52 protein-coding genes, 6 tRNA genes, 1 pseudogene and 1 riboswitch (1 of these 60 running past the window's edge) are annotated in these 57,671 nt (G+C 44.4%); of the genes and pseudogenes, 42 read left to right on the plus strand and 17 right to left on the minus strand.

The window, feature by feature from the left end; translation table 11 throughout:
- The coding region (locus tag ACFODW_RS03410) for an IS3 family transposase (RefSeq protein WP_390303016.1) at positions 1 to 712 on the plus strand (712 nt) is incomplete at its 5' end.
- A gap of 205 nt (positions 713 to 917) precedes the next feature.
- A complete protein-coding gene (locus ACFODW_RS03415; protein ID WP_390303019.1) occupies positions 918 to 1,124 on the plus strand; it encodes a hypothetical protein in 207 nt (68 codons plus the stop codon).
- Positions 1,125 to 1,187: 63 nt separating this feature from the next.
- Here the strand turns inward: ACFODW_RS03415 and fabI are convergent, their stop codons facing one another.
- Positions 1,188 to 1,964 (minus strand): enoyl-ACP reductase FabI, encoded by a 777-nt coding sequence (gene fabI, locus ACFODW_RS03420; protein ID WP_390303022.1) that lies wholly within the window; start codon positions 1,962 to 1,964, stop codon positions 1,188 to 1,190.
- A gap of 410 nt (positions 1,965 to 2,374) precedes the next feature.
- On the opposite strand from fabI, the gene ACFODW_RS03425 reads away from it, so the two are divergent.
- The 11 genes from ACFODW_RS03425 to rocF all read left to right on the plus strand — a co-directional run bounded on the left by ACFODW_RS03425 (position 2,375) and on the right by rocF (position 8,661).
- Positions 2,375 to 2,449, plus strand: a tRNA-Glu gene (locus ACFODW_RS03425).
- 4 nt (positions 2,450 to 2,453) lie between these two features.
- A tRNA-Val gene (locus tag ACFODW_RS03430) sits at positions 2,454 to 2,529 on the plus strand.
- Between the two features lie 2 nt (positions 2,530 to 2,531).
- A tRNA-Thr gene (locus ACFODW_RS03435) sits at positions 2,532 to 2,607 on the plus strand.
- 42 nt (positions 2,608 to 2,649) lie between these two features.
- Positions 2,650 to 2,734: transfer RNA gene (locus tag ACFODW_RS03440), tRNA-Tyr, on the plus strand.
- An 11-nt stretch (positions 2,735 to 2,745) separates the two neighbouring features.
- Positions 2,746 to 2,820, plus strand: a tRNA-Gln gene (locus ACFODW_RS03445).
- A gap of 42 nt (positions 2,821 to 2,862) precedes the next feature.
- A tRNA-Lys gene (locus ACFODW_RS03450) sits at positions 2,863 to 2,935 on the plus strand.
- Positions 2,936 to 3,222: 287 nt separating this feature from the next.
- Positions 3,223 to 4,512 (plus strand): hydroxymethylglutaryl-CoA reductase, degradative, encoded by a 1,290-nt coding sequence (locus ACFODW_RS03455; protein ID WP_390303025.1) that lies wholly within the window; start codon positions 3,223 to 3,225, stop codon positions 4,510 to 4,512.
- Positions 4,509 to 5,468, plus strand: a complete 960-nt coding sequence (gene mvk / locus ACFODW_RS03460; protein WP_390303028.1) for a mevalonate kinase — start codon at positions 4,509 to 4,511, stop codon at positions 5,466 to 5,468. Before ACFODW_RS03455 ends, mvk begins: the two co-directional genes overlap by 4 nt.
- Positions 5,469 to 5,499: 31 nt before the next feature.
- A complete protein-coding gene (mvaD, locus tag ACFODW_RS03465; RefSeq protein WP_390303031.1) occupies positions 5,500 to 6,477 on the plus strand; it encodes a diphosphomevalonate decarboxylase in 978 nt (325 codons plus the stop codon).
- 3 nt (positions 6,478 to 6,480) lie between these two features.
- Positions 6,481 to 7,593, plus strand: coding sequence for a phosphomevalonate kinase (locus tag ACFODW_RS03470; RefSeq protein ID WP_390303034.1), 1,113 nt, complete (start codon positions 6,481 to 6,483; stop codon positions 7,591 to 7,593).
- 165 nt (positions 7,594 to 7,758) lie between these two features.
- On the plus strand, positions 7,759 to 8,661 hold the full coding sequence (gene rocF, locus ACFODW_RS03475; RefSeq protein WP_390303037.1) for an arginase: 903 nt from the start codon (positions 7,759 to 7,761) through the stop codon (positions 8,659 to 8,661).
- Between the two features lie 107 nt (positions 8,662 to 8,768).
- Here the strand turns inward: rocF and ACFODW_RS03480 are convergent, their stop codons facing one another.
- Positions 8,769 to 8,918, minus strand: coding sequence for a Spo0E family sporulation regulatory protein-aspartic acid phosphatase (locus ACFODW_RS03480; RefSeq protein WP_390303040.1), 150 nt, complete (start codon positions 8,916 to 8,918; stop codon positions 8,769 to 8,771).
- A gap of 143 nt (positions 8,919 to 9,061) precedes the next feature.
- Between ACFODW_RS03480 and sigW the strand changes: the two genes are divergently transcribed.
- The 8 genes and pseudogenes from sigW to ACFODW_RS03520 all read left to right on the plus strand — a co-directional run bounded on the left by sigW (position 9,062) and on the right by ACFODW_RS03520 (position 17,829).
- Positions 9,062 to 9,625, plus strand: a complete 564-nt coding sequence (gene sigW, locus ACFODW_RS03485; RefSeq protein ID WP_390303043.1) for an RNA polymerase sigma factor SigW — start codon at positions 9,062 to 9,064, stop codon at positions 9,623 to 9,625.
- A gap of 12 nt (positions 9,626 to 9,637) precedes the next feature.
- On the plus strand, positions 9,638 to 10,273 hold the full coding sequence (locus tag ACFODW_RS03490; protein WP_390303046.1) for a zf-HC2 domain-containing protein: 636 nt from the start codon (positions 9,638 to 9,640) through the stop codon (positions 10,271 to 10,273).
- A 328-nt stretch (positions 10,274 to 10,601) separates the two neighbouring features.
- Positions 10,602 to 11,420, plus strand: coding sequence for a diadenylate cyclase CdaA (cdaA, locus tag ACFODW_RS03495; RefSeq protein ID WP_390303049.1), 819 nt, complete (start codon positions 10,602 to 10,604; stop codon positions 11,418 to 11,420).
- The gene (locus ACFODW_RS03500) at positions 11,413 to 12,642 is read left to right on the plus strand and encodes a CdaR family protein (protein ID WP_390303052.1); all 1,230 of its coding nucleotides are present in this window, start codon (positions 11,413 to 11,415) and stop codon (positions 12,640 to 12,642) included. Before cdaA ends, ACFODW_RS03500 begins: the two co-directional genes overlap by 8 nt.
- 71 nt (positions 12,643 to 12,713) lie before the next feature.
- On the plus strand, positions 12,714 to 14,060 hold the full coding sequence (glmM, locus tag ACFODW_RS03505; RefSeq protein ID WP_390303055.1) for a phosphoglucosamine mutase: 1,347 nt from the start codon (positions 12,714 to 12,716) through the stop codon (positions 14,058 to 14,060).
- A 590-nt stretch (positions 14,061 to 14,650) separates the two neighbouring features.
- The gene (gene glmS, locus ACFODW_RS03510; protein WP_390303058.1) at positions 14,651 to 16,453 is read left to right on the plus strand and encodes a glutamine--fructose-6-phosphate transaminase (isomerizing); all 1,803 of its coding nucleotides are present in this window, start codon (positions 14,651 to 14,653) and stop codon (positions 16,451 to 16,453) included.
- A 509-nt stretch (positions 16,454 to 16,962) separates the two neighbouring features.
- Positions 16,963 to 17,451 (plus strand): annotated as a pseudogene (locus tag ACFODW_RS03515) (glycine betaine ABC transporter substrate-binding protein); the annotation flags it as partial.
- Positions 17,452 to 17,475: 24 nt separating this feature from the next.
- Positions 17,476 to 17,829: a glycine betaine ABC transporter substrate-binding protein gene (locus tag ACFODW_RS03520; protein ID WP_390303321.1), complete on the plus strand. Its 354-nt coding sequence runs from the start codon at positions 17,476 to 17,478 to the stop codon at positions 17,827 to 17,829.
- Positions 17,830 to 17,916: 87 nt separating this feature from the next.
- On the opposite strand, the gene ACFODW_RS03525 is transcribed toward ACFODW_RS03520, so the two are convergent.
- The gene (locus ACFODW_RS03525) at positions 17,917 to 18,270 is read right to left on the minus strand and encodes a DnaJ family domain-containing protein (RefSeq protein ID WP_390303061.1); all 354 of its coding nucleotides are present in this window, start codon (positions 18,268 to 18,270) and stop codon (positions 17,917 to 17,919) included.
- An 85-nt stretch (positions 18,271 to 18,355) separates the two neighbouring features.
- A complete protein-coding gene (locus ACFODW_RS03530; RefSeq protein WP_390303064.1) occupies positions 18,356 to 18,766 on the minus strand; it encodes a YugN family protein in 411 nt (136 codons plus the stop codon).
- Positions 18,767 to 18,902: 136 nt separating this feature from the next.
- Between ACFODW_RS03530 and ACFODW_RS03535 the strand changes: the two genes are divergently transcribed.
- Both ACFODW_RS03535 and ACFODW_RS03540 read left to right on the plus strand, forming a co-directional pair.
- The gene (locus ACFODW_RS03535; protein WP_390303067.1) at positions 18,903 to 19,520 is read left to right on the plus strand and encodes a class I SAM-dependent methyltransferase; all 618 of its coding nucleotides are present in this window, start codon (positions 18,903 to 18,905) and stop codon (positions 19,518 to 19,520) included.
- A gap of 20 nt (positions 19,521 to 19,540) precedes the next feature.
- Entirely contained in the window at positions 19,541 to 20,146 is a 606-nt protein-coding gene (locus tag ACFODW_RS03540) for a methyltransferase domain-containing protein (protein ID WP_390303070.1), read from the plus strand.
- A 117-nt stretch (positions 20,147 to 20,263) separates the two neighbouring features.
- On the opposite strand, the gene ACFODW_RS03545 is transcribed toward ACFODW_RS03540, so the two are convergent.
- Genes ACFODW_RS03545 through ACFODW_RS03555 form a run of 3 tightly spaced genes read right to left on the minus strand, consistent with a single transcriptional unit; the run spans position 20,264 to position 22,727 of the window.
- Entirely contained in the window at positions 20,264 to 20,839 is a 576-nt protein-coding gene (locus ACFODW_RS03545; RefSeq protein ID WP_390303073.1) for a 5' nucleotidase, NT5C type, read from the minus strand.
- A gap of 42 nt (positions 20,840 to 20,881) precedes the next feature.
- On the minus strand, positions 20,882 to 21,982 hold the full coding sequence (ribD, locus tag ACFODW_RS03550) for a bifunctional diaminohydroxyphosphoribosylaminopyrimidine deaminase/5-amino-6-(5-phosphoribosylamino)uracil reductase RibD (protein ID WP_390303076.1): 1,101 nt from the start codon (positions 21,980 to 21,982) through the stop codon (positions 20,882 to 20,884).
- Positions 21,975 to 22,727 carry a GTP cyclohydrolase II gene (locus ACFODW_RS03555; RefSeq protein WP_390303079.1) on the minus strand — a complete coding sequence of 251 codons (753 nt, stop codon included), beginning with the start codon at positions 22,725 to 22,727 and terminating at the stop codon, positions 21,975 to 21,977. Before ACFODW_RS03555 ends, ribD begins: the two co-directional genes overlap by 8 nt.
- A gap of 380 nt (positions 22,728 to 23,107) precedes the next feature.
- On the opposite strand from ACFODW_RS03555, the gene ACFODW_RS03560 reads away from it, so the two are divergent.
- From ACFODW_RS03560 to cydC, 4 genes are all read left to right on the plus strand, one after another.
- Positions 23,108 to 24,451, plus strand: coding sequence for a cytochrome ubiquinol oxidase subunit I (locus ACFODW_RS03560; RefSeq protein ID WP_390303082.1), 1,344 nt, complete (start codon positions 23,108 to 23,110; stop codon positions 24,449 to 24,451).
- Positions 24,451 to 25,464 (plus strand): cytochrome d ubiquinol oxidase subunit II, encoded by a 1,014-nt coding sequence (locus ACFODW_RS03565; protein WP_390303085.1) that lies wholly within the window; start codon positions 24,451 to 24,453, stop codon positions 25,462 to 25,464. Before ACFODW_RS03560 ends, ACFODW_RS03565 begins: the two co-directional genes overlap by 1 nt.
- 123 nt (positions 25,465 to 25,587) lie before the next feature.
- The gene (cydD, locus tag ACFODW_RS03570; RefSeq protein ID WP_390303087.1) at positions 25,588 to 27,318 is read left to right on the plus strand and encodes a thiol reductant ABC exporter subunit CydD; all 1,731 of its coding nucleotides are present in this window, start codon (positions 25,588 to 25,590) and stop codon (positions 27,316 to 27,318) included.
- A complete protein-coding gene (cydC, locus tag ACFODW_RS03575; protein WP_390303090.1) occupies positions 27,315 to 29,027 on the plus strand; it encodes a thiol reductant ABC exporter subunit CydC in 1,713 nt (570 codons plus the stop codon). Before cydD ends, cydC begins: the two co-directional genes overlap by 4 nt.
- A 64-nt stretch (positions 29,028 to 29,091) precedes the next feature.
- Here cydC and pulA read toward each other — a convergent pair whose 3' ends face one another.
- The gene (pulA, locus tag ACFODW_RS03580) at positions 29,092 to 31,206 is read right to left on the minus strand and encodes a type I pullulanase (protein ID WP_390303093.1); all 2,115 of its coding nucleotides are present in this window, start codon (positions 31,204 to 31,206) and stop codon (positions 29,092 to 29,094) included.
- Positions 31,207 to 31,507: 301 nt separating this feature from the next.
- Here pulA and glgB point away from each other — a divergent pair, with 301 nt between their 5' ends.
- From glgB to brnQ, 6 genes are all read left to right on the plus strand, one after another.
- Positions 31,508 to 33,454 (plus strand): 1,4-alpha-glucan branching protein GlgB, encoded by a 1,947-nt coding sequence (gene glgB / locus ACFODW_RS03585; RefSeq protein WP_390303096.1) that lies wholly within the window; start codon positions 31,508 to 31,510, stop codon positions 33,452 to 33,454.
- The gene (locus ACFODW_RS03590) at positions 33,451 to 34,602 is read left to right on the plus strand and encodes a glucose-1-phosphate adenylyltransferase (protein WP_390303099.1); all 1,152 of its coding nucleotides are present in this window, start codon (positions 33,451 to 33,453) and stop codon (positions 34,600 to 34,602) included. Before glgB ends, ACFODW_RS03590 begins: the two co-directional genes overlap by 4 nt.
- Complete coding sequence (glgD, locus tag ACFODW_RS03595) at positions 34,602 to 35,708, plus strand: glucose-1-phosphate adenylyltransferase subunit GlgD (RefSeq protein ID WP_390303101.1); 1,107 nt, start codon at positions 34,602 to 34,604, stop codon at positions 35,706 to 35,708. The genes ACFODW_RS03590 and glgD overlap by 1 nt, the downstream gene beginning before the upstream one ends.
- 25 nt (positions 35,709 to 35,733) lie before the next feature.
- Entirely contained in the window at positions 35,734 to 37,158 is a 1,425-nt protein-coding gene (gene glgA / locus ACFODW_RS03600; RefSeq protein ID WP_390303104.1) for a glycogen synthase GlgA, read from the plus strand.
- An 11-nt stretch (positions 37,159 to 37,169) separates the two neighbouring features.
- On the plus strand, positions 37,170 to 39,602 hold the full coding sequence (locus ACFODW_RS03605) for a glycogen/starch/alpha-glucan phosphorylase (RefSeq protein ID WP_390303107.1): 2,433 nt from the start codon (positions 37,170 to 37,172) through the stop codon (positions 39,600 to 39,602).
- 277 nt (positions 39,603 to 39,879) lie between these two features.
- Entirely contained in the window at positions 39,880 to 41,244 is a 1,365-nt protein-coding gene (gene brnQ, locus ACFODW_RS03610) for a branched-chain amino acid transport system II carrier protein (RefSeq protein WP_390303110.1), read from the plus strand.
- Positions 41,245 to 41,459: 215 nt separating this feature from the next.
- Here brnQ and ACFODW_RS03615 read toward each other — a convergent pair whose 3' ends face one another.
- Positions 41,460 to 42,122, minus strand: a complete 663-nt coding sequence (locus tag ACFODW_RS03615) for a GntR family transcriptional regulator (protein WP_390303113.1) — start codon at positions 42,120 to 42,122, stop codon at positions 41,460 to 41,462.
- 225 nt (positions 42,123 to 42,347) lie between these two features.
- Between ACFODW_RS03615 and ACFODW_RS03620 the strand changes: the two genes are divergently transcribed.
- From ACFODW_RS03620 to ACFODW_RS03630, 3 genes are all read left to right on the plus strand, one after another.
- Positions 42,348 to 42,914, plus strand: a complete 567-nt coding sequence (locus ACFODW_RS03620; protein WP_390303116.1) for a TetR/AcrR family transcriptional regulator — start codon at positions 42,348 to 42,350, stop codon at positions 42,912 to 42,914.
- A gap of 70 nt (positions 42,915 to 42,984) precedes the next feature.
- The gene (locus ACFODW_RS03625) at positions 42,985 to 43,893 is read left to right on the plus strand and encodes an ABC transporter ATP-binding protein (protein ID WP_390303119.1); all 909 of its coding nucleotides are present in this window, start codon (positions 42,985 to 42,987) and stop codon (positions 43,891 to 43,893) included.
- Positions 43,893 to 45,497 carry an ABC transporter permease gene (locus tag ACFODW_RS03630; protein WP_390303122.1) on the plus strand — a complete coding sequence of 535 codons (1,605 nt, stop codon included), beginning with the start codon at positions 43,893 to 43,895 and terminating at the stop codon, positions 45,495 to 45,497. Before ACFODW_RS03625 ends, ACFODW_RS03630 begins: the two co-directional genes overlap by 1 nt.
- Positions 45,498 to 45,556: 59 nt before the next feature.
- Here the strand turns inward: ACFODW_RS03630 and ACFODW_RS03635 are convergent, their stop codons facing one another.
- Positions 45,557 to 46,543, minus strand: a complete 987-nt coding sequence (locus tag ACFODW_RS03635) for an acrylyl-CoA reductase family protein (RefSeq protein ID WP_390303125.1) — start codon at positions 46,541 to 46,543, stop codon at positions 45,557 to 45,559.
- A gap of 241 nt (positions 46,544 to 46,784) precedes the next feature.
- On the opposite strand from ACFODW_RS03635, the gene ACFODW_RS03640 reads away from it, so the two are divergent.
- Positions 46,785 to 47,219 (plus strand): SRPBCC family protein, encoded by a 435-nt coding sequence (locus tag ACFODW_RS03640; RefSeq protein WP_390303128.1) that lies wholly within the window; start codon positions 46,785 to 46,787, stop codon positions 47,217 to 47,219.
- 143 nt (positions 47,220 to 47,362) lie between these two features.
- Here ACFODW_RS03640 and ACFODW_RS03645 read toward each other — a convergent pair whose 3' ends face one another.
- From ACFODW_RS03645 to ACFODW_RS03655, 3 genes are all read right to left on the minus strand, one after another.
- The gene (locus tag ACFODW_RS03645; protein ID WP_390303131.1) at positions 47,363 to 48,976 is read right to left on the minus strand and encodes a catalase; all 1,614 of its coding nucleotides are present in this window, start codon (positions 48,974 to 48,976) and stop codon (positions 47,363 to 47,365) included.
- 241 nt (positions 48,977 to 49,217) lie between these two features.
- Positions 49,218 to 49,982, minus strand: a complete 765-nt coding sequence (locus tag ACFODW_RS03650) for a DUF3891 family protein (protein ID WP_390303134.1) — start codon at positions 49,980 to 49,982, stop codon at positions 49,218 to 49,220.
- A gap of 117 nt (positions 49,983 to 50,099) precedes the next feature.
- Positions 50,100 to 50,585, minus strand: coding sequence for a QueT transporter family protein (locus ACFODW_RS03655; RefSeq protein WP_390303137.1), 486 nt, complete (start codon positions 50,583 to 50,585; stop codon positions 50,100 to 50,102).
- 7 nt (positions 50,586 to 50,592) lie between these two features.
- A riboswitch (PreQ1 riboswitch) is annotated at positions 50,593 to 50,637 on the minus strand.
- Between the two features lie 156 nt (positions 50,638 to 50,793).
- Here ACFODW_RS03655 and ACFODW_RS03660 point away from each other — a divergent pair.
- Complete coding sequence (locus ACFODW_RS03660) at positions 50,794 to 51,660, plus strand: VOC family protein (RefSeq protein WP_390303140.1); 867 nt, start codon at positions 50,794 to 50,796, stop codon at positions 51,658 to 51,660.
- A gap of 73 nt (positions 51,661 to 51,733) precedes the next feature.
- On the opposite strand, the gene ACFODW_RS03665 is transcribed toward ACFODW_RS03660, so the two are convergent.
- Positions 51,734 to 52,336: an alpha/beta hydrolase gene (locus ACFODW_RS03665; protein WP_390303143.1), complete on the minus strand. Its 603-nt coding sequence runs from the start codon at positions 52,334 to 52,336 to the stop codon at positions 51,734 to 51,736.
- A 49-nt stretch (positions 52,337 to 52,385) separates the two neighbouring features.
- Positions 52,386 to 52,814, minus strand: coding sequence for a MarR family winged helix-turn-helix transcriptional regulator (locus ACFODW_RS03670; RefSeq protein ID WP_390303146.1), 429 nt, complete (start codon positions 52,812 to 52,814; stop codon positions 52,386 to 52,388).
- A 178-nt stretch (positions 52,815 to 52,992) separates the two neighbouring features.
- Here ACFODW_RS03670 and ACFODW_RS03675 point away from each other — a divergent pair, with 178 nt between their 5' ends.
- On the plus strand, positions 52,993 to 53,907 hold the full coding sequence (locus ACFODW_RS03675; protein ID WP_390303149.1) for a macrolide 2'-phosphotransferase: 915 nt from the start codon (positions 52,993 to 52,995) through the stop codon (positions 53,905 to 53,907).
- Positions 53,908 to 54,021: 114 nt separating this feature from the next.
- Here the strand turns inward: ACFODW_RS03675 and ACFODW_RS03680 are convergent, their stop codons facing one another.
- Both ACFODW_RS03680 and ACFODW_RS03685 read right to left on the minus strand, forming a co-directional pair.
- Positions 54,022 to 55,146, minus strand: a complete 1,125-nt coding sequence (locus tag ACFODW_RS03680) for a conserved virulence factor C family protein (RefSeq protein ID WP_390303152.1) — start codon at positions 55,144 to 55,146, stop codon at positions 54,022 to 54,024.
- Positions 55,143 to 55,601: a YaiI/YqxD family protein gene (locus ACFODW_RS03685; protein ID WP_390303155.1), complete on the minus strand. Its 459-nt coding sequence runs from the start codon at positions 55,599 to 55,601 to the stop codon at positions 55,143 to 55,145. The genes ACFODW_RS03680 and ACFODW_RS03685 overlap by 4 nt, the downstream gene beginning before the upstream one ends.
- A gap of 225 nt (positions 55,602 to 55,826) precedes the next feature.
- Here ACFODW_RS03685 and ACFODW_RS03690 point away from each other — a divergent pair, with 225 nt between their 5' ends.
- The 3 genes from ACFODW_RS03690 to hisC form a co-directional block, all read left to right on the plus strand.
- Entirely contained in the window at positions 55,827 to 56,330 is a 504-nt protein-coding gene (locus tag ACFODW_RS03690) for a GNAT family N-acetyltransferase (protein ID WP_390303158.1), read from the plus strand.
- Positions 56,331 to 56,435: 105 nt separating this feature from the next.
- A complete protein-coding gene (locus ACFODW_RS03695; protein ID WP_390303161.1) occupies positions 56,436 to 56,732 on the plus strand; it encodes a DUF3219 family protein in 297 nt (98 codons plus the stop codon).
- A 73-nt stretch (positions 56,733 to 56,805) separates the two neighbouring features.
- Positions 56,806 to 57,671, plus strand: partial view of a histidinol-phosphate transaminase gene (gene hisC, locus ACFODW_RS03700; RefSeq protein WP_390303163.1) — the 5' portion only. The gene runs 241 nt beyond the window's last position; only the first 866 of its 1,107 coding nucleotides appear in the window; its start codon is at positions 56,806 to 56,808; its stop codon lies beyond the right edge, outside the window.

Here is a 57,671-nt window from a genome sequence, read left to right on the forward strand (position 1 = left end):
AGAACACGATGGTAACTATGGTTACCGCCGTATCGGCTTGGAGTTCAGGAATAGAGGTATACAAGTAAATCATAAGAAGATACAGCGCATCATGAGGAAATTGGGACTGAAGGGAAACAAGTTTATGCGGAAATCACGCCGTTATAGTTCCTATAAAGGGACTGTCGGTACCCTGGCCAAGAATCGAATTCGCCGCCGTTTCCATACGAATGTGTGTCATCAGAAGCTGACAACAGACATTACTGAATTCAAGTGTACAAATGGTTTTAAACTCTTCCTCAATCCCATCATGGATATGTATAACGGAGAGATCCTTTCATACGGAATCAGTATGCGCCCGACACTGGAACTAGTGATGAAGCCACTGGAAGACGCCCTCCAGGTGGTTAAAAAATCAAGATACCGGACAACTATACACTCTGATCAAGGATGGCATTATCAGCATAGGAAATGGGTCAGCACTCTCAAGGAACACAACGTGTTCCAGAGTATGTCTCGCAAAGGAAACTGTATCGATAATTCACCGATGGAGAATTTCTTTGGACTCATGAAACAGGAAATGTACTATGGAGAGTCTCTTCGTACTTACGAAGATTTAAAAAGGGATATCGAATCTTACATCAATTATTACAATAACAATCGTATTAAACAGAAATTGGCCGGTATGAGTCCGGTTCAGTACCGTCTTCATAACAGCCAATTAACTGCTTGATATAAAACTCTAACTTTTAGGGGTCACATCAATATCCTCCCGGGTATAGACGCTTTTTTAGCTATCTCCAGTATACCTGCCCTGCTTGTTGCTCTCTCGGCCCTGGGGTACAGTAGAGAACTTTAAGATATAAGGACAAGCCGATGTGCATATATCGTCTATAGGGCGGTTATGTAGCTCAATCACTGTAGAGTGGAGGTGGGGAATGGCTGGTTGGAGGAAAGGCCACAGAAAGGCAAATGCCGATCAAGGAAAAAAGCGTGAGGTAGCGGGACTTATTATACTAGTGTTTCTTTTGCTGCTCGCGGGTTTGATTATTGGCAGGTTAGCATTCCTAGAAGATGAGGAGGAAAATATAGAGGGATGGAAAGTTCTACAAATGGAAGAGGCCGGAAGAACCGGCCTTTTTTAACTGAATAGGAAACTATAAATTTTTTCCAGGATGAAAGGTTCCTAATAAACAGGTGTAGCAATCTTAGCCGCCAATAATATGGAAGCCGGAATCTACATGCAACACTTCTCCAGTAACTCCTCTTGAAAGGTCGCTTATAAAGAATAAGGTGGCATCTCCGACTTGATCTTGGTCTACATTGCGCCGGAGCGGAGCAACCTCTTCAATTTTGCCTGCCTTCTCATTAAAACCAGAGACTCCTTTTGCGGACAGAGTGCGGATAGGACCGGCTGAGACCGCATTGACCCTGATTCCGTATTTTCCTACATCTTCAGCCAAGTACCTTACGCTGGCCTCTAACGAAGCTTTAGCTACTCCCATGACATTATAATCTTTAATTACACGTTCCGCTCCAAGGTAAGTCTGTGTTACAATACTGCCGCCTTCAGTCATTATTTCCTTTGCGGCCCTTGTTACTGCTACGAGGGAATATGCACTTATTTCTTGAGCCGTCAGGAAACCATCCCGAGAAGTGTTCGCATACTCTCCTTGCAGTTCCTCTCTGTTGGCAAATGCAACTGAATGGATAACACCATGGATAACACCGACCTTGTTTTTGATCTCTGTAAAGGCTTCCTGAATACTTTCATCACTCGAGACATCGCATGAGACGATCAATTCTGCTTCTATGTCATTTTTATCCAGTAGTTTGACCAGTTTGTTATAGGAACGTTCCTGTCTATTTGTAAAGATAAGTTTTGCTCCTGCATTATGTAGAGACTTAGTAATACCCCAAGCTATACTGCGTTCATTTGCTACTCCCATAATTACAACATTCTTTCCTTCTAATAAACCTGACATGCTTGCACCTCCAAATTATTCTTCTGTACATTATACCTAAATATTAAAGGTAAAGAAATATATAGTATCCCAAATTCCTTTTGTTAACATACCAGAACTAAAAAACCTGGAAATATTATAAATGTACCGGAAAGGTTCTTTTGCGCTGCAGAGACTTGTGATCAAACGGACAGCAGACAGGCAGGGTTGCCCCCCTTTCCTAGCAAGGAACATGCGATCCCATAAGCAGAGGCAAAGAGTCTTGTTATTCGCTGGTATTGTACATATCCATTCCTGCTTTGAAAGGCAAATTACTTAAAGTTTTATACTTTTTCTATAAAAATAAAAAAAGTTTCATTTACCCCTTTACAAATGTTCCATATCGGGTTATACTAAATTTCGTCAGTTTGCGACAGAGATTATTAAAAACTGGCCCGTTGGTCAAGTGGTTAAGACACCGCCCTTTCACGGCGGTAACACGGGTTCGAATCCCGTACGGGTCACCAATATGGAGGATTAGCTCAGCTGGGAGAGCACCTGCCTTACAAGCAGGGGGTCGCAGGTTCGAGCCCTGCATCCTCCACCATTGCCGGCCTAGCTCAATTGGTAGAGCAACTGACTTGTAATCAGTAGGTTGGGGGTTCAAGTCCTCTGGCCGGCACCATTTTTTATGTTTAAAATCAACTGAATTGGTCACAATACTTACGGAGGGGTAGCGAAGTGGCTAAACGCGGCGGACTGTAAATCCGCTCCCTCAGGGTTCGGGAGTTCGAATCTCTCCCCCTCCACCATTTCATAGTGTTGGGCTATAGCCAAGCGGTAAGGCATCGGGTTTTGATCCCGTGTACCCCAGGTTCGAATCCTGGTAGCCCAGCCACTTTTTTTTATTTTCAGGGATCTTTTTATTAATTTATTTTAGGAGCCATTAGCTCAGCCGGCAGAGCATCTGACTTTTAATCAGAGGGTCGGAGGTTCGAATCCTCCATGGCTCATTACTTCTTAGACATCCAATATATAAGATTTTAGAATAAACAAGGCTTGTGTCATAACAGCCTTGTTTATTTGCATTTCAAGCTGTTTTTAAACATAATAGATAAAGTATTGCTGACTGGGATAGACAGTCTACTCGCAATTTTCCATATGCTGTCTCGCTGCTCTGTATATTTCATTGAAACAGATGGATGAATACGTGTTATAATATGCTTATATGAGCACTTCTGAGCAAATGAATGTTGATTTGTATATAGAATTATCTACATGATAAAAAGGATGGTCGAGGATGGAAACTTCTAGGATTCCCGGTTTTTATAACAAGCCAATAGAGGAGCGCAGAGAGCTATTGGCAGAATTGGCTGCATTAGATGAAGCTGAAGCAGCCGTCTTATCATCCGGTGAACCATTACCGGCAGCAACTGCCGATAAGATGATTGAGAATGTCATTGGAACTTTTCCCCTGCCGCTTGGTTTAGGATTGAATTTCCTTATAAACGGGAAAGAATATGTAGTACCGATGGCGGTTGAGGAACCATCTGTTGTTGCTTCAGCCAGCCATATTGCGAAAATTGTGCGGAGTGCCGGAGGATTTACTACAAAAACGACTGATAGGGTAATGATAGGACAGATTCAAGTAGTAGGCGCCCCGGACATTCAGGCAGCAAAAAAGGAATTGCTTTCCCAAAAGGCCGTTTTGCTTCAAGGTGCCAATGATGCCTATCCAAGTATCGTCGCCAGAGGGGGCGGAGCAGAGGACCTCGAAGTAAGAATTCTCAATGAACATTCCGATTCAAGGTACGGGCAAATGCTCGTGCTCCACATATATATAAATACATGTGATGCCATGGGAGCAAACATCATCAATACTATGGTCGAATCCCTGGCCCCGGTTGTGGAGGATATGACGAAGGGAAAGGTATATCTGCGCATTCTGTCCAATTATGCAGATAAATGCCTTGCGAAAGCACAGTGTGTAATTCCTCCGGATTTATTGTCCACAGGAGAATACTCTGGAGAAGAAGTGCGGGACGGTGTAGTGAGCGCCTTTGAATTCGCTGATTCTGATCCCTATCGGGCAGTTACACACAATAAAGGAATCATGAATGGAATCGATCCGGTTGTAATAGCCACTGGAAACGATTGGCGCGCTGTGGAAGCTGGTGCACATGCTTATGCTGCCCGGAATGGCTATTATGGTTCGATGACAAAATGGTCGGCGGATAAGAATGGAAACCTTGTGGGTGAACTTGAATTGCCGATGGCTGTAGGCTCTGTTGGAGGATCGATTGGTGTCCACCCAGTTTCTAAAACAGCTCTTAAGATTCTTGATATCGAATCTGCCAGCGAATTGGCTGAAGTGATCGTTGCTGTAGGGCTGGCGCAAAACCTTGGGGCATTGAAAGCACTAGTTACAGAAGGAATCCAAAAAGGCCATATGGCTTTACATTCTCGCTCTGTTGCGATAGCAGCAGGGGCTTCTGGGGAGATGATAGATATGATTGCAGAACAGTTGATCCAAGCAAAAGATATCCGTGTCGGAAAAGCTAAAGAATTGGTGGAAAAGAATAAAAAATGAACATACAAAATGTAGCTTCAGAACAAACAGCAATAGGTATAGCTCACAGCAAATTGATCTTGATTGGCGAGCATGCGGTTGTACACGGACAACCAGCCATCGCCATTCCATTTCCACTCGTTGGTGTGGAATCGGTTGTCGAATACGTACCTGGTTCTGTCAAACTGGACAGTTCTTTTTACCATGGCCCAATCGATTCTGTACCCGAGAATTTGAATGGAATAGCCAATTGTATCAAAGAGACACTTGATTATCTGGGACTTCCTTCCCGTGATCTATTGATCCGGATCAATTCTTCCATTCCTCACGGGAAAGGGCTTGGCTCCAGTGCGTCTGTCGCCGTCTCCATAGTACGCTCCCTTTTCTCTTATGCTGAAGAGGAATATACAAACGATACGCTTCTAAAATTGGCGGATGTTGCGGAGACATATGCCCATGGCTCGCCAAGCGGGATTGATACCCTTACCATAACGTCTGAAACACCCGTATGGTATGAGAAGGAAAAACCAATTGATTTCATTGAGCTGAGTGAGGACTTTCACTTTGTGGTAGCTGATTCGGGAAGAATCGGGGATACCCGTTTAGCTGTAGAGTCTGTAGCCAATCTGTTGAGAACCGCACCAAGGCGTTTTCAGCGAAAATTGGATCGGATTGGAGAACTGACTCATCAGGCAAAGCATGCACTTGAGAAGGCCGGCAAGCATTTCCTCGGTCAAATGCTTAATGAAGCGCAAAAAGAGTTGGAAGCGTTAGGTGTCAGTGATGCAGGCCTTAACAAACTCATTTATTTTGCAAGGCAGGAGGGTGCTTTGGGTGCCAAGCTTACTGGCGGTGGCAATGGAGGATGCATTATCGCTCTTGCGCGAAATGAAGTTCATTCCAGGCAACTCGCTGAAAAGTTAAGGAAAGTCGGTGCCCATGCCGTCTGGCCGTTTGTATTGAAGAAAGATCATTAGGATCAGTGACAGAAAGGTGCAGAGAATTAATATGAAGGCTACCGCAAGAGCACATACAAATATTGCTTTAATTAAATACTGGGGGAAGCGCAATGAGCAGATTATACTGCCCACCAACAGCAGCCTTTCCCTTACGTTAGATGGCTTTTATACGACCACTACGGTTGAATTTAAGGAGGAATTGGCAAAGGATACCTTCTACCTAAATGATGAACCGGTCAAAGGGGAGCAGTATTCGCGAGTTGCCAAATTTCTCAACCTGATACGTCGTACAGCCGGAAATGAGCAATTGTATGCGGAAGTACGGTCAATTAATGAAGTGCCTACTGCAGCAGGGTTTGCATCTTCCGCATCGGGTTTTGCTGCCCTTGCTGCAGCCGGGACCAAAGCTGCTGGAGTGGACATGAGCAACCAGGAGCTTTCCAAACTTACCCGCCAAGGATCCGGTTCAGCCTGCCGGTCCATTTTTGGAGGCTTTGCCGAATGGCGGATGGGAAATAGAGCAGACGGCTCGGATTCTCATGCCGTTCAAGTAGCCCCCCAAGATCACTGGGATATCCGTGTAGCAGCTGTAGTGTTAAATGAAACAATGAAAGAGGTCTCGAGCCGAGAGGGGATGAAACGTACTGTTGATACTTCCCCTTTTTATTCCGGTTGGATAGACAGCATCCCAAATGATCTCAAGGAAATAAAAGCAGGCATTTCTGTAAGAGACTTTGAGAAGGTAGGTCAGATTGCCGAAGCGAACTGTCTCAAAATGCATGCTACGACATTAGGAGCGAATCCTCCTTTTACCTATTGGCTTGATACAACAATGACAGTAATGCAGACAGTCCGGGAAATGAGGAAATCAGGTATACCAGCTTATTTCACCATAGATGCCGGTCCTAATGTCAAAGTGCTGTATCTTCCTCAATATGAAGAAAAAATTCAACAAATATTAAGTGATATTGAAGGGGTAACGGATGTGCGATTAAGCAAAGTCGGGCAGGGTATTACCTATTTATAGGAGATGAATGTTTTGTCCCATACATCAATGACTTTAAAAGTCCCCGGCAAACTGATGGTTGCCGGAGAGTTCGCGGTATTGGAGCCGCATCACCATCTCGTAGTTATGGCGGTAGACCGATTTGTATACGCCAATATCGAATCAACTGACATGAACCTTCTTTCGTTACAGGACTATCAATTGCATGATCTCTTTTGGAAGGTGGAAAAGGGTCGGGTATCTATTGACTCGACTGATCCCCGCACTAAGTTTGTCGAAGATGCAATGAGCATGGCCCTGACTTACTTGAGGGAGAATTCCTTTGTTCCAGCCCCCTTTAAATTATCAATAAAAAGCGAGCTGGATGATGAATCCGGAGTAAAATACGGTCTTGGTTCCAGTGCTGCGGTCGTCACTGCGGTCATCTCTTCGGTATTGAATCATGTGATGGCAGAGGCTCCATCCAAGGAGCTTGTCTTTAAACTGGCCGCTATGTCTCATGTCAAAACCCAGGGAAATGGGTCTGGAGCAGATGTTGCCGCTTCAGCCTATGGGGGATTCCTCCAATATACATCGTTTCAAGCAGAATGGCTGAATGAGCAGCTTGAGAAGGCCGAAACTGTTTCCGGGTTATTGGAGGACGAGTGGATTTATTTTTCCTCGAAGGCCATTACTATGCCTGAGGAGATATATGTATGCATTGGCTGGACAGGAAAACCGGCTTCTACAAAAAAGCTGGTAGATGAAATAGTGAAATTAAAATCTGACGCACCTGAGGTGTATGGGAAGTTCCTGAGCGATAGTGAGACAGCTGTCGATGAATTCTTGACGGGTATGAATCAAAGGGATATCCCTAAGCTTTTAAAAGGGGTAAAGATGAACAGAACGGCGCTGGCACAGATTGGTGGTTATGCGGGGGTTGAAATTGAGACCCGGCTGCTGGGCAAGCTCTGTGATCTCGCCGAGGAGCATGGAGGAGCCGGAAAGCCATCAGGCGCAGGTGGAGGAGATTGCGGAATAGCATTCATGCCTTCAAAAGGCCAGGCGGAAAGGCTAATAGAGGCCTGGACAGCTGCAGGAATAAAACCATTGTCTATCCACCCTTACGATTGTGGTGCTGAAATAATAGGAAATTAGCAGGCGTATGCCTGCTTTTTTTCATTAATTAAGAAATTAAAAACAATGTTAATGTGCTTCTATTCCCCATTTCCTGACTACTGTAATGCATAGTTATGCAAAAAAATGTTCAGTTGAGTCATGGAATAGTTTTTGTCTACAATAAGTGAATAAGGAGGGATGGTCATGAATAATAAAATGTCCGTGATTGGTGTGCCAATGGATCTGGGCCAAAGTCGACGTGGAGTGGATATGGGACCTAGTGCTATGAGGTATGCTGGAGCCATAGAGAAGCTTCAAAGTTTAAAAGAGGATATCCATGATTTAGGAGATATAGCGATAGAGCGACCGGATTCACAGCAGGAACAAGATGATACCAATTTGAAAAACCTACCCCAGGTAATTAAAGCAAATGAGGAACTTGCCAGCCTTGTTGATGGAGTAATCGAAAAGGGGCGTTTCCCTGTTATATTGGGGGGAGACCACAGTATCGCTATTGGAAGCTTGGCAGGTATTTCCCGGCATTATAATGATCTTGGTGTCATTTGGTATGATGCCCATGGGGACTTGAATTCGGGTGAAACCTCTCCTTCCGGTAACATCCATGGTATGCCACTCGCTGTCAGTCTAGGTATCGGGCATGATAAGTTAATCAATCTGCATGGCGATGGTCCGAAGATAAAGGCCGAGAATATTGTCATTGTCGGCGCACGCTCTCTCGACCCTGGAGAAAGAGAGCTGATACGTGAACGTGGGATAAAGGTATTTACCATGCATGAAATTGACCGCATGGGAATGCCGAAAGTCATGGAAGAAACCATAAACTATTTAAAAGAACGGACGGACGGGATCCATCTAAGTTTAGATTTGGATGGGCTGGACCCTTCTGAGGCACCTGGAGTCGGAACGCCGGTAATTGGAGGAATGACTTACAGGGAGAGCCATCTGGCTATGGAGATGCTTGCTGAATCAGGAGTAATTACATCAGCAGAATTTGTGGAAGTAAATCCAATTCTGGATGAGAAAAATAAGACAGGAGAAATGGCAGTTGGATTGATGGGTTCGCTGTTCGGTGAAAAATTGAAGTAAAATCCAGAGGCAGGCTTAAATTAGAAAAGACATTAACATTTCCTTTGGAAATTTAATGTCTTTTTTATGGTTGATTATGTAGAATCTTGGAGGCTATTTTTGATTCATTATGCATAATTTTGATATTCGTTGATTAATTTGTCCAACTTCGTACTGGACGCTACAACTACTTCTGAAGTAAGGTCATGAGTATCACTTAAAGAAATCATCTCTTTACGGCATTCTTCAATCTTCTCCAGCAACACAGATTTACTCACAAAACTTTCCTCCTATCTAGTATACTATAGTATGGCATTACCCGGACGTTTGCAATCTTAAACATAAAAATCGTCTTGATTATGAAACTTTTTCTTTATCTCGTCCGTTAAATATAATGACCGCATACAGCGGAGGTTCGTATATGGAACATTTTATTATACAACAAATAAAACAAGCGAAAAAAGGCGACCAATCGGCCTTTGAAGACGTTATTTCCTTTTATCAGGGGAAGATCTTCCAGCATTGTTACCGGATGCTCGGGAATAGACACGAGGCAGAAGACCTGGCACAGGAAACGTTTATCCGGGCATACGTCAATATAGAATCCTTTGATACCAGCCGGAAATTTTCCACCTGGCTATATCGTATTGCCACAAATTTATCCATTGATAGAATTCGCAAGAAAAAACCGGATTATTACTTGGATGCGGAAATAAAGGGGACGGAAGGGCTTGATATGTATTCCCAGCTTGCTGCCAATGGCCGCTCCCTAGTGGAGGAAGTGGAGAGCTTGGAGTTGAACGACCATATTCAAAGGGAGATATCAGGACTTCCACCAAAATACCGGGGGATCATCATTCTGAGATACCTGGAGGAATTTTCGCTTCAGGAGATCAGTGATATTCTGAATATCCCCCTTGGGACGGTAAAAACACGTCTCCATCGAGGCCGAGAGGCATTGCGGAAAAGACTGCGCCATGTGTAAAGGAGTGTGATTATGGTGAAATGTAAAGGTGAGGCTGTAAAGCTGATGCATATATATTTAGATGGTGATATCACCAAAGAAGAAGAGACAGCATTACGTTCCCATTTAGAAGAATGTAAGGCATGCCAAGAACATTTCCACGAGCTTAAGAGGACAGTCACACTGCTTAGCAGTACAGAGAGCATTCAAGTACCGGAGGGATTTTCACGAAAGGTGATGGATCGACTTCCTGAAGAAAAGAGGGGGGTCAGATACAGCCGCTGGTTTAAGGGCCATCCTTTCGTAACAGCTGCTGCCATCTTCTTCTTGTTCATGGCGGCAAGCCTCTTTTCTTCTTGGAACCAGGATACCGAATTGGTGGTTTCAAAAGAGGAGGACTTAGCCATTCAAGGAAGTACGGTGATTGTTCCTGAAGGGGTAACCGTACAGGGAGACCTGCTTGTTAAAAATGGCAACCTGATTATCGAAGGGACAGTTGATGGAGATGTCACGCTAATTAATGGAAAGGTCATTAATGAACCGATTGAAGGAGAGGGCTTGATGGCTTCTGCGGGAGAAGTGAATGGTGAGCTGGAAACGATTGACCAGACATTCGAGTGGCTGTGGTACAGAGTAAAGGCATTTTTAGCAGGTTTGTTTACCTTTTAAGTAATAGTGGAAGAAGGATAAAGTGAATGCTTTGTCCTTTTTCTTTTTATATGGGTGGATGTATCTAGCTTTTATTCCATCCTGCAAATTAAATTCAACCTGAAGATTGATTGAAAACAGGCTATGTGCGTAGGAAAATACTCAGCTGCGAGCCAAGCGCTTTAAGCACCATGCAGATTTAAAAAGGATGTTCGGGACATGTTTGATTTGGAAGGTGTTTAAATAAAAATTATGTTATAATGAGCACGTTACATATAATAGTAAATGAGGGATAAACAGCCTCCCGTAACAGGCTGGGATTAGTATTAAAAGTAGAGGGTGTGTAATCATGCTTGATGGGGGATTCAGTTTTATAGAACTGCTAAGAATAGGCGTAGATATTGCTCTCGTCTGGTATGTATTATATAAATTGATTATGCTGATACGCGGCACCAAAGCTATTCAGCTGTTGAAAGGGATAGCGGTTGTACTGGCTGTTTGGCTGATTAGTATATTATTTGACTTGCAGACAGTCCAGTGGATTACAAATCAGGCTATCTTATGGGGTTTTCTTTCCATAATTATCCTGTTTCAGCCTGAATTGCGAAGGGCACTGGAGCAGATTGGCAGAGGAAATCTCTTTTCCCGAAATGCCAGATCGGAAGAAGAAGTAATTGAAAATAATATAGAAGCAATTATCCAATCAGCTAAGTATATGGCGAAAAGGAGAATAGGAGCCCTAATCTCCATCGAGCGTGAAACAGGGGTAGGTGAATATGCGGAGACAGGTATTCCGATTAATGGAAAACTCTCCCACCAGCTGCTCACAAATATCTTCACCCCTAATACCCCCCTCCACGATGGAGCAGTGATCATTAAAAAGAATGAAATAGCCGCCGCCGCATGCTATCTGCCTCTGTCGGAAAGCCCCTTCATTTCCAAAGAATTAGGGACCAGACACCGAGCAGCTATGGGAATCAGTGAAGTGACTGATGCACTGACTATTGTAGTATCAGAGGAAACGGGAGATATTTCGTGTACGAAAAACGGAGAATTATTCAGAGACTTAAATGAGGACAGACTCCGTGAGATACTTTTCAATAATCTGTCCCTGCAGCATGCCCCTGAAAGGAAGCCAAAGAAGCGTAGGGGGGATTCGAATGGATAGCTGGTTCAAAAGCAAGTGGTTTATAAGAGTATTATCATTGGCATTCGCGGTACTTCTTTACGTGTTCGTCAATGTGGAAGTGAATACTACTTCTTCAGATTCAACGATCCCAGGAAGGGCAACAGAGGTAGAGACATTGGAGGAAGTGCCGTTGGAAGTTCGCATAGACCAGGAACAATATGTGGTCAGCGGGGTTCCGGAACATGTGACAGTGTCTTTGGAGGGTACTTCCGCCATACTGGCGCCTACTTTAATTCAGCAGAATTTTGATGTGTTTGTCGACCTGCACGGGCTGGAGGAAGGTAAGCATACAGTAGAAGTGCAACATGAAAACTTATCCAACCAGCTTACCGCTTACATCGAGCCGAAGACAATTGAAGTAACCATAGAGAAAAGGGCAACCGAGGAATTTGAAGTGGGAGCGGAATTCCTGAATACGGATGAACTGCCTGATGGTCATGAACTTGGTGAATACAGTATAGAACCAGAAACAGTGACGATTACAAGTTCCCAAAGTATAATAGATGAAATAGCGATTGTGAACGTGTATGTTAATCTGTCGGGAGTGGAAGAATCCATTAATAGCAGGGAACTCCCGGTGAATGTCTACGATACTCAAGGCAATGAATTGAATGTGCGTGTTGAACCGGAGAATGTAGAATTTTCCGCGGAACTCGATAATCCCAGTAAGACAGTCCCCCTCACGGTAGCCACTACTGGCGAGGTGCCGGAGGGCTATGAAATAACAGACATATCTGCTAATGTGGAGGAAATAGAAGTCTTTGCAACTTCTGAGGTACTCGAAGATATTGAAGAAATTTCTACGGAAGAGATAGATCTTACAGGTATTACGGAATCGACAACAACAGAGGCCTCCCTTAAACTGCCGGATGGAGCTACTGCCCCGGAAATGGAGACCGTCGAGGTGGATATAGAAGTGGAACAGACTGAAACCATTGAAGATGTATCCTTTGAAACCCAAGGATTGGAGGATGGGCGGGACTTTCAATTTATAGAACCCGACACCGGCCGAATGGATTTAATGGTCACTGGCAGCCAGCCGGGGATTGGGGAGCTGAGTGTAGAGGACTTCCTTCTGACAATTGATCTAAGCGGAATGTCCACTGGTGAACATATAGTCCCTGTTACGATCCAAGGTCCGGAAGCGGATGATGTTAAGGTTACTGGTGAATATGAGGAAATCACCGTCGCAATAAATTAAACTTGATGGAACTAACACTTAATCATTTCAATTGAAAAGCCAGGTTGATTCGCAAGTAAAGGAGAGGTAGCATGGGAAAATATTTTGGAACGGATGGCGTAAGAGGGATAGCGAATAAGGAGCTCACCCCCGAAATGGCGTTCAAGTTGGGACGCTTCGGCGGCTATATACTGACAAAGGAAACAAAAAAGCCGCGGATTCTTATTGGAAGAGATACCAGGGTCTCCGGCCCGATGTTGGAGAGTGCACTGGTCGCAGGGCTTCTCTCCATCGGAGCGGAAGTAATGCGCCTTGGCGTCATCTCTACTCCTGGTGTTGCTTATCTGACGAAAGTGACAAGCTCACAGGCTGGGGTAATGATTTCCGCATCCCATAACCCTGTAGAGGATAATGGGATTAAATTTTTTGGCCCGGACGGTTTTAAACTATCAGATGCGCAGGAAAATGAAATAGAAAGCTTGTTAGACGGGGAGGATGATCTGCCTCGGCCGGCAGGAGAAGATATAGGAGTCATCAATGATTACTTTGAGGGCGGCCAGAAGTATCTCTCTTTTCTTAAAGATACTATTGATAATGATTTCGAAGGCATGCAGATTGCCCTCGACTGTGCCCATGGCGCCACTTCAGGCTTGGCCACCCATTTGTTTGCCGACTTGGAAGCAGATGTCTTTACAGTCGGCTCTTCCCCAGATGGCTTGAATATCAATGATGGGGTCGGTTCTACTCATCCAGAGACATTACAGGCCTTTGTAAAAGAAAAAGGAGCGGATGTGGGCCTTGCCTTTGATGGGGATGGGGACCGCCTGATTGCTATCGATGAAAAAGGTAATATTGTTGATGGGGACCAAATCATGTTCATATGTGCCAAACATATGAATTCCAAGGGAATGCTTAAGGATCATACGGTTGTGTCGACAGTAATGAGTAATATTGGTTTTTATAAGGCATTAGAGGAGCATGGCATGCGGAGCGATAAAACAGCGGTTGGTGACCGCTATGTCATGGAGGAAATGCGTAAGGGCGGCTATAACCTAGGTGGAGAGCAGTCCGGGCATATTATCTTCCTGGATTGTATTACCACTGGTGATGGTATGTTGTCTGCACTCCAGCTGGTGAATGTCATGAAAGAAACTGGTAAGCCGTTGTCGGAGCTTGCAGGTGAAATGAGCATCTATCCACAAGTCCTGAAGAATGTTAAAGTGATTGATAAGCAAGAAGCACTTTCAAATACCCAGATTCAAGAGGAGATTGAAGCTGTTGAGAATGAACTCGGCGACCAAGGCAGGGTGCTTGTCCGCCCTTCTGGCACGGAGCCGCTCGTTAGGGTAATGGTGGAAGCACCTACAAAAGAAGAATGTGAGAAGTATGCTGAGCAGGTAGCTGAAGTTATTGACCGCCTCCTGGGTGTAAAGGAATAATTTTCCATCATACCGTTTTCCTTTAGGGAAAACGGTATTTCTCTGTTATGAAATTGCAAAATAGGGCATTGTTAAGACCTTGCTTCGTTAGCTCGGCTATGTCTCAGGGGCCTAAGCCAGCGAAGAAATTCTTGTCAGGGGAACGGCTTTTTTCGTTTCTGCATAGGTTATGTATACCAGCCCTGTGAAAAAGTATTGACCAACTTGAACACTATCAAGTAAAATGAAGTGAGCTCTTGACCCAAGTTTAATCTATTGTAATTTGAGGTAAACTTAGAGGGCTGGCATTTTTATTTAAAGGCAGAAAGGAGCATTGTGTCTTATCGGTTTTAAAAAGCGCCAGGACTATTTCCTGATCGGTAAAAGGAAATAGTTGACGAGGTGGAGGCTAATCGAGTTTTCGGCGGATTCCTCCCGGTTGGGCATCTCAACCGATATGCTTTTTCCTTAAAACAATAAGGTGACTTATTGGCCAAGAGGGAAAGCAAGGTGCTAACTAATTAAACAATTTTTTAATACGGGAAAGGGGCAATAGAACGCCCCTGGTAATATTGCGTTTGTTGCCCCTTGTGCGAAGGAGGAACAACAATATGTGCGGAATTGTAGGATATATTGGAATAAATGATACAACAGAGGTTTTATTGAATGGGCTTGAAAAGCTGGAGTACCGCGGGTATGACTCTGCCGGGATTGCTGTATTAAATGATGAAGGTCTTAATTTGACCAAAGTAAAGGGAAGGATTGCCGCATTACGTGAAAGTGTGGATGCGTCTAATCACGCGACAATGGGAATAGGTCACACACGCTGGGCTACACATGGAGTGCCGAGTGAAGAAAACGCTCATCCTCATCAAAGTTCATCAGGCAGGTTTACCTTGGTTCATAATGGTGTTATTGAAAATTATCAGGACATAAAGAAGGAATTCCTTGCAGAGACAGATTTTGTGAGTGAGACAGATACAGAAATCATTGTCCAGTTGGTAGAGAAGCTTTATGAGAAATATGAAAACACCGCGGAAGCTTTCCGCCAGACGATGAAACTTTTAAAAGGTTCATATGCCATTGCCATGATTGACGCAGAAGATCCTGAAACGTTCTATGTATCTAAGAATAAGAGTCCGTTGCTTGTAGGAATAGGCGATGGTTTCAACGTGGTAGCAAGTGATTCCATGGCCACTCTGAAACTGACAAACCAGTATCTCGAGATTGAAGACAAAGAAATTGTACTTGTCAGCAGAAGTCAAGTTGAGATTCAAAAGCTTGACGGCCAAGTGGTGGAACGGACACCATTCACCGCTGAAATAGATGCCAGTGACACGGAAAAAGGAACCTATCCGCATTTCATGCTAAAGGAAATTGATGAGCAGCCGATCGTTATGCGTAAAATCATTCGTGAATATCAGAATGGTGACAATCAAATAAAGCTTGATAAGGATATCCGTAAAGCTATGCAGGATACAGACCGTGTATATATTATTGCAGCAGGAACCAGTTATCATGCAGGACTCGTAGGTAAGGAATTCATGGAAAAGCTGGCGAATATCCCGGTCGAAGTGCATGTAGCTAGTGAATTCTCTTATAATATGCCACTACTTTCTGAAAAGCCGCTGTTTGTATTTATTTCTCAAAGTGGGGAAACAGCGGACAGCCGCAGCGTGCTTGTGAAGATCAAAGAACTAGGCCATCCGGCACTGACGATTACCAATGTGCCTGGATCCACCCTTTCCCGTGAAGCCGATTATACGCTTCATTTGCATGCAGGTCCGGAAATCGCTGTAGCTTCCACGAAGGCTTACACGGCTCAGATAGCAGTGCTTGCCATTTTGGCTGTTGATACGGCACAGGCCAAAGATCTTACACTCGATTTCGATCCGCTTCAAGAACTTGCATTGGTTGCTAATGCCATGGAGGTATTGACCGATCAGAAAGAAGAAGTGGAACAGCTTACAAGAGATTACCTGGCAACTACACGTAATGCCTTCTTTATCGGCCGGAGTGCTGATTACCATGTTTCCTTGGAGGGAGCATTAAAACTGAAAGAGATCTCCTATATTCAGGCGGAAGGATTTGCCGGTGGTGAATTGAAGCATGGCACCATTGCCTTGATTGAAGAGGGGACACCAGTGGTTGCTTTGGCGACACAGAAGAATGTAAATTATTCGATACGGGGAAATGTACAGGAAGTAGTAGCGCGTGGAGCAAATGCACTTGTCATTAGCATGAAAGGTTTGGAACAGGATGGTGATGCTTTCGTGCTGCCAAAGGTCCATGAACTGCTGACACCGCTTGTCAGTGTAGTACCTCTGCAGCTGCTTGCCTATTATGCTGCATTGCATCGTGACTGTGATGTTGATAAACCGAGAAACCTCGCCAAAAGTGTGACAGTCGAGTAAAGGAAAACCAATATAAAGTAAATGGTGGCTTTGAACTAAGGTCATGCCACCTTTTTGCCCCCTTGGATATTGATTATCTAAAGGGGGTTTTTTGTGTCGAAAAAGATATCCACATTGATAAGTGGATGAGCGAAGGAAATGCCCCATTTCCATATTAAAATTGAATATATGGAAGGTGAACGATACGGTGGAACCAAGCACGAAACTTTTATTATTAAGTTGCAATTTATTCAGATGGTTGAAATTAACTGTCAATTACGATAAGGTAATCATTATGAGTTTCCTCTGCTGATGCTTGTATTGCCAATGCTTCAAACGGTACTGTGCCGTCCTTCCTACGACGGTTTATTATGGAGAATTTTTATGTACATACATGAATGCTTGTTTAATTGGATCCTTTGATTTCCGTGTATCATAAGTAAGGAATCTTGTACAAAAAAATATAAAGGAGTTTTTAAACAATGAAAAGTATGATGAAAAAATTTTTACTATTCGCCGCAATTAGCAGTATGCTTGTATTGGCAGCATGTGCGGGAAATGAAACAGAGGATACAGAAGAAAATACCTCTGAGAATTATAGCGAAGCGGTAGACCATACGATTACAGGCATTGAGCCTGGAGCGGGAATTTCTGTGACAACGGAAAAAGCCATCGAGAAATATGAAGAATTGTCAGGATGGTCTGTAGAATTGTCTTCCACGGCGGCAATGATGTCAGAATTGGAAAAAGCAATTGATGATGAAAGCCCAATTATTATAACGGGATAAAATCCGCACTGGATGTTCGCCAAGTATCCCGATATGAAATATCTAGACGATCCAAAAAATATCTATGGCGATGCAGAAGGCATTCATACGCTAGCAAGGCTGGGCTTGGAAGAAGATAAGCCTGAAGCATACAAACTCATTGATCAGTTTGAGTGGGATGTTGAGGATATGGAAAGCATCATGTTTGAAGCCAATGATACTGGCGAGGATATTGAAGCAATAGCAAAGCGATGGGTGGAAGAAAATGAGGATAAAGTGGCTGAATGGACAGAAGGCGTTGCTGATGTAGAAGGTGTCGAGTTTGAACTTGTTTCCACTCCTTGGGATTCAGAGCGAGCTTCTTCTAGTGTGTTGAAAGAAGTGATGGAACAAAAAGGATTCGATGTTTCGGTGACACCTGTCGATGTGGCAATTATTTTTGAATCGGTTGCAAACGGAGATGCTGATGCGACTTTGGCTGCGTGGCTACCATACACACATAAAGATTTCTATGAACAGCACGAAGGCAACTTTACTGATCTCGGAGCAAATCTGGAAGGTGCCAAAATAGGTCTTGTTGTTCCAGAGTACATGGACATTGATTCGATCGAAGACTTAGAAGCAAAATAGAAAATTCTCTTTTCACTATTGGTAATAGCTATAATTTGGATAAGAGAGGGGGCATTCTAATATGGATGCCCCCCACTTGCTTTATATTTATGGAAACAGTTTCCGGTATATTTTTCTCGCATAATCCCGGAATCGTCTATTTTGATGCAGTTCCCTGTCTTGGACGAATTCCTCGAACTCCAGCTTATTCTGCAGCACATCTTTTTGAGGGGAGCCAGTTGCGGACACAAGAAGATCATTCATGGTAATATCCTTTTTCTTCTGATCTGTTTCCTCATCTATATAGCCGGCATTTTTTAAAATCTTGTAGCCCATTCTCAATTCTGGAGAGAGCCCTTGAAGGTCTTCTTTCAGATCCAAAGGCTTTCCTTTCCCTGGAAGGTCATCGAATTCTCCCTCGTCCATGGCCTTCTTAATTCTCTCCTCCACAAACATGTACATCCTGCTCCCTCCTTTCCTGTCCATATACCCTAGTATAACATGCCGGAAGGGCAGAGAAGGAAGCTCTCTAAAGGTTGAGGGAGGGTCAGCTTATGTATTCTAAAATAGCGCCAATAGCCTGTTCCCCTTCCATTTCCCACCTGCTTTTATTTCTTATCTGTCCATCTTTATCCAGAGGTTCTTGGAATTGATTCAGTCCTGTCGCAGCCAATAGTGATTGTTCATCTTTGTCAAGACCAAGATGTACTACGTGTTTGATGACAAATGGTGTTCCAAATTCAATATAGGCGTCATCCCGGTCCAATTCCCCCGACAATACATGAAAAGGTAAGCGGATGTATATGGTCTCTCCACCTTCTCTTGATAAAACGCCATCAAAAAACCCTTTATCATATTCCCAGCTTCCGCAAAGGGTATAGCCATTTTGCCCGAGTACCCGGCGTACATCACCAAAATAGGCCTTTTTCCCATCCATTTCTGTTTCCAATTTCAACATGTCCATCCACTCCTTCTTTAGACTTTACTATAGTATGGCCTGAAGCAATGGAGTGCATACTTTGACAAAGCTTCATCGGCAAGATGTTATACTGGTATAGAAGGAATTTTATCTAACGAATAAAGTGGTGAAGTAGATGTTAAAAGATACAGGAGAAAGAGTTATCCCCGAGAATATGAAGATTACCAATGGACTTCTGATGGAACACGTAGCCAGGTACCATTTTGCTGCAGAATATGTTTCCGGCAGGGTTTTAGACTTTGCCAGCGGCAGCGGCTATGGGGCCCATATTATCGCAAAATCCTGTAAACATAAAGTGAGTGAAGTTGTTGGGGTGGATCGAGATAAGGATGCAGTTACATACGCGAGAGGGACTTATTACCATCCTCTTACCACCTTTCTGGAAGGGGATGTGACCGATCCGGCGCTGCCCGGAGAATTAGGGAAGTTTGATTTTATCCTCAGTTTCGAGACGATAGAACATATAGCTGAAGAGGAAATGTTCCTCTCCAATATTTATCAGATGCTTAAGCCTGGAGGCACTCTGATTCTCTCCACGCCGTTTGGAGAGGGGAGAGGCAAACCGTGTGGGCAGACTTTTCATGTACATCAGTTGAAAGTAGAAGAATTCCATGAGCTATTTGATTCGTATAAGGAAACGGAGTTTTTTGTACAAAAGGGAGTGCTGATTCAACCGGCCAGCGTGACAGAAGAAAGGGATTACCCGCTTGGAATAGCCGTTTGTAGAAAATAATGAAAACAGGAGAATGATTTATGAAGGAGTATCAGTATGAGGAGATGCTTAACATCAACACTGCCGGAGAGCAACAGGGATATCCCCGTTCCCTGCATTACCATCCGTATGAGCCCACCCCCTACAGCGCTCTGGAGGCATTGTTCAGCCGCTATGAGGTTAAACGTACGGATCGCGTGGTAGACTTTGGCTGTGGGAAGGGGAGATTAAGCTTTTTCATTCACTATTATTGCCAAGCCAACGTTGTTGGGGTGGAAATGAATGAGACTTTCTACCAGGACGCCCTTAAAAATAGAAGCTGCTATAAGAAAAGGAATCAGGCTGGAACTATTGAATTCTATCAGGGTCTTGCCCAGGAATATCCGATTAACCCACATGATAACCGTTTCTACTTTTTCAATCCTTTTTCACTTAAAATCTTTATCCAGACTGTCCAAAATATCTTGGTTTCTTTGGAGAGGTATTTCCGGAAGGTGGAATTGATTCTATATTATAGTACGGAGGAGTATATGTTTTACCTGGATAACAATACCCCTTTTGAATTGAAAAAGGAAATTCCCCTCCCTGGACTCAATAGTAAGGACCCATATGAAAGGTTCTTGATCTACAGCCTGCCTTATCTGTAATTGCACTCGGACGCCTCCCGTTCAGGCTTATTGTTGTTTTAAAGAGGCTGGGACAAACGGCGTCGAGGCTGCCTGAATCTCTTTTGAGTTAAACCGTTTAATGGTGTCCCAGCCCCTTTATAATGAATGGTGTTCAATTATTTCCTTGAATTCGGACCAATCGGTAATTCTGGGGATATGCGTAATATGCCGATTATAGGTTTGGTCTTTCAGGAATAGCTTGATAGGAATCTCGGAAAGTGTTTCTATCACTTCTGGCTTATCATCTATATAGTAATCCAATTCCAGCTCTTTAATGGTATGAATCTTTTGCTCATCCTTCATTCCGTAAAAGAAGCGGCTGTCCTCGACAGGGAATCCCCTTTCCTTCATCCACTCCTTGGTTCTTTCCCCGTGGTCTTTGGGGCGGGCAGTAATATAATAGACTTCATGCCCAGCTTCGGCAAGCTCCTGCAGAAGTTCTAAAGCTCCCGGAAAAGGGGGGCAGTCCGTATAATAGATTTCGTCTCGTGTATCCATCCACATTTGCTTTCCCTCTTCATCGTCCATTCCAAAGGGTTCATGTATTTCCAGCCTGTCCAGCTCCAAGAACTTCTCCCTTGGTATCTCTTTCTTAAGTTTCCGATTATATAAATGGAAGGCATGTTCCCGCAAGTTGATCAGCGTATCATCAATATCAAACCCAATTCTCATCCTTTCACCCTCCTGCTCTTTTATGTTGGCGATCCTATTACTTTAGCTATCTTTCTTGTATACGGGATACCCGGAGAAACGAAAATCCTTGCCTACTTTTTGTATTTCCGTACCGGTCAGTTCAATGGCGTCTTCCATCTTTTCGACACCATTGCCCTCCAAGAAGGTTGGAGCATCCTTGCCGCCGACAAGTTTGGGAGCGAAATAGAGGATGACTTTGTCAATCAGCCGGTTCTGGAGGAAAGAAGCATTGATATTTCCTCCGCCTTCAATGAATAAGGAGGATATCCCTTTTTCTCCAAGGATAGATACTGTCTCTTCAATATCTACTTTTTTGCGCCCGCTGGTTTCTATAACGGTGATCCCCCGCTTTTCTAGTTGTTCCCGTTTTGCTTTGTCGTAACTTTGGCTAGTGAAAATCCAAGTTTCTGCCTTTTTATCGGCGACCACTTGGTAATTTAAAGGTACTTTCAAGGATGAGTCTATCACGACCCGGAGCGGGTTACGGCCATTGGGTATTCTTGCAGTCAAGGCTGGATCGTCTTTTAATACGGTGTTGATCCCGACAAGTATGGCCATGTTTTCACTGCGAAGACGATGGACATCAGCTCTTGCATCTTCCGAGGTAATCCATTTACTGCTGAGTGAATGAGTAGCTACTTTTCCATCCAGTGAAATTCCGGATTTCATCGTAATGAACGGCTTTTTCTCCAGAATGAACTTGTTAAAAACCTCATTCATTTCCCGTGCCTGCTGTTCGTGAACCCCAATGACCACTTCAATGCCGGCATCCTTCAATATTTTAACTCCATTACCGGCCACAAGGGGATTGGGATCCAATGTAGCTATTACAGCCCTTTTGATCCCCGCCTCAACCAAAGCTTCGGCACATGGGCCTGTCCTGCCATGGTGCGAGCAGGGTTCGAGTGTGACATAAATGGTGCCTCCATATGCATGTTCCCCTGCCATACGGAGCGCATGGATTTCTGCGTGGGGTTCTCCTGCTTTCAAGTGTGTGCCCACTCCGACTATCTGATTATGGTTCACGATGACAGAACCCACCAGCGGGTTGGGATCGGTCTGTCCTTTCATTGCCTTGGCATTATTCAATGCAAGGTTCATATAGAATTCATGTTCAGTCATTGGGACAAGTCCTTTCTTCTTCTATATGGCCGGATTTACTCACCTTGGTTTGTAGATACTTTCTATTATACTCGGAGATATCTCCCCAAAGAGGGGTGCGCCCGGATACAGCTAAGCCGGCATCTTCCATAGCTTCCAATTTCAGCGGGTTGTTGGTAATTAACGTTACCGGCTTGGTGCGCAGCCTCTTCAAGACTTGGATGGCATCCTCATAGTTGCGGGCATCGTTAACAAACCCAAGGCTCTCATTAGCCTCCACCGTATCGTAGCCATTTTCCTGAAGCACATAAGCCATTGCCTTGCTGAATAGGCCTATTCCCCGTCCTTCATGATTGGCAAGGTAGAATAGTGCTCCTGCTCCGTGTTCCTTAATTTTCAACATGGATTCCTTCAATTGGAAGCCGCAGTCACATCGCTTACTGCCGAATATGTCTCCGGTATGGCAGATCGAGTGCATACGAATAAGCGCCTCGTCTGCTTCACTGAAATCTCCATAAACCAGTACACTTGATTGTTGATATTCCGCAAGGTTCGCGGAAGCCAGCCGGTCAATGATTTTCTCATAATCCTCTGTCACTTCTTCATAGTTCAACCAGCAATACCATTGAAAAACGGTGGTCTCTCCATAAAGATTGACCGGAAGCTGAATAGGCCCGACCAGATAAATAGCCGCATCTTTATGCTTAATCAGCTGTATTTTATCTTTTAACACAGAAAATGCTTCTGAAGCCATTTTAAGTTCCATGGTTATTTCCCCCTTCATTTATCTCTTAGTATAGTTAATTCCTCGGATATCATCAATTTTTCATTCTTAAAAGATATGTTTTAAGGGTGTAAGCCACAGTCATTCGTGGTATAGATAGGAGGATGGGTCCGTCGGCAGCCGGAAGTACATTTGCAGGTTGAACGTGTATGTGGACGGTTGGGGTTTTTTTGATAAAGTTTCACTTGATTGTCAAAGTCTCATTGGCAATCTGTGATAAAATAGGCATACAGTAAGGAGCAGATATATAAGAGATGCATTGTTGATAAAGGATACCTTAGATTAGATTTGACGGTAAAACTTAACATATTCACTTGCTCAGTACTGAATTTGTTGACTTATAAATAGGGAGGTCTATTATTGTGGAATTCGATACAGTCATGATGAGCCGTCTTCTAACCGGAATGACGCTAGCCTTTCATATTATTTTTGCCACTATCGGGGTGGGTGTTCCACTGATGATTGCCATCGCCGAATTTATCGGCATACGGAGGAAAGACCCCCATTATCTAATGATGGCCCGGAGATGGGCACGTGGTTTTATTATAACTGTTGCTATTGGTGTAGTAACAGGAACGGCGATTGGTCTGCAATTGTCGCTTGTATGGCCTAATTTCATGCAGCTGGCAGGTAATGTAATAGCATTGCCTCTATTTATGGAAGTATTCGCCTTTTTCTTCGAGGCAATTTTCCTGGGAATTTATTTGTATACTTGGGATAGGTTTAAGAACCCTTATACACATTGGGCATTGAATATACCGGTTGTGCTGGGGGCGGGAATGTCCGCAGTATTTATCACAACGGTGAACGGGTTTATGAACCAGCCTGAGGGTTTTGCCATAGAAAACGGCCAATTTGCAGCGGTAAATCCGATTGCGGCAATGTTGAACACCGCAACACCAACGAAGGTATTCCATGTCCTAAGCTCTGCTTATTTGACTGCTGCTGCATTGCTGGCTGCAATTACTGCCTTTTTTATTTTAAAGAAGAAGGCTACTGATTATCATAAGAAAGCATTGAAAATGACCGTAACGCTTGTTTTTATATTTGGTGTTCTAACTGCCTTGGCGGGAGACTTATCAGCGAAGTTCCTTGCAGAGCATCAGCCGGAGAAGCTGGCGGCAGGTGAATGGCATTTTGAAACTGAGGAGAATGCTGACCTGGTCCTGTTCGGCTGGCTGGATGGGGAGGAACCTCAGGGGGCGATCCGGATACCGGGGGCATTAAGTTTTCTGGCGTTTGGAGACTTTAATGCAGAAGTAATCGGGCTTGAAGAATTTCCGGAAGAAGAGATACCGCCTCTCTGGATCCACTATATGTTTGATCTGATGGTTACCATAGGCGGCGCTCTAGTTATCATTCCTTTGCTTTATTTGATTGTTAGCAGGGTTAAGAAGTGGAACGAGTATAATAAAGGGCTCCTTTGGATGATTGTAGCCACTGGCCCGCTTGCATTTCTTGCTATTGAATTCGGCTGGTTCTATGCAGAGGTAGGCCGTCAGCCGTGGATTCTGAGGGGGTACATGACAGTGGAGGAAGCAGCAACTACATCTCCGTATATTGGACTGATGTTCTTCCTGTTTATGGCTCTGTATATCGTGCTTGGTACATTATGTGTCGTGACGCTAAGAAAACTGTTCCGGGATAATCCTGCTGAATTAGAATTGGAGAAACATTATCCCAACCTCGAAAAGGGGGATGACTAATGAGCTATGAAATTATTGGAATATCCGTTTTATGGATATTCTTATACGGTTACCTGATTGTTGCCTCTGTGGACTTCGGCGCCGGCTTTTATGCTTGGTATGCCAAGGCAACCAAGAAAGACCATATAATTAATCAGCTGATCTCCAGATATCTTTCTCCTGTATGGGAAATTACGAACGTATTTTTTGTCTTTTTCTTTGTCGGCATTGTCGGGTTCTTTCCCGACACCGCCTATTATTATGGTACAGCCCTTTTGGTTCCGGGCAGTATCGCACTTGTTCTGCTGGCAATTAGGGGGTCTTTTTACGCCTTTGAAAATTACGGATCGAAGCAGAGTAATGTCTACATGTTCCTATACGGGGCAACCGGACTGTTGATTCCTGCGTCACTTGCAGTGGCTCTAACTCTTTCGGAGGGCGGATTTATTGTCGAAGAAGGAAATTCCGTTTCCTTGAGATATTTGGAATTGTTCTCCAGCCCACTGTCTTGGAGTATCGTCGGCCTCGCCCTCGTCTCTGTGCTGTTTATCAGCGCGGCATTCTTGACATTCTATGCCGACAGGGCAAATGACCAACCAGCATTGAAGCTGGTCCGGGGCTACGCCTTGTTCTGGAGCACTCCGACCATTATTGCGGCATTGACGGCATTCATCTTCTTGAGTCAGCATAATGAGAGGCATTTCGACAACATGATGGATCTATGGTGGATGCTTGGACTGTCGGTGGCATTTTTCATGGCTGCCATGTTGTTGCTATACTCAGGAAAGAACTATGGGTTGGCATTCTTTTTCGTGATGCTCCAATTCTTCTTTGCCTTCTTTGCTTATGGAATTGGCCACTACCCATATATCCTTGATCCGTATATTACCATTCATAACAGTTCCACCCATGAATCGATGGGATTGGCGCTGGTTATTGCCTTCATCGGGGGACTTGTATTGCTTATTCCATCTTTAGTTCTTGTATTCAAATTGTTTTTATTTGATGCTGACTATGTCAAAGGCAAGAAGTAAATATATGGAATCCTCCCTCGACGATATTTTCTCTTTGGGGATTCCAATGAATTTTTAAAGCAGGGATTTATATGTTAGTCTTTTTAGACACAAACTACCTATATTTAGGTTAGGAGATAAAAAATGAATGAATTGAAAAACAGACTCTCTGCCCAGAGAAGAAGCATGATATCGCTTCTTCTCTTCTCTGTATTATTAGGATTCCTGGCTATTCTTCAAGCATACTTTCTTGTTAGTGCCGTTGATCTGGTATTTCTGAAGGAAGCTGTATTTTCAGATATTCTTATGGTGCTGATAGGATTGTTCATTGTTCTGCTGGCCAGAACGGCCGTTAGTTATTGGAATGGCCGAACCGGGATAAGGATGGCATCCAAAGTGAAAGCTGATCTTCGAAGGGAACTCTTGAATCGCTTTTCTACCAGTCCTGTCCAGTCTTCTGTCAGTGGACAGTCGGGACGCAAAGTGAGTGTTATGCTGGACGCAGTAGATGAAGTGGACAGTTATTTCAGTGAGTATATTCCACAAGTGTTCCAAGCCTCCATTATTCCAGTGTTTGTACTCATTGCGGTTTTCACCCAGCATGTTAATTCAGGTTTGATCATGCTCATTACTGCACCGTTCATACCTGTTTTTATGATCGTGATCGGCATCCAGACGAAAAAGAAATCGGAGGAGCAGCTGGAGAAGATGGCCGCCTTCTCCGGACAGTTCTTGGACAAGTTGCAGGGGTTGACGACTCTTAAACTATTTGGAAAAGCAAAACGGCAGAAGGATGAAATAGAGAAAGGCAGTATTGGTTTTCGTGAAGCCACCATGGAGATTTTGAAGATTGCCTTTATGAACTCTTTTGCTCTTGAAGTGATTACGATGTTGAGCATCGGCCTCGTTGCATTGGAATTGGCAATACAGCTGATCATTTATGAAAGTATTGCATTTTTCACCGCCTTCTTCGTGCTTCTGCTCGTTCCCGAGTTCTATAATTCATTGAAGGATTTGGGAAATGCCTTTCATAATGGAAAAAGCAGTATGGGAGCAGCAGCTAAAATTCAGGAAGAGCTTGATCAATACGGAGAGAATGGTGGATGGGAAAGCTTGCAGTTTAACGGAGATGGAGCACCGGCAATCCAACTGGATGATATATCTTTCAGTTATGGGGAGGAGCGTTTTGCCCTTCGGAACATCAACGCCTTCTTACCACCTGGCAGTCAAGCCGCTATTGCTGGAAAAAGCGGCTCGGGGAAAACAACTCTGCTGCATTTGATTGCGGGTTTAGTCACTCCTGATGAGGGACATGTCCAAGCTGATGGAAACCCATTATCCGCCTATCAGGAAAAAGAGTGGTTCAACCGTTTAAGCTATATTACACAGCACCCCTATATATTTTCAGGCACCATACGGGAGAATATTGCCATTGGGGCTAATGGGAATCCATCCGAAGAGCATATTAAGATGGCCGCTAAACAGGCAGGCTTATCTAAAATGATTGAAGAGTTGGAACATGGATATGATACACCTGTCGGCGAAGCCGGAAGGGGATTGTCGGGCGGTGAGAAGCAGCGTCTCGCTCTCGCCAGAGCCTTTTTGAAAAAGCCATCGGTCATATTGTTTGATGAACCTACAACCGGGCTTGACCTGTATACGGAACAGATATTGCAGGCGTCCATTGATGAACTTGCAGAGCATGCCACCATTATTACGGTCGCACACCGCCTTCATACGATCCGGAATGCAGATATCATCCTGTTTCTAGAAGATGGAAAGGTGGCCGCTTCCGGGAATCACGATAAATTAATGGAAACATCTCCAGCATATAAAGCAATGGTGACTGCGCAGCAAGGGGGACAGCAATCATGAAGGAACTACGGAAGGTTACCCGACTGATGTTTATGGAGAAAAAAGATATTCTCATTTCTATTGTTGCCGGGTTTATAGCCGGAATAGCGGCAGTAGGGTTGTTTTCAGCCAGTGGATACTTGATTTCCAAGGCCGCTCTTGCTCCGCCTTTATATGCATTGATTGTGCTTACTTCTACAGTGAAACTGCTTGGATTTGTACGGGCCATTGCCAGATATGCAGAGAGATATTTTTCGCACCGGGCTACATTCACCATTCTAAGCAATCTTCGGGTTGATTTCTTCCAAAGACTTGAACCCTTGGCACCGGGGATTTTTCAAAAGTACCGGAGCGGTGACCTGTTGTCGAGGATTGTCGGGGATGTGGAAAGTCTGCAGAATTACTTTTTAAGGGTCTTCTATCCTCCGATTGTCCTGGTCATGGTATTTATTGCAACTATACTGTTTACCGCCTATTTCTCTGTCTATATTGCGCTTGTCCTGCTCGCAGGTCTGATTCTGACTTTGTTTGTGATACCAGCCGTGTTTACAATCAGGCAGGAAAAAATAAATCAAGATGTCAGGGCAGAAAGAGGCGGCTTATCTACAGAAGTGACGGAATTGCTGTATGGATTGCGGGATTTAAAAGTCAACCAGAAGTTGGAAAAGAAGGAACATGAACTGCAACAATCCTCCTTAAGCTATATAAAGGAACAGGAGAACGAAGGGATTAATAGGATATACAATCAATCGGTTAATACATTTGTATCCTTACTCGTCTCTTGGGTAGTGCTTGGATTAGGTGCCTATCTGGTAACGGAAGAACAGTTGAATGGAATATTCCTGGCAATGCTTGTCATGATCTCACTGACCGTCTTTGAAGATTCCGGGCCAATGGCAGTATTCCCCATCCACTTACAGGACAGCAGAAGGGCTGCCAACCGCCTTTATTCCGTGGTAGGGGAGGCGAGGGAGGACATAGAGGCTCCCTCACTTGAGCTTTCTGCTAATGAGCCGCCTGGGATACGAATGAATCAGGTTTCCTTCAAGTTCCCGGGGGAATGGAGGAAATCCGTGGATGAAGTGACACTTACATTGGAGCCGGGATCTAAAACGGCAATTGTGGGTCCAAGCGGCTCAGGGAAGTCTACGATTCTGCAGCTGCTGCTGAAAATGGCCACGCCTCACCAGGGAGAGATCCAGCTGGATGGTATGTATATTGATCAGATCCGGCAGGAAAGTATCTGGCACAATGCAAGGGTGGTTCTTCAGGAAAATCATTTATTTTACGGAACCATTCGGGACAATTTGCGTCTGGCCGGTGACGACCTGAGTGATGACCAGTTGGAGCAGGCATTGGAGAAAGTGAAGCTGAGCCATTTTTCCCTTGATGCGCACGTATTTGAAAAGGGGGAAAATCTGTCCGGCGGAGAAAAGCAGCGCCTGGCGATAGCCAGATCGATGCTGAAAGGCGGACATTTTTGGCTGCTTGATGAGCCGACATCTTCTGTGGATGCCTTAACGGAAAAACATATTCATGAAAAGATTTTCGAACAGGCCGGGCAGGATACAATAGTTCTGGTCAGCCATCGACTCGCCGGTCTGGAAAAGATGGATCAGATTATTGTAATGGAAAGTGGAAAAGTCATTGAGTCGGGAACTTTTGACGAATTGATGACACGGCAGGGTTATTTTTATCAAATGAAAGAAATTGAAAAAGATCTACTCTGAGATGTTCATTTATATATCCGTTAAAAAATGGCTGCCCAGATAAAAATGGGCAGCCATTTTTTATTTATATCTGGACCCAAAGAGGTTTTTTCCATACCGCTAATTCATATGGGCGAATGAAGGTGAACTCCCCTTTCAATTCCCTCTGTTCCTGTTTTCGGCTGTGGTCATTGGTTACAGCTAGCTGCCAACTTCCAGGGGAAGGGAGATGGATATCAAATGTCTGATTGACAGGGTTCACAAAAATAGCAAAATCCTCGCCATCTCCAAGGAGTGTGTAGCCGAACACGGTATGTGGTTCTTCAAGTATATGCAAACGCTTGCGAATTTCTGCTTTTGAGCTCATCCGAAACACAGGATATTTCTTCCGCAAAGCAATCAATTGTTTTACAAAATCTATATAATGATTTTCTTTATCTCTTATCCGCCAATTGAGCTGGTTTACTTTATCGCCGGAGATATAGCTGTTTTCGTCCCCACCTTTGCTGCGGAACCATTCCTGGCCTGCGTGCAGAAAAGGCACGCCCTGGCTTAACAGCGTGAGTCCAGTAGCCAATTGATGAACTTTCTTCCTGTCTGATTCATCCATAAGTGGATTGGTAAGGATGAGACGGTCCCATAAGGTATGATTATCATGGCATTCCACATAATTAATGGTCTGGTCAGCCTCTGAGACAAAAGGTGCCCCAAATTCTTCCAAGGCAGAGGCTGATATGAGGTTGGGGAGCTTCTCGATATGTTTTCCTCCTCCATTTACATATCCTGTGTCTTTTGTATCAAACAGGCTTCCTTTCAAGGTGTCCCGGAATTGGTCATTGAAAAAGCGGATACCTGGCATTCGGTCCGAATTGAAGGAAGTGCTTTTCAGTTCATCAGGAAGAGCAGTTGGAAGGTTCCACCCTTCCCCAAGTAAAAAAACAGACTCCTTCTCACAGTGCCTTTGAATCAAATTCATGGTTTCGATGTCGATGACACCCATCAAGTCAAATCGGAAACCGTCCACCTCATACTCTCTCATCCAATAGTCTATGGTTTCCAAAATGAACTTACGGGCCATTGTCCTTTCACTTGCAAAGTCGTTCCCCACACCGGTGCCATTGCTTGGAGTACCGTCTTCATGATAGCGGAAGTAATACCCTGGCACCAACTTTTCAAAGGAAGAAGACTCCAAATCAAACACATGATTAAAGACCACATCGAGGATGACCCCAATCTTATGCTGGTGGAAGGCCTGCACCATTTCTTTGCACTCCTTGATCCGGGCTGCCGGATCATCTGGGGAGGAGGAATAGCTTCCTTCAGGGACTTGGAAATGCAATGGGTCATACCCCCAGTTGTAAGATTCATCAGGGTGAAGCTCATCTACCCTGGCGAAATCATTGACCGGCAGCAGCTGGACATGGGTACAGCCAAGTTCTTTGATATAGGAGATTCCTGTAGAGAGGCCTTTTTCACTTGTCGTATCTGCTTCGGCTAAACCGAGAAACTTCCCTTTGTGTTTCACGCCGCTTGCTTTATCACTGGTTGCATCTCTTACATGAAGTTCATAGATGATGGCATCCTGAAGTTTATCCAGCCTTGGCCTTGGATGCCTAGAAGCAGGCTTGGCTTGGGAAGGGTCCAGCACTACACTTTTCGTGCTATTAGGCAGTAATGCTTTGGCATAGGGATCAGTAGTTTTATGGATATGCCCACTGATCTCGACTTCATATTCATAAGGGGTCCCGTGCCAGTCTCCATTGACCTCCAATTGCCAAGTTCCTTTCTCCTTTCGGCTCATTGTCATGATGGTCTCGCCAAGGTGCAGCTTTACGGAATGGGCAGTGGGTGCCCAGACAGAAAACATGGTGGAGGTTGGCCTGTAAATAGCTCCAAGTTCCCTGTCGGCATCTGCGTAATTCTTTTCAAACCATTTCGTTCTGACGATCCTCCCGGAATAAACGGGGAGATGATACGTTCCCCAATTTAGCTCAAGATCTTCCCCGAGCGGGAGGGGATGAAGGAGGTAGAGCTGAACCGATGAATTACTCAGTCTATCCCCAACTTCTGCGGAGAAATATTGATCTTTTTCCTTCCAATGAACCCAGGGGCTTTCTTCCATCGGAATATAGGCTTCTTCATCGGTAAAGGTAACAGTAACAGTACAAACATCATCAATCCAAGCTGCAGGGATTTTCACCATGTTATCTCCTTCATTGTATTTAGTCCTTTCAGTATATGCTATTCTTCCTTTTTAAGGTAACTGTTTGAACTCTACATCGTATTTATATTTATCATATTTTCTTCCTTAGTAAAATAGCCATCTCCTGTAAAGGATAAACTATTTCTCGTCTTTTTTAGTTGTCTCGACAGTTGCTGACAATATAGAGCAGAACGTACAGAAAATGTCGAAAGAATTTTCAGACAAATAACCGTTATCCTCTTGAAAAGGCAGTCTGATGAATCTATAATTTACTTTATTCACACCACTTATCATGTTAATGAGTGCTGCTTACAAGGAGGAAGACATCTTGCTTTATAACCTGTCCGATGAGGATCTTTTTTTATTCCATCAAGGAACAAACTACCGGAGTTACAAATTATTAGGCTGCCATCCGCAGAAGTGGGAGGGAAAGATGGGCTACCGATTTGTAGTTTGGGCTCCCCATGCCGAGCGTGTAAGTCTTGTTGGAGACTTTAACGAATGGGAGGATAAAGGTCATGATCTGAGTAGGATAACCGATTCGGGGTTATGGGCTGGTTTTTTTACGGATATTTCTCCGGGCTTGCCTTACAAGTATGCGGTAAAGACCGCTGACGGACGTACCCTGCTGAAATCAGATCCATATGCTGTCCAGTCAGAATTGCGGCCTGCCACGGCCTCTGTCGTGCCTGGGAGGAAGCAATATAAATGGAACGACCAGGATTGGCAGGAGAATAGGGAAAGATATAACCCCTATAACTCCCCTATTTCTATCTATGAAGTACATATGGGTTCATGGAAAAAAAAAGAGGATGGGTCTTTTTACACGTACCGGGAACTGGCTGATGAACTGACAGCCTATGTGGAAGAAATGGGATATACACATGTAGAACTGCTGCCTCTAGCTGAACATCCATTTGATCTTTCTTGGGGATATCAGGCAACTGGATACTTTTCGGTGACCTCCAGATATGGCTCGCGAGAAGATTTTAAGTATTTCGTCGACGAATGCCATAGGAGAAACATCGGGGTAATCATGGATTGGGTGCCTGGGCACTTCTGTAAGGATGACTTTGGATTGAGGCAGTTTGATGGAAAGCCGTTGTATGAGTACGCCGATCCGAAAAAAAGCGAGAAGAAGGCATGGGGAACCCTGACCTTCGATTTTGGCAGGCCGGAAGTACAGAGCTTTCTAATTTCTAATGCGCTTTTTTGGATGGAAGAATATCATATTGACGGGCTGAGGGTGGATGCAGTCGCAAGTATGCTCCATCTGAATTTTGACCGTGGGGACGAAGAAGAGCCAATCTACAACTCTTACGGGGGAGAGGAAAATCTGGAAGCATTCGCTTTTATTCGGAAATTGAATGAGACGGTTTTCGAGTATTATCCGAATGCTTTGATGATGGCTGAAGACAGTTCAGACCTCCCGTTGGTGACGTCCCCTACTTATCTCGGAGGGTTGGGTTTCAATTTTAAATGGAATATGGGCTGGATGAATGACATGCTGGAATATATGGAAAAGGATCCAGTTCATCGGAAATGGCATCATCAATTGCTGACATTTTCTTATATGTATACCCATACAGAAAACTTTCTGTTGCCATTGTCACATGATGAGGTAGTGCACGGAAAAAAGTCCCTGCTTGATAAAATGCCGGGAGACCAATGGCAGCAATTCGCTAACCTGAGGCTGTTGTATGCCTATATGATTGCTCATCCAGGTAAAAGCCTGTTGTTTATGGGCGGGGAACTTGGCCAATATGCGGAATGGAAAGATAAAGAAGAAGTAGATTGGCATCTGTTGAAGTATCCGCTCCATCAGTGTGTCTGCCACTTTGTGAAAGAGCTGAACCATTTCTACCTTAAAAATCCTGAACTTTTTGAATTGGATCATCAATCCGAGGGGTTTGAATGGATAGATCCGCATAACCCCGATCAAAGTATTATTGCCTTTTTCCGTAGATGCTCGAAGGAATCCAATGAACTGGTGATTGTCTGCAATTTCACTCCTCAAGTGCATTACGATTATAAAATTGGAGTAAGGACTCCGGGCATATACGAGGAAATCTTCAATACCGACAGGGAGGAATATGGAGGTTCCGGCCAGTTGAATGGCGGGGAGCATCATAGCTTCATGGAGAAGTGGCATGGTCTGCCGCATCATATAAAAATCAAAGTGCCGCCATTAAGCATGGCGGTATTTAAAAGGAAAACTAATATTGTGGAGGAGGATGTGCATTGAAGGAATGTGTTGGAATGCTATTAGCTGGTGGAGAAGGCAAGAGGCTGGGGGCTTTGACCAGCAACCTGGCAAAACCGGCTGTACCTTTTGGAGGAAAGTATCGAATCATCGATTTTACGTTGAGCAATTGCGCCAATTCCCGTATTCAGATGCTGGGAGTGTTGACCCAATACTCTCCGCTAGAACTCCATCGCCATATTGGCGACGGAAAGCCTTGGGATATGTCCAGAAGAAATGGCGGGGTGACGGTTCTTTCACCATTCACAGCTAAGAATGGCGGTGATTGGTATTCCGGAACAGCAGATTCCATCTATCAAAACATCCACTTCATTGACCAGTATCAGCCCGAATATGTACTTGTCATCTCTGGAGACCATATCTATCAAATGGATTATACGGAGATGCTGGAAGAACACAAGCGAACTGGAGCGGATGCGACCATATCAGTGATTGAAGTTGGTTGGGAAGAAGCGTCGCGTTTTGGAATCCTGAATACTACCGACAGTTTGGAGATCTATGAGTTTGAAGAAAAGCCGGAATATCCCAAAAATAACCTTGCGTCCATGGGGATCTACATTTTCTCTTGGAAAAAGCTGCGGGATTATTTGATTCGCGATGCAAAAATGAATAGTTCCAGCCATGATTTCGGAAAAGATATCATCCCGGCCATGCTGGGCGGTGGCTGCCGCATGCAGGCCTATCGGTTTGAAGGATATTGGAAGGACGTCGGGACCATTCAAAGTTATTGGGAGGCCAACATGGACTTGTTGAGCGGAAGGGGCCTTTCCTTAAAGGATAAGAGATGGCGGGTCCATACTAAAGATGCCACATCACCTCCTGAATATATCGGGGAGGGTGCTATTGTTAGAAACTCGTTGATAAATTCTGGCTGCTGGATTTATGGAAGAGTAGAACGCTCAGTAGTGTTCCGGAACGTAGAGGTGGAGGAAGGTGCTGTTGTCAATGAATCCATCATCCATCCGCGAGCAAAAATAGGCAGAAATTCCGTTCTTGAACGGGTGATTGTCATGGAGGACACGGTTATACCGGAAGGGACATTTATACAGTCCCCAAGTAATGAAGAACCATTGGTGATTAATCAGGAGGTATTGGAAGAAAGGCTGACGTTGACGGGGGATGAAGTGTAATGAGTAAAATGATGGGACTAATCAATCTGGAACATGAATATCCAGTATTTAATGAATTGACGTATTTCCGTAATGCTTCCTCCATACCTTTTGGGGGGCGTTACCGCATGGTAGACTTTACCCTTTCAAATATGGTGAATTCCGAGATTGAAGAAGTAGCTATTTTCGTACGGAATAAATACCGTTCTTTGATGGATCACTTGGGGACGGGTGAAAACTGGGACCTTGACAGAAGAAGCGGAGGCTTATTCATCCTGCCTCCCGATTGGAATGATCCAAATGACCAATCAAGAGGAGATCTGCAATTTTTTCACAACAACAGGGATTACTTCAATAGAAGCAAGTCTGAATATGTACTGGTAAGCGGCAGCCAGTTTATTGCGAATACTGATTTCCAGGAGGCTTTTCAATTTCATATGGACCGCCAGGCGGATGTCACCTTAATTTCTGTGGAAGTAGATCCATTGAGGGAAGAGCATGATGCCTATCTTCGTGTGGAGGCAGATGATCTTGGGTGGGTAAGGAATCTTACCAAAGACAAAAATAATTCCTGTTTGTTCGCCGGCGTCTATATTATTCATAAGGATCTGTTGATGGAATTGGCGGATCAGTGCATTGCCTATCATAAGGATCATTTCTTTTTGCATGGAATCAAAGAAAATATTGGAGAGTTAAAGGTTCAGACCTACGAACATCATGGCTACAGTGCATTCGTCAACAATGTGGACAGTTACTATCAGCATAATATGAACCTTTTGGATGAGGAGAACTATCGAAACCTTTTCCATCAAAAGCATATCGTACGGACTAAAGTGTCAAACAACCCTCCAGTTGAATACAGTGGGCATTCAAAAGTAAGCCAGGCAATTATTGCCAATGGATGCACCGTTAATGGAGAAGTGGAGCGGAGCGTCCTTTTCAGGGGAGTATCCGTCCATCAGGGAGCGGTCATCAAAAACTCTATCATTATGCAACGCTGCAACATTGAAGAAGGAGTTTATTTGGAGAATGTAATAATTGATAAAGATGTTCATGTCAGGGCTGGTCAAAAACTGATTGGCTCTATTGAGAAACCGTATGTGATAGCGAAACGGCAGGTCATTTAGGAGAAAAGAAAGGAGGAGATTTTTAATGAAGAATGTCCTGTTTGCCGCCTCAGAATGTGCGCCTTTTATAAAAACAGGAGGACTCGCTGATGTAATCGGGTCCCTCCCACAGGCATTAAAACAGTATGAACAGGTGGATGCTCGTGTCATTCTCCCTCTTTATGATGAAATCGGACAGGATTGGCGTGCCAGAATGGAGTATTACCTATCGTTCGATGTCCAGTTGGGATGGAGGAATCAGCAGGCGGACGTCTATCTGCTGGAGAATGAAGGTATTACCTATTATTTCATAGCAAATGACTATTACTTCACTCGAAAAGGGGTTTATGGCTACTACGATGATGGGGAGCGGTTTATCTTCTTTTCCCAGGCGGTCATTGAAGCGTTGGCCCATATCGGATTCAGGCCGGATATCCTTCACGCACATGATTGGCAGGCGGGGATGGCGGTCGCTCTTGCCCGGATACTTGAGCCGGTAGAAGGTATGTCGACTGTATTCACCATCCATAATATAAAATATCAGGGTGTTATGCCTATTGGTATTTTTGACGATTTTTTTCAGCTTTCCCGTAAGCATATCCCCGGAATGGAATGGAACGGAATGTTGAATTGCCTAAAAAGCGCTTTGTTCCATGCCGACAAAATAACTACGGTGAGCCCCTCCTATGCGGAGGAGATCCAGCAGGAATATTATGGGGAAGGGCTTGATCCGATTCTTAGACAGCGATCAGGGGATCTTGCCGGGATTTTGAACGGAATTGATACAAAAGAGTACCATCCATTGAATGATCCGCACATACCAGTTAATTACCGAACTTCTCGGGCGAAGAAGAAGGAGAATAAAATAGCGCTTCAAAAAATGACCGGTCTGCCTCAGGCCGGCGATATTCCGATGTATGTGATGGTAAGTAGGCTGGTCGAGCAAAAAGGGCTGCACTTGATCCAGCGTATCCTCGATGAGTTCCTGGAAGAGGAGGTACAGTTCATCGTTTTAGGAACAGGAGAAGAGGAATTTGAAGATTACTTCAGGTGGCTGGCGGACCGCTATCCGGATAAGGCAGCTGCTTTGCTTACGTTCGATGAGCAGGCCTCACGGTTGATGTATGCTGGTGCTGACTTCTTCCTGATGCCTTCGAAATTTGAACCTTGTGGGCTGGCACAGCTGATTGCTCTGCAATATAAGACAGTTCCCATTGTGCGGGAAACCGGCGGATTGAAGGATACAGTGATGTCCTATAATAGGCTTACCGGAGAAGGGAATGGATTCAGCTTTTCCAATTACAATGCCCACGAGCTGCTGGAGGTATTGCGTTTATCTTTGGACGCCTACCATTCCCCACAGGATTGGCCATTGCTTTTAAAAAATGTAAACAGGAGTCAATTTACCTGGAAGGATTCTGCTCAGGAGTATAAGGGTATGTATGATGCACTGACACCAATTTACGGATGAGGAGTGGAGGAATGCAGCCATACACTGCAGATGGATTAAAAGATGAAATAACTAGAAGGCTAAGAGTGGATGAAGGACTAAGTACACACGAGGCCTCTCCCAAGGATATCTACTATGCGCTTGCCGCCATTGTCCATGGTGAAATTATGCCGGCATGGAAGAAGACCCAGCAAAAGCATAAGGAGAAAAAGGCTAAACAGGTTTATTACCTTTCCATGGAATTTCTTATCGGAAGTTTGATCAAGAGTAACTTGTTGAACTGTGGAATGCTTGGACAGACAACAGAGGCACTGAAAGAAATGGGCTTTTATCCGGAGGAAGTGTTTGGTCAAGAACAGGATGCAGCTCTCGGTAATGGGGGGCTGGGAAGACTTGCAGCATGTTTCCTAGATTCATTGTCTTCCTTGGATTATCCAGGGCACGGCAGTGGTATTCGATACCGGTATGGTCTGTTTGAGCAACGAATCATTCACGGAAATCAAGTGGAACTTCCGGATTATTGGCTGAAGGATCCCTATCCTTGGGAAAACCGTAAAGAAGAGGAAGCTATTCTGATTCACTTCCGTGGTGATGTACATATGTTCAAAAAGAACGATGGATCACTGGAATTCAAATACGAAAATACAGATAAAGTAATGGCTGTTCCTTATGATATACCGGTTGTCGGCTATCAGAACAGTACGGTCAATACACTGAGGCTTTGGAGTGCTGAACCATACTTTCCTCTAGAGGGGGACGCGACTCAGGATGAAGATTTTTACCATGATCTGGAGCACCAGCATTCCATTGAGCAGATAACCGGTTTCCTCTATCCGGATGATTCAAGCCCGGAGGGAAAGGAATTAAGGTTGAAGCAGCAGTATTTTCTTGTTTCTTCAAGTGTCCAGAATATCATCCGCCAATTTAAGGATAACTACCAGCTGCCGCTAAGCAGACTGCCTGAAAAAGTGGTCATCCAAATCAATGACACCCATCCCTCATTGGGCATCCCAGAGATGATGCGAGTGCTGATGGATGGGGAGAACCTTGGGTGGGATGCTGCATGGAAAGTGACTACAAAGGTGTTCGCTTATACCAATCACACAACGTTAAGCGAGGCATTAGAGACTTGGCCGGTAGGAATGATGGAGAGCCTGTTGCCGAGGATTTATATGATCATCCATGAAATAAATGAACGTTTCTGTCAGGATATATGGTTTAATCGAGAAGAGATGCGGGATCAAATTCCCCGCATGGCTGTTATTGCTGATGGGCAAGTTCATATGGCCAGACTTGCAATTATCGGCAGCTTCAGTGTGAATGGGGTTGCCAGAATCCATACCGAGATATTGAAAAAGCAGGAGATGAGGGATTTTTATGTGCTATCGCCTGGTAAGTTCAATAATAAGACGAATGGCATTACCCATAGGCGCTGGCTCCTGCAAGCAAACCCTCGGCTAGCAGACCTGATCACGGAGGTGATCGGGCCGAATTGGATACGGAGGCCAAAACAGCTCATAAGTCTGATGAAATATACAAGGGACCGACCTCTCCTGGAAAAGTTCTCTGCAGCTAAACAGGCGAATAAACAGGCATTAGCAGCGTTTATCCACCAACGTACCGGAATAGCAGTCGATCCCAACTCCATTTTCGATGTACAGATCAAACGCCTTCATGAATATAAAAGACAGCTGTTGAACATTTTCCATGTCATTCACTTATACAATGAATTGAAGGATAACCCACAATTGGATATGATTCCGAGGACCTTTATCTTTGGCGCAAAAGCTGCACCGAGCTATCATTTGGCGAAAGAAATTATTAAGCTGATCAATACCGTTGCAAGTATCGTCAACTATGATAAGGACGTAAAGGATAAGCTAAAGGTAATATTTCTGGAAAACTATAATGTCAGTCTGGCGGAGAAAATTATACCGGCTGCGGATATAAGTGAACAGATTTCTACGGCCAGTAAAGAGGCATCGGGGACTGGGAATATGAAAATGATGATGAATGGAGCCTTGACCTTAGGTACCATGGATGGAGCTAATATTGAAATCCATGATCTTGTCGGCGATGAGAATATGTTTATTTTTGGGCTTACTGCAGAGCAGGTAATGGATTATTACCGGCATGGGGGCTATAGTGCTACCGAAATTTATAATACGGATGACAGGGTAAAGAGAATACTTGACCAGTTGAAGTTAGGGGAATTTGGTTCCCAGGAAATAGAGTTCAAAGACATTTACTACAATATTCTCTCTCATAATGACCCGTACTTTGTTCTTAAAGATTTTGAGCCGTATATGGAGACCCATGAAATTGTAGAGCGCACTTACCGTGACTCCTTCTCCTGGCTGCAGAAAAGTGTAACAAATATTGCTTATTCCGGGAAATTTTCCAGTGATCATACCATCCAGCAATATGCTACCGGAATATGGAATTTAAAACAATTGAAGGAATAGATAACAAAAATTAGTACCATCCTCTGCCTATCGATGACAGGCAGGGGTTTTTTTATGGAGGAAGAAGAATTTTTAGCGAATAATTAGCAGGGATTGCTGCAACTCTGTCTTATATATAGAGTAATATTCGACAAGGAAAAACAAGGAAAAGAAAAAATCGTCAAAAAATTTCCGTAATATATTGCGTTTTACTCAGGAAGATAGTATTATGTATTTCATTGATATATTGCATATAAGTTTTCACCATTAAATATACAACAATCAGGAGGAATACAACATGGATGGTAAATTGTCTTTTTCATCTTATGCAGCAATAGGTGTTATGCTGTTTGCACTATTTTTCGGAGCAGGAAACTTAATCTTTCCGGCCCAACTAGGCCAAAATGCAGGGGTAAACCTTTGGCCGGCGATCGCCGGTTTTCTCATCACCGGGGTTGGCTTGCCGCTACTGGGAATCATTGCCATGAGCTTTTCCGGAAGCCGCAATTTGGAGGACCTGGCAAGCAGGGTTCATCCGGGCTATGCTATATTCTTTACATCCCTTCTATATCTGACGATCGGGCCATTTTTTGCAGCTCCCCGTACTGGAACAGTAGCTTATGAAGTGGGTATTGCTCCTTTTATTGGAGATGGCGCTCAGCAGCTGGGACTTTTGATATTTACACTCGTGTTTTTTGCTATCACACTCTGGTTTTCCTTACATCCAGCAAAACTTGTTGATAATGTAGGGAAGGTGCTGGCTCCGGGATTAGTTATACTTCTTGCTATTCTGCTAGCCATGGTATTTTTCCAGCCAATGGGATCCATGGAGGCGCCACAGGAAGCATATACGAGTGGTGCATTTGTTACAGGGTTCCTGGAAGGGTACAACACGATGGACGCTCTTGCTTCCCTTGTATTTGGAATTATTGTGATCAATGCCATCCGGGCGATGGGGGTCACTTCCACTAATGAGATACTCAAGACAACGGCAAAATCAGGGAGCATCGCCATACTGCTTCTTGCTGCCATTTATGTAGGAATAGCCTATATGGGGGCTACGAGCACACAGGTTTTTGGAATCTTTGATACAGGCGGGCCTGTACTGAGCGGTGCTGCATCTTACTATTTCGGTACTTTCGGTTCCATTATGCTGGCCATTGTGATCACGTTGGCATGTTTAACGACAGCAATTGGTTTGACTACCGCCAATGCGCAGTATTTCCATACACTGTTTCCGAAAATCAGCTATAAAAGCTGGGTTGTAGTCTTTGCGACAGTAACCTTTGGGATTGCAAACTTCGGATTGGCTAATATCATTGCTTTCTCTGTGCCAGTGCTGATGTTCCTTTACCCATTGGCAATCGTGCTGATTATGCTAGCATTTCTGTCTCCTCTGTTCAATCATGCACGGATTGTTTACGCATCAACGATCACGGTGACATTCCTAATTAGTATCATTGACGGCCTGAAAGCATTATGCGATTCTCTTGGAATGGATTACTTCAGCTGGATGGTGCCAGTTGTTTCCTTCTATGAGCAGGTTCTCCCATTGTATAATGAAGGACTGGGCTGGTTGGCACCGGCCTTGGTGGTAATTGCTGTCACAACAGTGATCGTCCGCGTGCAAAAAACAAGATCAGCCGAAGCCCATGCTTCGTAATAATCAATCATACAAAAGCCGGTTCCCTCAAATAGAGAACCGGCTTTTTAGTATTAGAAAAACTATAAAGTTCTGAATGAAGAGGCCTCATAGAAGAAAACAGACTGGAAAATTGGAGTATCTCTATGAAGAAGTATTCTATCTCTTCTATGGAATGGCCGGCTTGCCCACGATGCATTTGTCACACCCTGTACGTAACCGGCCGTTTTAACTTTTTATTCAGATTCCACTTTGGGAAATTCTTCGATTGCCCTGAGCCAATTTACTTTCATCGTGTTGGTGAGGTTTTCCTTATCACGCTTTTTCATCAGGTCGATGATTGTTGCATGTTCTCGGATGGAGTCCTCAGTCAGTACGATGGAGTTATGGAAGAATTGCCTGCGGACGTGTGCCTGCAATTTATCAACGATTCCATGGATGTAAGAGTTGTTGGCAGTATCAACAATAATCTGATGGAATTCTTCGTCGATCTTTAAAGCAGAATAGTAGTTCTCTGAATCAATCGCCTTGGCAAAACGTTCATTTGTACGCTCCAGCAAGTCAATGGTCTCATCATTTATATGCTCAACTGCCAGTTCGGCTGATAAGGCCTGCAGAGCAGCCAGGGGAGGCAGCAGATCCTTGATTGCTTCACGATCCACCTCTGTTACCTGTGTAGCTTTACCTGGGAACATTTCTACAAATCCTTGGGCTTCAAGTAGCTGGAGTGATTCCCTGACAGGTGTCCTGCTTACACCCAAGGCGTTGGCTAGTTCTGTATCATTCAGTTTCTCACCAGGGAGAAGTGTTCCATCGATAATCCATTTTTGAAGCTGGTTAAATGCATTTTCCTTCGCAGTTTGACGGATCGGTTTAGAATGGTCAGTTGGTATTGGCATGAGATTCACCTCTGCTATTAATAGATTACTCTAAAACCTATAAGGATAGTATACATCAAATCAGAAAGAATTGATATACAATATATTGATAAACGAACTTGGTTAGGGGAAATTTACCTGTCCATTAAATATTTAGTTGATCACCCTGGTCAATGGTGTTACAGTATATTCGACCAAAGTGGTCTAAGTTGTGTTTGAGATTTCTATTGAAAGAGGCGTATATAGATGAACCAGACCTTTCATAAGCTGGAAGAGGAGAAGAAGCAAAGGATACTGAATGCCGCTTTGAAGGAATTCTCCGAAAAGGGATTCGAAATGGCTTCCACGAATGAGATTGTTAGGAATGCCAGAATCGGCAAGGGAATGCTTTTTTACTACTTTAATAATAAACAGGATTTGTTCTACTATTTGATTGATTATTCATTGAATGTAATGACAAATCAATTTTTGAACCGAATCGATGTAACGGAGCCTGATTTCATTCAGCGTATGAGGCAAATTGCTAAGATTAAACTTGATTATTTTCGTGCCCATCCACATATCAATAATTTTATTTCCTCTGTGATTCTTGATGACCAGCTGAGCTTGCCAAAAGGTCTGCAGGACAGGTTGAGGGACTTAAAAAGAAAGGGAGGGGAGATTATGTATGAGAACGTAGATACAAGCCTCTTCCGAACGGATATTGATGTGAATAAAGCTTTTAATCTCATTCGCTGGGCCATGGATGGGTACCGGCAGGAAATTACCAGTCAGCTGCAAGGAGAAAATATACCGGAGTTAGACCTGGATTAATACTGGCAAGAGTTCTATGATTACCTGGAGATTCTCAGAACCAGTTTCTATAAAGGGGAGGCGTAGAGCAATGAGTCAACTTATAGTTGATGATCTGACTAAGAAATTCGGCAATTTCACTGCGCTCGATAGTTTGAAAATGGAAGTGGATAAAGGAGAAGTATACGGGTTCATTGGTCCTAATGGGGCAGGAAAATCAACGACTATCCGTATACTATTAGGCATGCTGAAGCCGAGTTCCGGGGAAGCGAAAATCTTTGGAAAGGATGCATGGAGAGATGCTGTCGAGATTCATAAGCGAATCTCCTATGTGCCTGGGGATGTGAATTTATGGCCGAATCTGACAGGCGGAGAGGTTATTGACCTGTTTGCCAAACTAGGCGGGGGAGCGGATATAAACAAGCGAAACGAACTAATTGAACGGTTTGATTTCGACCCTAGTAAAAAGTGCCGGACATATTCCAAAGGGAACCGGCAGAAGGTGGCACTCATAGCAGCATTCTGTACACATTCAGATTTATATATACTTGACGAACCTACCTCCGGGCTAGACCCACTCATGGAAACTGTTTTTCAAGAGTGTGTACTGGAGGTGAAAAGAGAGGGGAAAAGCGTTCTGCTATCCAGCCACATTCTTTCGGAAGTGGAGAAGCTCTGCGACAGAGTGGGTATCATCAGGCAGGGGAGACTTATTGAAAGCGGCACCCTTCAGGAACTGCGCCATTTGACGAGGACCAATTTGCTGGTGGAGACCAGAGAACCTGCAGCAAAGTTAAAGGAATTGGAAGGTGTTTATGATATAAGAAGAAGGGGCCGTTCCTTATCTATGCAAGTTGACGCAGGAGCATTGGAAGCGGTAATGAGATACTTGAGTGCTTTGGGGATCATTAGCTTGGAGAGTAGCCCTCCGACATTGGAAGACTTGTTTATGAGACATTATGAAAATACTGACAGGCAGCGCTCGGGAAGTGAAGCCTGATGGGGATCTCTTTTTTTAGGGGGACAATATCGTTAGCCAGGCTGGTTTGGCACAGGGAGAGGTTGCGTATTCCATTATGGCTGGCAGGTCTTGTGGTTTTCACATTACTTGTACCGGGAGCATTTTCCGAATTATATCCTTCCCAGGAAGACAGAGCCGGTATGGCTGAAACCATGCGAAATCCGGCAATGACCGCGTTGGTCGGCCCCGGGGAATTGGATAACTATACTATAGGAGCGATGACTTCTCACCAAATGTTGCTGTTTACCGCATTGGCGGTAAGTTTGATGAATATCCTCCTGATATGCCGGCATACAAGGGGGGATGAAGAGGAGGGCAGGGCGGAAATGCTTCGCGCCCTCCCGATAGGGCGCCTTTCCAATCTGCATGCCACTTTATTGGTGATGGCAAGTACAAACATGATACTGGCCCTAAGTACAGGAATTGGACTATACTTCCTCGGGATAGATAGTATGAGCTTTGAAGGCTCCCTATTATATGGAGCAGTGCTTGGGTGTACAGGGTTATTTTTTGCCGGAGTGGTAGCAGTCTCTGCTCAGCTTGCTGAAACCTCCCGAGGTGCGATGGGAATCTCCATAGCTGTATTGCTAGTGGCTTATTTGACGCGGGGAATTACCGATATAAATAACGAGAAATGGTCCTGGTTATCCCCTTTAGGGTGGGTTACCAAGACAGGGCCCTACACGGCAAACCAATGGTCGCCGGTATTATTGCTGGTGGCCGCGGCATTTGTGCTGATGCTCGTATCCTATTACCTTCATGCGAATAGGGATATAGGAACAGGGACACTCCCGTCGAGGGCTGGGAGGACCAGTGCGGGCCAAACCCTAAAAGGCCCGGTGGCCCTTGCATTAAAGTTACAGAGAACAGGTACGGTTGCCTGGGGGATCGGCCTGTTGGTGATGGGACTCTCTTATGGATCGGTGTTAGGAGAATTGGAGGGGTTCTTTGACGGGAATGAACTGCTGGAACAGATGCTTCTCGGAGATGGAGGACTTACGCTCACGGAACGGTTTCTGCCGATGCTGTTCGTAGTGATGGCCATTCTAGCTAGTATACCTCCTTTAATGTCGATACTGAAACTAATCGGTGAAGAGAAGAAAGGGCGGCTTGATCACTTGCTTGGCAGGGAGTTATCCCGTTCACGGTTAATGGCAGGCTATCTTCTTGTTTCCGCAACAAATGCGTTTGTCATGCTTTCCCTTGCGGCCATAGGACTATGGGCGACGGGAAATGCTGCCATGGAGGAAGGGATGCGGTTTTGGCCCTTATACAGTAGTGGAATACTCTACTACCCTGCTATACTGTGCATGCTTGGATTAACTATCTTGTTGATAGGCTTTCAGCCGAAGTATTCGAAATTTATATGGCTCTATTTAGTTTATTCTTTCATGGCAATCTATTGGGGAGGGCTTTTTGACCTGCCTGATTGGTTGAGTAAATTATCTCCGTATGGACATGTGCCGCAGCTTCCTGTGGAGGATATGGCTGCAATGCCGGTTGTTCTCCTTATTGTCAGCGCCCTGGTGCTGGCGGTCGCCGGGTTCATTGGCTATAATAGGCGAGACATACAGGGAGATTAAGGTTCAAAACGCTGTATAAATGAAAGAGCCCGGCTCATCGGCCGGGCTCTATCTAAAGGTTATAATTTAACAATGGTTCTGCCGCGCACCTTGCTTTCCAGTATGTCCTCAAGCACATAAGGAACATCTTCTAAAGAGACCTCATTGACAATATCCTTATCCAGAGAAACAGGTTTCAAGTCATCGGAGAGGCGATTCCACACTTTCCTCCTTAACTTCATCGGACACTGGACGGAATCGATACCAAGCCAGTTGACACCTCTTCCAATGAATGGAAGAACTGTCGTAGAGATTTTTACGCCGCCGACCATTCCGCTTGTTGCTACCGACCCGCCGGATTCAAGGCTGCTAAGGATATATTGGAGAGTATTCCCGCCTACTGGGTCTACGGCTCCAGCCCATTGTTTTTTTCTAGTGGGTGTTCCATCCGTATCAATAATCTCTTTCCGACCAATAATTTCTGCAGCACCAAGATTTTTCAGATAATCCTCTTCGGCAGCCTTGCCGGTACTGGCTGCAACTCGATAACCTTTCTTGGACAGCATGTCAACGGCCAGACTGCCTACTCCACCGGTAGCTCCAGCCACCAATACCGTCCCTTGTTCGGGGTGGAGACCGTTATCTTCCAGGCGCTGGATAGATAATCCGGCTGTCAGACCAGCTGTTCCGAGAATCATTGCTTCTTTTAAAGAGAGGCCTTCCGGGAGCGGTACCACCCATTCCTTAGGCACCCTGGCCAATTCGCTGTACCCTCCCCAGTGGCTGGTTCCCAGTCCATAGCTGGTTACAATGACCTCATCCCCCTCAGAGAACTCAGGTGTTTCAGTATGAATGATGGTCCCTGCCAGATCGATGCCGGGAACCAATGGGAATGTTTCGGCCAGCTGATGCTGGATGCCGACGAGGGCATCCTTATAGTTTATACTAGAATAGGCAACCTGAATGGTAACCTCTCCTTCAGGCAGGTCGCTCTTATCGCACTGTTTCATTCCCAATTGTGTTCCTTCACTTCCTTTTTCGAGCACCAATGCTTGAAATTGATCCATTATGTGATCATCCCCTCTTTTGTTATTTCTTACAACCATTATAGAAGTCATTATGGATGCTTAAAAGCAAACCGGTTTATACTGAGGTTTTATGTGCTGCATAAGTTAGAAGGATGTTCATCAGGAAAACCCACTTGGAAAACTAATCAAGCAATCGAATAGGATTGGTTTATTTAATCAGGGAATATAGGCAATGATAAAAAAGTAGATTCTATTACAGGACCGACTGGAGGACTCATTTATGAGCACGTTAATTGTCACAGATGAGATCATCATCCACACGACTCCTTCCAAAGTATGGGAAGTGCTCGTACAGCCTCGGCATATCAAAAGCTGGGACGGATTGCCTGATCATTATCCGGATCAACCACTGAAAGCGGGCAATGAGCTAGTCTGGGCGCTTCCAAATGGCCGCTATTCGAAAAGTACCGTAGTCAGAGCGGAAAAGGAGAAGAGGCTGCAGCTTTCCCTGTATGTTTCAGATTGGGAGGTGGACCCCGCTCCTGAGGATATCCTCTTTAGTTATGAACTCTTAATCCATGAAAAGAATACACGTCTTCGCCTGCGCCATGGGGATTTTTCCATCCTTCCGAACGGTCAGAGTTATTTTGAAGCGTCCACTGAGTTCGCCTCAGTATCCAAGCATCGAATCAAGCGGCTGGCAGAACTCCTTTAATCCCCTGGGACAAAATCATATGGGCTCTGGTGCTGGACATGTTATTCCTGCTGATGAATGGTATAACCGGTTATAAATACTTAAGAATAAAGCACCCCAAAAGTTAGATTCCATAACTTTTGGGGTGCTTTAAGTCGGCAGTTTTAATATGGGTCGGCGTCATGGCCTTTGTCCATTGCTTCTTGTGGCCCTTTTTCACTGTCTTCATTGCCGAGCGGGCCCGGCTTGGAGTTCTTTCTCTTCATTTTCCCGGCTTCCTCCAGCCCTTCATGCAGACGGCGGCCGTATTCCTCATCTGCAGACTCTGCCAGCTCCACCATCTTATTTTGAATAAGCTGATCACATTCTGATAAATCTCCTACAAGGTTGGAGAGCAATTCATCTTTTTCCCAGTCTTCGAACATGCGGAATGTTTCACCGGCCTGTTTTGTGTTATCATCCCGGTCGATCGTTTCTCTGACCAACTTTCCTTTCACCTCAGGTGTATACTCTTTTCCTGATTGTTCGGCTTCTTTAAAACCTCCGAGAATCGATGGTTCATAATTGATGCTCGGGTTTTTATTATCACCGACATGGCGGTCTACTTCATAACGCATGTTGCCGCCTTCCTGGTTGGTATTCACCTGCTTTTTCGCACGGTTGATCGGAAGCTGCAGGTAGTTTGCTCCTACACGGTAGCGCTGCGTATCTGAATAGGAGAATGTCCGGCCTTGGAGCATTTTGTCATCAGAGAAGTCCAGTCCATCAACGAGCACACCAGTCCCAAATGCGGATTGTTCCACTTCTGCAAAATAGTCCTCCGGATTCTTGTTCAATACCATTTTTCCTACAGGCAGCCACGGGAACTGATCTTCCGGCCACAATTTTGTATCATCAAGCGGATCAAAATCTAATTCCGGGTGTTCATCATCGCTCATTACCTGAACATAAAGCTCCCATTCCGGGTAGTTCCCTTGCTCAATAGCCTCATAGAGGTCCTCTGTTGCATGATTGAAGTTATTGGCCTGTATTTCCTCTGCTTCTTTCTGTGTAAGGTTTTTAATGCCCTGTTTCGGCTCCCAGTGGTATTTTACCAGTACAGCCTTCCCTTCGCTGTTCACCCATTTATACGTATTGACACCGGAGCCTTGCATTTGGCGGTAATTTGCAGGAATTCCCCAAGGCGAGTAGACGAATGTAACCATATGGAAGGTTTCCGGGGAGCTCGCACAAAAGTCGAAGAACCGTTGGCTGTCCTGGATATTGGTTTTCGGGTCCGGCTTAAAGGCATGAATCATGTCAGGGAATTTCATCGCATCACGGATGAAGAAAATTTTCAGGTTATTACCAACCAAGTCCCAGTTTCCATCTTCTGTATAGAATTTAACCGCAAAACCACGAGGATCTCTTAATGTCTCGGGGGAATGCCCGCCGTGTATTACCGAGGAAAAGCGGACAAATACTGGTGTACGCTTTCCTTTTTCTTGAAAGAGCTTAGCCCTTGTGTATTTGGAAACGGGCTCTTCTCCTGCAGTTCCATAAGCCTCAAAGTAGCCATGGGCGCCGGCCCCACGTGCATGGACCACCCGCTCAGGAACCCTTTCCCTGTCAAAATGACTGATTTTTTCAATGAAATCATAGTTCTCTAATGTACTTGGACCACGATTTCCCACTGTGCGTATGCTTTGGTTGTTGGTGACTGGATGGCCCTGCCTGTTGGTCAGGGTATCATCATTTTCATAATTGGTGGGCTTGCCATTGGATTTGTCTTCAGCCATGCAGTATCTCCTCTTTCCATAAGTATTTTGGCACAAGGATGCCATAGGACGCCACCACCCCATCTAAGAGGCGCTATTCATATAATGACCTTTATGGAGGTTTATTAATCTAATTCTTCCGGGAAAGGGAGAGACTTTTTATAGGGAGAAGAATTGTCCTTTATGACTAGGGATCAGAGGGAAGAAAGAAGGTTTGTAGGCTGGCCGGCGCTTGTGATAAAGGCGCCGGCAACCATGGCCATTATTCTGCAGGGACAAGCCGGACATGGACCTTTTCTGTTTCCGCTTCCTCATAACACGCAATTAGACCCTTATCTTGGATATCCTTCTTTTGAACCCTCTTTTGTTCAACTGTAACTTCGAGTGGCTCCTCGAATGGGAAGTTTTCAATGGCGACTGTTTGTTGGTCCAGCCATTTTATGTCTATCACATCTTTGGAGAATCCCTCCAGTTTAAAAGGAAGAGGAATGCCTTGCTTGAAGAATGGGTGTTCATCTTGCTTTTTAACCCCCGGGTCGTTAATGCAGACATACAGGGAAAAGTTATCACCAAGCTGGACCAGCCCATAATGAAATTTAAACAAACGTTTGTTGTAATTGGAGAGGCTCTCGATGATCCGCTGTTGTCTTGCCTCTTCCTGTTGTACGAACCGTTCTGCTTCCTTGCCGGATTCAGCAGCAAGAAACCGCTTATAATGTTCACTGCAGAGAAGCGCAGCATAAGGATCTCTTTTTTCCACTTCATCAATCCCGAGGGTATATAGGACAATTTTCGGATGGATGGGGAAGTCAGTAAATGTAAAAGGTTCATGTTTTGCATCATTCCAGAAAGGCTGTTTATCAAATTCCTTCCACCCTAAATCATGCTGCTGGATGGCATAGAGTACTGATTCCTTCCATTCTTTCCCACGGAACCCTTTCCATTTTTCCATGATTTCTCCGGAAAGTTCGGCATGGTGGTGCTGCTCGACTAAGACAAATTCGCTATCATGTTCCCTTACTATCATTTCATCTCATCCTTTCGATTTGATGCCTACTTTGTATTTTTCCCTATATTGATGAATATGTAAACAGAAAGGAAAACAGCAGCCTTTCGTCTGCTGATACAGGAAAGGCTGCTGTTTTTATAATAACTTATGAAAGTGGAGGCGCTGGTTGAGTGCATACATAACCGGAATACCGACTGCTAAGACCACAAATTCTCCTGCGGCAGTTGTCAGCCAAGTGAATAGGAAAGGCAGCCCCAATGCCAGGTTCAACTCAAAGGCAATAATAAACATGTTGAATGTAAAAATAAGTGTATTAAGAACCAACAACACCCAAATGTTTTTTATATACTTTGCGAGGAATATGATGATGCCAAGTGATATGGCGGAATGAGCAACACCAAACACTAGGTCATAGATTCCCAGCGGGGAAAAGAAGAGGTTGCTTAGAAAGACACCGAGAACAATACCGAAAAAGTACTTCTTGTTAAAGACAACAAGGTGGTTGAACATTTCGGGGATCCTGAATTGTACGTTGGTAAAGCCAAAGGGCTGTATCACCATCGATACAGTGATATATAATGCCGCAAGCAAAGCGTTTACGACGATTGTGTTAGATTTCATATTTCTTCTCTCCTTAGTTTTTTATCGTGGGAGGTTCCCGAACCACGGTCTGAACCTAACAAGTATAATATAAACAAGCGGCATTGGGAAGGATACCTGTAACAGACAGCGGAACAATTTGACAAAACTTAGTGGAGACCCTACAATAGTTACATATAGTAACTTAGTTAAATTAGGTAATCAATATAATGTAAAGGACGTTTTATACATGGAGGAGAAATTTTTTAGAAGTCCGGCAACCCATGTCGGGCAAGTGAACATTAATGTTACCGATCTGGATAGATCCCTTGCTTTCTATCAGGAAGTGGTTGGATTCAACGTGTTGGAAAAGTCGGGGAATACTGTCTCGCTGACAGCTGATGGCAGCCGGCCGCTGTTAACCATTGTCGAGCCTGAAGGCGCCCTGCCGAAAGAAGAGCGGAAAACCGGGTTGTTCCACTTTGCTATTTTACTTCCATCCCGGTCTGACCTCTCCAGCTTCTTGACCCATCTTATTAAGTCAGGGCAGACGCTGCAATTAGGCGCCTCTGACCATCATGTAAGTGAAGCTCTCTATTTTAACGATCCTGATGGAAATGGCATTGAAGTCTATCGGGACCGTCCTTCCGGCGAATGGGAATGGAGTGGCGGTAAAGTTAAGATGGTTACGGAACCTCTCAATGGAGATAGTCTGGTTGCTGAAAGCGATCGGGAATGGCATGGACTGCCCCAGAAGACTGTCATGGGGCATATTCATTTGCATGTAGCAAATTTGACAGATGCAGAAGTATTTTATAAGCATGGTCTTGGGTTTGATATAGTGACGACCTATCCAGGTGCATTGTTTATATCCACCGCCGGATACCATCATCATATCGGCCTGAATATCTGGAATGGGGAAGGGGCTGGGAAGCCCTCTACAAATAGTGCTGGGCTTCGCTGGTACTCCCTCGTTTTCCCTGATGGAAAAGCAAGGCAGGAAGCTGTTGACCGTCTCGAGCAGGCAGAATTTAACGTAGAAAAAGCAGGGGATGCTTATAGAGTAGAAGACCCGTCGGGCAATAAGATCCATCTCATAGTGGAACATACAAAATAGCTGGTGCTCCCTGGATGACCTGTTCATAATTTGAAAAAACCGTTCTGCCAAGCTGTATGGCAGAACGGTTTTTTTAGATGGTTTGATACCATTTTTTTGCTGCTTGCACTTCTGCCATAGTCAACTGATGACCTCTGTTCTCCCAATGCAGTTCAACGGAAGCCCCTGCATTTCCAAGGAGGGATTGCAGGTCTTCGGATTCCTCTGAAGGACAGATGGGATCGTTGATTCCGGCAGCGATGAATACCTGTTTTCCGGATAAGTCCGGAAGATTGATTCCCCTGCGCGGCACTATGGGATGATGCAGGATGGCCGCGGCAAGGCTGTCTTGGTAATGGAACAACAGGCTTGCTGCTATATTTGCCCCGTTCGAGTACCCGACAGCAGTAATATTATCTCTCGAGAAATTATACTTTTTAGCTGCATCGTTCAGAAAATCATTCAGTTCCTTTGTACGAAAGATTAAGTCTTCTTCATCGAATACACCTTCGGCAAGACGTTTGAAAAAACGCGGCATGCCATTTTCTAATACATTTCCCCGAACACTCAATACATTTGCTTCGGGGTCCACCTCTTTGGCAAGAGGAAGCAAGTCCTCTTCCGTGCCGCCTGTTCCGTGTAACAAGAGCAAGGTAGGTTTATCGGGATTGCTTCCTTGTTGGAAAATATGTTTCATCTGAATTGCTCCTCTCTTTGAAAACTTTGTACTTTAAACGGCAGCAGACTTACTGTCCGTTTTCTATTCCTACTTTCTTAAGGGCTTCTACAATAGTTTCCTTCTCTTCATTAGAAACGCCGGAGAAGATTTCTTCTATCACCTGTTGATGTTTGGGGAAAATTTCATCCATCAGCTGGTTGCCCTGATCGGTGATATGAATATAGACAACCCGTCGATCCTCCGTACATGGCCGCCGTTTCAACAATCCTTTGGCTTCTAGTTTATCTATGACATAGGTGATAGATCCAGTATTGATCAATACTGCTTCGGATATCTGCTTAACCGTCAATTCCCCTTTATGATACAAAGCTTCCAGAATAGCAAAGTCCGATGTTTTCATACCGTAGTTTTTTATATCCTCTTTTACCCGTTCCATCACGGTCTTGGATGATTTCATCAATACAACAAAGGTTTTTAGTGACAAGTTTTCACTCATGGTGACACCTCCCTACATAAACTAATTAAATTAAATATATTTGAATCATATTATAATGAATTCATAATAATTTATTTACCAGTTGATGTCAAATGAACCTCAGCAGTTTTGATAGTGTTATGGCCGGTGAAAGGGGGAATGGGTTTAAGTGGACCAAGATATAAAAGGAAGTGAGTATATGGGATTGACAACATCGAAGGTATCAGAAATAGCAAAAAAGCACGGGTTGATCATCAGGGAAGATTTTATCGAGTTTCATGAATCTGGATTGGATTTCCATGTGGCTTTTGCTCATGATGTGGAAGGCAGCCAGTGGGTTCTGCGGATTCCTCGCCGTCCAGACGTCCTACCTCAGGCTGCTAAAGAGAAAAAGATACTTGATTTGGTCGTTCCTCATCTGTCAGTAGCGGCTCCAGAATGGGAGATATTCTCTAATGAGCTGATTGCTTATAAATTGCTTTCTGGTTTTCCTGTAGGAACCATAGATCCGGAAGAGAAAGCATATATATGGGCAATTGATGAAGAGAATGTACCGATTATTTATCATGAAACACTTGCCAGGTCAATGGTATCAATCCATCGCATCAGCCAGGAACAGGCGGCAGAAGCTGGGATGCAAGCCTATACAGCTGAAGAGGTGAGATCCAATACACAGAAACGAATGGAGAGGGTAAAAGAGAACTATGAAATAGATGAAAAGCTTTGGAGCCGCTGGCAGGAGTGGCTGCATAATGATGCATTTTGGCCGGAGAGGACAGCAGTGATACATGGAGACCTTCATCCGGGACATATACTCATCGATGATACAAGCAGGGTAACAGGTTTGATTGATTGGACGGAAGCCAGAGTCGATGATCCTGCCACCGATTTTGTTTCTCATTATATGGCCTTTGGAGAAGATGCGCTAGAGAGGCTGATAGAGGCTTATGAAAAAGCAGGGGGATATGTCTGGTCTTCCATGGGGGAACATATAAAAGAATTGCAGACAGTTTATCCCGTTACCGTTGCCGAATTTGCTGAACGGTCAGGGTCAGAGGAATTTGAGAAATTAGCTCAGCAGCTATTGCAGGCGAAGGATCCCCTGAGAAAATAGTTTAAAAAAACAGCAGAATGCCGGAGCCAAAACCGGTAGTCTGCTGTTTCATTCCATCGATTTTTACACATACTTTGGTAAGCGCGATTCTATTGTTATTGCTAATAGTAAAGACTATTTCCTCTTAGCTGCCTGTGTCATTTGATGCCAGATGGATCCTTGGGCAATTTCTCCGCCCTCTATGCGGGCAAGGGCCATCTTAACTTGCATGCGTACCTCAAACTCTGGGTCTTCCAGTCTTCTGCGTAAAGCAGGAACGGCTGTATCATCACCTGTTTCATAGAGAAACATGGCAGCCCGCCATCGGACAAGCCGGCTGGGATCTTCAAGTGCTTTGATCATTTCCGGTATTGCCTCGGTAAAGCCCAAATCGGATATACAGTCTCCGGCTGTTCTTCTGACGTTCACAGCTTTATCCTGAAGAGCTTTGAACAAAGGAGGTAGTACTTTATGATCTTCAATCATTCCAAGGAACGCTGTTGCCAGTCGTCGTATGGATGATTTCTCATCATCCAATGCTTTCGTTAAAAGGGGAAGGTGGTTGATGTTAGGCTCAATGATCCGGTCGAGCGCTGCGTAACGCTCTTTCCAATCCGGATGCTCCAGCATTTCCGTTGTAATGGTTCCGTTTCTGACTTCGGTCGAACTGTCCTTTTCCAGCAAATAAGACAGCCTTTTTTCATCGTAACTGGCGGCCAATTCTTCCACTACCTCATTGCCAATATCCTCCATCTTGCCATAACGTGGGCTTTGTTCTATCCATTTTCTCTCCGCCAGTATATTCTCTACCGCCATAGAAGCTTTCATAGCTGCATCAGTAAAACGTTCCGGTAATCCAAAGCGCTTTTCGGATTCTCCATCTTGGAGCTTTACCTGCATGGGAATGCCATGGATTTTTTGAATAAACACCTTTACTTCCCCGAATGCATCATCTGTGGCTGATGCATTTGCCGTCTGCATTTCTTCCGGATTCTCTTCTGCTGATCCAAGCACTTCTCTTACTTTTGGAAGGATGGCCTCCCAATCATATTTTGGGTGGCGTTCAAGGGCAATGAAGTCGATGACATGGTAAAGGCCTTTCACCCCGTCTATTTTAAATAAACCTTTAATATAATCAGGTGCCTTATCCATATTATCTGTCAGTTTATAATTCCGGGTTTCCCCATCCGGAAGCCTTTCATCCAGGTTTATTTTCATGGAATGCGGGCTGGGGGTCGGTTCAATAGAAATAATTTTCATTTGTGACTCTCCTTATGAATGTGAATGGTCTCCATCAGCAGTTTCTCAAACTTTTGCCGATCCTCTGAACTGAATGCTTTCGGTCCCTTTGTCCGTTTTCCGCTTTTCCTTGCCATGGCACTTGCGTAACGGGTTTCCAAGAGAAGGTCAATATTATCACTCGTGTAGGCAAATCCTTTATGATGCAGGACGCTACAGCCCTTTGCCAATCCAAGGGAGGCAAGTCCGTAATCCTGTGTAACGATGATATCGCCTTTGCGGGCTAGCTTCATAATTTTATAATCTGCAGCTTCAGCCCCGGTATCTACATAGATGGTCTCTACTCCTTCGAGTTCATCACTCTTGGAATAATGGGCAAAACTTTGGACAAGGACAACCGGGATATTTGTCTGTCTCCCGGCATGGATGACAGTTTGCTTGACCGGTGATGCATCGGCATCTACATATATTTTCATGGTCTCGGCCTCCAATAGGGTTGTTACCATATATATCAGTGAATTTCATTATGGGTTTTAACAGCTTATCGGCGCCAACCAGGTCCTAAAGCTGCAAGTTACCTTTGATAAACCTATTGTAGGCGATTTTCATCTGTTAGCCAACCGTACAAGGCAAATGAAGAGTTATGATAAAATAGTAAGAAATTAGTACAGATAGCTTTGCGCGAAAGAAGGGGTGGCGGCATGGATAGTATCATAGTAATCGACAAAATGGAGAAAAAAGACTGGGAGCAGGTGAGGGACATCTATCGGGATGGCATCAACACAGGGAATGCTACCTTTGATACAGAAACGCCTGATTGGGAAGAATGGGACAGGAAGTATCTTCCTGTCTGCAGGCTGGCTGCCAGGGAAGGTCAGCGGGTAGTAGGCTGGGCTGCACTTTTGCCAGTCAATGCCAAGGCTGCATTTTCCGGGGTGGCTGAACTGAGCATCTACCTTCGTGCAGGAACAACCGGAAAGGGACTTGGTACAAGGCTGATGGATGAACTGGTGAAAGAGAGTGAGTTACAAGGCTTTTGGACTTTGCAAGCCGGTATTTTCCCTGAAAACAAGGGGAGTATCCGTCTGCATGAAAAATTTGGCTTTGAACGGGTGGGTGTCAGAAGACGTCTCGGCAAGTTACATGGAGTATGGCGGGATGTCCTGTTGATGGAAAGGCGGAGTAATACAGTAGGGATAGAATAAGAGAAAGAACTTCACATTGTTTATAGAATCAAATTGCTGGGGTTGCCATCGGTAAACTGCTAGTATCTTACCTATACGGAAAAGATTAGAGGAGTGAGTGGAAGAATGGCACAGGAAGTTTTTATTAATGAGAGGCCTTTCCAAGCAGAAAATTTCTATAAGGAGACCATTACAAAGAATGGAAAACCATTATTATTGGTTGGTTTTGAATTCAAGGTCACCAGCAAAGAATATCATGATGTTACCGTACTGCTTTACGAAAATGATTTTCATGTAGAAGTCCCGGAGGAAAAACTGGAGTTTCCTGCAGTAATCCATAATTATTCCACTTCTGTTACTAACTTGTATGAAGAAAATAAAGTGGGAATTTTTAAATTGGAGTTAATTCAGAAAGCAATATAGTTTATAATGGATAATTAATAATGAAAACAAATACAGACAGACGAATGTCAGCATTAGGAAAGGATGTTAATCATTGGCAACTTCAAATCAGATACAACCACGAAAAGTTTTGGGGAAAATCAAGCCATATACACCTGGTAAACCCATATGGGAGCTGCAGGAGGAGCTTAAACTCGACAAAGTAGTCAAGTTGGCTTCCAATGAAAATCCATTGGGTCCGTCACCTAGAGGGGTACAGGCCATAGCGGACAGTCTGGATGGACTAAACCGGTACCCGGACGCAGATACCAGTGCACTTAAAAAATCGATTGCTTCCAGCATGGGAGTAACCAAGGAACAAGTGATCGTCACCAACGGGGCCGATGAGCTGATTACATTGGTTTCTGAAGCGTTTCTGGAAGAGGGGGATGAGATCATTGTTCCGTTCCCTTCCTTCAGTGAATATGATTTCGGTGCACAGCTGATGGGTGCTGAAGTAGTACCTGTACAGCTGGAGGAAGATTTCCAATTCGATGTGGATAAGATGATATCTGCCATAACAGACAAGACAAAATTGATCTATATCTGCTCACCGAATAATCCTACCGGTACATATCTTCCAAAAAGCGACCTGGAGAAACTCTTGCAGGCTATGCCGGAACATGTCCTTATGGTATATGATGCAGCATACAGCCATTACGCTACTGCTGAGGACTATACAGATGGAGTGGAATATGTCAAAGCGGGATATCCGATTATTGCTCTGCAGACTTTTTCAAAAATCTATGGTCTGGCGGGTGTACGCGTAGGTTTCGGGGTTGCGCCGGATTATGTCATCCAGACAATATTGAAAGTCAAGGAGCCCTTTAATGTCAATGCCCTGGCACAGGCTGCAGCTGCTGCGGCCATATCAGATGAGAAGCATATTGAGGCATCAAGGGAGATGAACATTAAGGGAGC

It is taken from the genome of Virgibacillus sediminis (genome assembly GCF_042643265.1).
In the GTDB taxonomy this organism is placed as follows: domain Bacteria; phylum Bacillota; class Bacilli; order Bacillales; family Amphibacillaceae; genus Virgibacillus_O; species Virgibacillus_O sediminis.

Excerpts from the sequence above, each read along its gene's own strand:
- ACFODW_RS03415 (WP_390303019.1), top strand. The coding sequence starts at position 918 with ATGGCTGGTTGGAGGAAAGGCCACAGAAAGGCAAATGCCGATCAAGGA.
- fabI (WP_390303022.1), bottom strand. The coding sequence starts at position 1,964 with ATGTCAGGTTTATTAGAAGGAAAGAATGTTGTAATTATGGGAGTAGCA.
- ACFODW_RS03455 (WP_390303025.1), top strand. The coding sequence starts at position 3,223 with ATGGAAACTTCTAGGATTCCCGGTTTTTATAACAAGCCAATAGAGGAG.
- mvk (WP_390303028.1), top strand. The coding sequence starts at position 4,509 with ATGAACATACAAAATGTAGCTTCAGAACAAACAGCAATAGGTATAGCT.
- mvaD (WP_390303031.1), top strand. The coding sequence starts at position 5,500 with ATGAAGGCTACCGCAAGAGCACATACAAATATTGCTTTAATTAAATAC.
- ACFODW_RS03470 (WP_390303034.1), top strand. The coding sequence starts at position 6,481 with ATGAATGTTTTGTCCCATACATCAATGACTTTAAAAGTCCCCGGCAAA.
- rocF (WP_390303037.1), top strand. The coding sequence starts at position 7,759 with ATGAATAATAAAATGTCCGTGATTGGTGTGCCAATGGATCTGGGCCAA.
- sigW (WP_390303043.1), top strand. The coding sequence starts at position 9,062 with ATGGAACATTTTATTATACAACAAATAAAACAAGCGAAAAAAGGCGAC.
- ACFODW_RS03490 (WP_390303046.1), top strand. The coding sequence starts at position 9,638 with ATGGTGAAATGTAAAGGTGAGGCTGTAAAGCTGATGCATATATATTTA.
- cdaA (WP_390303049.1), top strand. The coding sequence starts at position 10,602 with ATGCTTGATGGGGGATTCAGTTTTATAGAACTGCTAAGAATAGGCGTA.
- ACFODW_RS03500 (WP_390303052.1), top strand. The coding sequence starts at position 11,413 with ATGGATAGCTGGTTCAAAAGCAAGTGGTTTATAAGAGTATTATCATTG.
- glmM (WP_390303055.1), top strand. The coding sequence starts at position 12,714 with ATGGGAAAATATTTTGGAACGGATGGCGTAAGAGGGATAGCGAATAAG.
- glmS (WP_390303058.1), top strand. The coding sequence starts at position 14,651 with ATGTGCGGAATTGTAGGATATATTGGAATAAATGATACAACAGAGGTT.
- ACFODW_RS03525 (WP_390303061.1), bottom strand. The coding sequence starts at position 18,270 with ATGTACATGTTTGTGGAGGAGAGAATTAAGAAGGCCATGGACGAGGGA.
- ACFODW_RS03530 (WP_390303064.1), bottom strand. The coding sequence starts at position 18,766 with ATGTTGAAATTGGAAACAGAAATGGATGGGAAAAAGGCCTATTTTGGT.
- ACFODW_RS03535 (WP_390303067.1), top strand. The coding sequence starts at position 18,903 with ATGTTAAAAGATACAGGAGAAAGAGTTATCCCCGAGAATATGAAGATT.
- ACFODW_RS03540 (WP_390303070.1), top strand. The coding sequence starts at position 19,541 with ATGAAGGAGTATCAGTATGAGGAGATGCTTAACATCAACACTGCCGGA.
- ACFODW_RS03545 (WP_390303073.1), bottom strand. The coding sequence starts at position 20,839 with ATGAGAATTGGGTTTGATATTGATGATACGCTGATCAACTTGCGGGAA.
- ribD (WP_390303076.1), bottom strand. The coding sequence starts at position 21,982 with ATGACTGAACATGAATTCTATATGAACCTTGCATTGAATAATGCCAAG.
- ACFODW_RS03555 (WP_390303079.1), bottom strand. The coding sequence starts at position 22,727 with ATGGAACTTAAAATGGCTTCAGAAGCATTTTCTGTGTTAAAAGATAAA.
- ACFODW_RS03565 (WP_390303085.1), top strand. The coding sequence starts at position 24,451 with ATGAGCTATGAAATTATTGGAATATCCGTTTTATGGATATTCTTATAC.
- cydD (WP_390303087.1), top strand. The coding sequence starts at position 25,588 with ATGAATGAATTGAAAAACAGACTCTCTGCCCAGAGAAGAAGCATGATA.
- cydC (WP_390303090.1), top strand. The coding sequence starts at position 27,315 with ATGAAGGAACTACGGAAGGTTACCCGACTGATGTTTATGGAGAAAAAA.
- glgB (WP_390303096.1), top strand. The coding sequence starts at position 31,508 with ATGAGTGCTGCTTACAAGGAGGAAGACATCTTGCTTTATAACCTGTCC.
- glgD (WP_390303101.1), top strand. The coding sequence starts at position 34,602 with ATGAGTAAAATGATGGGACTAATCAATCTGGAACATGAATATCCAGTA.
- glgA (WP_390303104.1), top strand. The coding sequence starts at position 35,734 with ATGAAGAATGTCCTGTTTGCCGCCTCAGAATGTGCGCCTTTTATAAAA.
- ACFODW_RS03605 (WP_390303107.1), top strand. The coding sequence starts at position 37,170 with ATGCAGCCATACACTGCAGATGGATTAAAAGATGAAATAACTAGAAGG.
- brnQ (WP_390303110.1), top strand. The coding sequence starts at position 39,880 with ATGGATGGTAAATTGTCTTTTTCATCTTATGCAGCAATAGGTGTTATG.
- ACFODW_RS03615 (WP_390303113.1), bottom strand. The coding sequence starts at position 42,122 with ATGCCAATACCAACTGACCATTCTAAACCGATCCGTCAAACTGCGAAG.
- ACFODW_RS03620 (WP_390303116.1), top strand. The coding sequence starts at position 42,348 with ATGAACCAGACCTTTCATAAGCTGGAAGAGGAGAAGAAGCAAAGGATA.
- ACFODW_RS03625 (WP_390303119.1), top strand. The coding sequence starts at position 42,985 with ATGAGTCAACTTATAGTTGATGATCTGACTAAGAAATTCGGCAATTTC.
- ACFODW_RS03630 (WP_390303122.1), top strand. The coding sequence starts at position 43,893 with ATGGGGATCTCTTTTTTTAGGGGGACAATATCGTTAGCCAGGCTGGTT.
- ACFODW_RS03635 (WP_390303125.1), bottom strand. The coding sequence starts at position 46,543 with ATGGATCAATTTCAAGCATTGGTGCTCGAAAAAGGAAGTGAAGGAACA.
- ACFODW_RS03640 (WP_390303128.1), top strand. The coding sequence starts at position 46,785 with ATGAGCACGTTAATTGTCACAGATGAGATCATCATCCACACGACTCCT.
- ACFODW_RS03645 (WP_390303131.1), bottom strand. The coding sequence starts at position 48,976 with ATGGCTGAAGACAAATCCAATGGCAAGCCCACCAATTATGAAAATGAT.
- ACFODW_RS03650 (WP_390303134.1), bottom strand. The coding sequence starts at position 49,982 with ATGATAGTAAGGGAACATGATAGCGAATTTGTCTTAGTCGAGCAGCAC.
- ACFODW_RS03655 (WP_390303137.1), bottom strand. The coding sequence starts at position 50,585 with ATGAAATCTAACACAATCGTCGTAAACGCTTTGCTTGCGGCATTATAT.
- ACFODW_RS03660 (WP_390303140.1), top strand. The coding sequence starts at position 50,794 with ATGGAGGAGAAATTTTTTAGAAGTCCGGCAACCCATGTCGGGCAAGTG.
- ACFODW_RS03665 (WP_390303143.1), bottom strand. The coding sequence starts at position 52,336 with ATGAAACATATTTTCCAACAAGGAAGCAATCCCGATAAACCTACCTTG.
- ACFODW_RS03670 (WP_390303146.1), bottom strand. The coding sequence starts at position 52,814 with ATGAGTGAAAACTTGTCACTAAAAACCTTTGTTGTATTGATGAAATCA.
- ACFODW_RS03675 (WP_390303149.1), top strand. The coding sequence starts at position 52,993 with ATGGGATTGACAACATCGAAGGTATCAGAAATAGCAAAAAAGCACGGG.
- ACFODW_RS03680 (WP_390303152.1), bottom strand. The coding sequence starts at position 55,146 with ATGAAAATTATTTCTATTGAACCGACCCCCAGCCCGCATTCCATGAAA.
- ACFODW_RS03685 (WP_390303155.1), bottom strand. The coding sequence starts at position 55,601 with ATGAAAATATATGTAGATGCCGATGCATCACCGGTCAAGCAAACTGTC.
- ACFODW_RS03690 (WP_390303158.1), top strand. The coding sequence starts at position 55,827 with ATGGATAGTATCATAGTAATCGACAAAATGGAGAAAAAAGACTGGGAG.
- ACFODW_RS03695 (WP_390303161.1), top strand. The coding sequence starts at position 56,436 with ATGGCACAGGAAGTTTTTATTAATGAGAGGCCTTTCCAAGCAGAAAAT.